This window comes from Hippea alviniae EP5-r, from assembly GCF_000420385.1.
GTDB classification, from domain to species: domain Bacteria; phylum Campylobacterota_A; class Desulfurellia; order Desulfurellales; family Hippeaceae; genus Hippea; species Hippea alviniae.
Genome location: NZ_ATUV01000001.1, coordinates 115,344 through 173,014, shown reverse-complemented (window position 1 = coordinate 173,014; position 57,671 = coordinate 115,344). Strand labels below are relative to the sequence as shown.

Here is a 57,671-nt window from a genome sequence, read left to right as displayed (position 1 = left end):
CCGCAAAAGATAGAAGTCTTTAGCTCCTTTTTAACACCGACAGGCCTAATTCATCAGTTGAATTACAAGGATTACTTAAACATCTTTGGCGAAGAATACAAAAAGGAAGCCTTATGGAACGACGAGTTTTTAAAAATCATGACAAAACCATTTGGCGAAGTTGACGCATTTGTCATAATAAGACTCATAAAAGATAACGAAATTATATCGCACATAACACTCAACATTCAGCACAACACATTCTCTAAAAGGTCATGGATTAAATCGAAAAAAGACCTGCTTAAGGGAAACGGCAGGGTTCATCATGAGTCGTTCAATATTCATCAAGGCCCGCTTCAAAATATACAGATACACTCATATCACGCATACGACAGACACACAAAAGAAGGCAATCATTTCAATGTTGGCGGAACTCAGCATTTTGACATTTACAGATTTCTAAATATCGGTATAACTCATGGTAAAAGCCCGATAATCGTAGAATCGGCAGAAAAACTCACAAAAGAGAACAACCTAAACATAACCCTATCTCAACACTCAAAAAAATCCGTTATAATCGAGTTTCTAAATCTAATAAAAAACCCTGACCGAATAAGCGAATCGTCCATAGAAAAACACAAAACACAGGTAAAAATCATGTCGGCGATTTATCTTTCCCACATAAAACAAAAACAGGGTGAAAATCCGATAATAGAGATTGAAATTTAACAGGAAAAAGCCATGAAACTTGAAACCTATTACAACCCAAAAGCCATCTCCTTGATACGCAATTTCGTATCTGAAGCGGCAAACTTTTACGGAGCAAACAGCAAAGAGAGATATGCACTTGAGCTTGCATCGGAAGAAGCGGCAAACCACATAATCTCAAACTATCCTAAATTCTTCAAAGATACCTTTGAGATATTCATAGAAACCGAGCCAGAAAGTAAAATATTCAGAATAATCATGATAAACAAAGGCATTCCCGTAAACAAAAACGGCATACCAGAGTATAAACCTGAAAATCTAAAGAGCTCGCCTGATGGTCTGCAGTTTTATCTCATAAAAAAACTCGCCGACAATTTTAAACTCATAAACTGCGGCAAAGAAGGTTGGAAAACTATCATAGAAAAAAGGCTTGAAAATTTCAAAGACCCGTTGAAATCTTCTTTTAAAGAGACAACAGTCGAAGAAATACCCGCCCTGGATAATGTAAACTTTAGGCTTGCAGAAGCCGAAGACTCATACGAGATAACAAAATTAGCATATCTTACATACAAATACTCATATGGAAGGAGTATGTTTTACTATCCGGAAGTTTTAAAAGAAAGTATTGAAAACAGAGAAGTTATCTCGCTTGTTGCAGAGACGCAGGATAAACAAATCATAGCTCACACTGCCTATGTAAAATCAAGAAACGGCGAAGGGATTTACGAATCTGTCGCTTTAATGGCAAGACCCGAAGTAAGAAGAACACGCATTGTCGCAAAACTGCTCAAGTTTCAATACGAATACTCCATGAAAAATTCAGACAGAATCAAAGTCGCAGAAGCAGAGCTCGTAACCGGACACACATCTTCGCAAAAGATAGCAAGCATATACGGATTTTTGCCGTTTGCCCTATTTGTTTCCTATTACGACCAGAACGAGTTTATAGGCATAAACATACCAAAAAACAGACAGAGAGAGACAATACTTTACGCTTTAAGACCATCAAAAGAACCAATCAAATCAACCATTTTTTCACCAAAAGAGCACGAACAATTCCTAAAAGAGATATACTCAGGCGACATGTTTGATGTAAGTGTAAAAACCGAAGCAACCAACGATTTAGAAGAAAAAACGCTTTACTCAACAATAAAGAGACGGGATATGTCACTTGGCACAATCATTATAAAAACAATGGGCAAAGACTGGTTTGACATCATAAAAAGCGTATCCAAAGAGATAAAATTTGACGGTTTTAAGACTATTTTTGTCAGGATTTTAGCCGACAAACCACTGCCAGAAAACTTAGAAGAATATATGAACTCCTTAGGGTTTTTCTTAAGCGGCACAATATTAGGCCCAATTGACAAGTGGTCTTTGCTCTATATTCAGCCAATAAATCAGAAGATAGATTGGGATGAGATAAAGCTTTACGACAAAAGGGCAGTAAAATTAAAAGAGTATGTAAAAGAGAACCAGCTTAAGGTTTATAATCTAATTTAGCCATGTGTGTCTATGCATTTTATCTAAATAAAAAAAGAGATATCTTTGTAATGATGGGCAACAGAGACGAAGAGTTCAAAAGAAAATCGATAGGTTTACACTTCGCTAATGAAAATACGCTTATGGGCATAGATTTAAAAGAGAAGGGAAGTTGGCTTGGTTTGACAAAAAACGGAAAAATCGCCTTCATAACAAACCACAGAAACCCTAAAATCTTCAAAGAAAACGCACCATCAAGAGGACACATCGTCAAAAAATTCCTAACCGAAAACATAAACGAAAAAGAGTTTATCTCATTTTTAAAAGACACAAAATCAATCTTCAACGGATACAATCTCGTTTTCGGAAACCTAACCGACAAACGGCTGTTTTATTACTCAAACATTAAAGATGAGCTTGTTGAGATAGAAGACGGAATCCACTGCCTATCCAATGCCTTTTTAAACTCTTCCTGGCCTAAAGGCGAAAAACTTAAAACATTTCTAAAAAATGCAATCGAGAAAGAGATAGACGAAGAGACGATATTATCGTTTCTTGAAGAAACCGATTCAGACAATCTCTCTTCTCTATTTTTAAACATCAACGGCTTATATGGAACGCACTTTTCATATTTTATAAAAAACAGAAACAGAGAGATATTTATACTTGAGAAAAACCATTTAGAAGAGACAAAGAGCAGGTATATCTTTCGCTTGACATCTTCTTAGCAAAAGTAATATAAAAAACATGTCGGGTCAAGGAAGTCCGGTGAAAATCCGGCGCTGCCCCCGCAACTGTGAGGCTGACGAAACTCTCACTATGCCACTGTCGGGAGTGGCTCTTTAAACAGGGTCGCCCGATGGGAAGGCGAGAGGAGTAGGATGAAGCCGAGCCAGGAGACTTACCCGACAAAAAATCGAACGGGAGGTTCAAAGATGAGAAAAGAAAGCCCGCCTGACTGATATCCCCTTTTAAATCTCACATATTATCAACTCAAAAGCATAAGGGGGTATTGTGTTTTCAAAAATCATCAAAAGAGACGGCAGAGTTGTAAGTTTTAACGCAGAAAAGATAACCGACGCCATAGCAAAGGCAGGAAAATCAACCAAAGAGTTCGATTATGATACAGCAAAAAAGCTCACCATCAAAGTTTTAGATTTAGCTTACAGGTTTTTTGGTGATAGAACACCAACAGTTGAAGAGATACAGGACATTGTTGAAGAAGTCCTGTTAAGCTCACCATTCAAAAAGACAGCAAAAGCCTACATTATTTACAGAGAACAGCATGCCCAGTTAAGAGAGTTCAAAAACAGAGCCGATGTCGAACTCATCGAGAGCTATCTAAACAGACTCGATTGGGAAGTAAAAGAGAACTCCAACATGAGCTTTTCCCTTCAAGGGTTAAATAATTACATCTCATCGGCTATCACCAAAACCTACTGGCTTAACAAAATTTATCCTAAAAACATCAAAGAAGCTCATCTAAACGGCGATTTCCACATCCACGACTTAAACTCTCTAAGCGTATATTGTGTCGGTTGGGATCTGCAGGACTTGTTGCTTAAAGGCTTTAAAGGAGCAAAGGGTAAAGTCTCAAGCAGACCGGCAAAACACTTCAGAAGCGCACTCGGTCAGGTTGTCAACTTTTTCTACACCCTTCAGGGAGAATCAGCAGGAGCTCAAGCCTTCTCAAACTTCGACACCTATCTTGCTCCGTTCATAGCCTTTGACAATCTATCCTATAAAGAAGTCAAGCAGGCTTTGCAAGAGTTTGTATTCAATGTCAATGTGCCAACAAGGGTCGGGTTTCAAACTCCCTTCACAAACATAACCCTTGATTTAAAAGTGCCTGAATTTTTAAAGAATCAGGCCGTTATCATAGGCGGAGAGCTGCAAAATGCAACATACGGTGAATTTCAAAAAGAGATGGACATGTTCAACAAGGCATTTATGGAAGTTATGAGCGAAGGTGATGCAGACGGCAGGGTGTTTACATTTCCTATTCCAACATACAACATTACAAAGGATTTTGATTGGGACAACCTTTCATTAAAGCCGCTCTGGGAAGCAACGGCAAAATACGGAATTCCATACTTTGCAAACTTTATAAACTCAGACATGAGTCCGGAAGATGCCCGTTCAATGTGCTGCAGGCTCAGGCTTGATACAAGAGAGCTCAAAAAAAGGGGTGGCGGTCTGTTTGGTGCAAATCCTTTAACCGGCTCAATAGGCGTTGTAACAATCAACCTGCCAAGAATCGCATATCTTTCGGCAACAGAAAGTGAGTTTTTCTTTCGTCTCACAGAACTGATGGAACTTGCAAAGGAGTCGCTTGAGATAAAGCGAAAGGTACTTGAGCGTTTTACAGATTTTAATCTCTATCCTTATTCAAAATTCTATCTCTCTTCAATTAAAGAGCGCTTTGGAGAATACTGGAAAAACCACTTCTCAACCATAGGGCTTATAGGTATGCATGAAGCGTGTTTAAATCTTATAAATGAGCCAATAACAAGCAGTGCAGGTCAGGAGTTTTCAGCTAAAGTACTCGATTTTATGAGAGATAAACTTCAACAATTCCAGAACGAGACAAACAACAATTACAACCTTGAAGCAACACCAGCAGAAGGCACATCATTCAGACTTGCAAGATTAGATAAGGAGAGATACCCGGATATAAAAACATCCGGCACAAGCTCAAAGCCATATTACACAAACTCATCTCAATTACCCGTAAACTATACAGATGATGTATTTGAAGCGTTGGAGTTGCAGGATAATCTTCAAACAAAATACACAGGCGGCACGGTTTTGCACATCTTTTTGGGTGAAAGATTGTATGATTCAAGTTCAGTTAAGCTTTTAATAAAAACCATCTTTGAAAATTACAGACTGCCCTATCTGACTTTAACGCCTACTTTTTCAATCTGCCCAGTTCATGGTTACATAGCAGGAGAGCACAAAGAGTGTCCCATCTGCAAAAGAGAAAGGGAAGAAGAGATAGAAGCAGAAATTAAAAGACTTAAAAAATTACTGGAGGAAACAAATGACTAAAGAAGAAATCTTAAAAAAGATAGAAGAGCTTGAGAGAAAAAAGAAGGAAGTAAAAGGCGAAAGATGTGAAGTTTACTCCCGCGTTGTTGGATACCTAAGACCGGTTGAGCAGTGGAACGATGGAAAACAAGAAGAGTTCGAACAGAGAAAAACATTTAAGGTAAGCTGATGTTCGGCGGACTTCAGCGATTCTCTCTTATAGATTACCCAAAGGAGATTGCTGCTGTTGTGTTTACAATAGGTTGTAATTTTAGATGTCCATATTGCCACAATCCTGAGCTTGTCAACAATACAGCAGAAAGAATTGAAGATAAATATATTCTGGATTTCTTGGAAAAAAGAGTTGGCAAGCTAACGGCAGTCTCAATAACAGGTGGTGAGCCTACGATACACGGCGAGAGATTGATCAAGTTTATTGAACAGGTTAAAGATAAGGGATTTAAGGTTAAGTTAGACACAAACGGTTCGAACCCGAAGCTACTAAATAAACTCATCAGTTTAAATCTCATCGATTATATAGCAATGGACATAAAGGCACCCTTTGAAAAATACGAAAAGGTTGCAGGTGTAAAATGCAATACAGACAAGATAAGTGAATCGATAAATATAATTTTGAATTTTAAAAACCATGAATTCAGAACAACTGTTGTCGAAGAATTGCTAAACGAAAACGACATAGAAGAGATTCTAAACCTAATCAAAGGCGCAAAGTTGTATGTAATTCAGAACTTCAAGCCATCAAAAACATTAAACCCTGATTTTATTAACAGAAAGGGTTTTCCAGAAAGAAAACTATTAAAATTAAAAGAAACAGCAAAAGGACATGTAAAAAAATGTATTATCAGATAAGGAGGTTATCATGAAATTCAAAAGAATTATATCTCTTAGCTGCACATTAGCATTGCTCGGTTTTTCAGCTTATGCTGGAACAATCAATTCAGATACTATAGTTGTAACTGCAACAAGAACAGAGGCAAAGGCCTTAACAACACCTTCAAAAGTAAATGTTATAACGAGTAAAAAACTAAAAGAAGAAGGGATAACCTTCGTTAAAGATTCTCTTAAATTTATTCCCGGTATAACAGTTTACTCCAACGGAGCCTTTGGTGGCTCAACAAGTGTCAACATAATGGGACTACCTACATATTATACAAAAACCCTTATAGACGGAATAGATGTATCTGACCCATCACAACCCCAACCCTATTTTGATTATGCCAATTTAATGTCAGACGATATTCAAAGAATAGAGATAGTTCAAGGAGCTCAAAGTGGTTTGTATGGTTCAAATGCTATTGGTGGTGTAATTAATGTAATAACGAAAAAAGGCAAAGGGAAACCTTATTTCAAACTATCTCAGGAATTGGGCTCTTTTCATACATATCAAGAAAATATAGAAAGCGGCGGTCAATACAAAAAACTAAGTTTTTATATAAACATTTCAAGATTCGACACTGGCGGTATATCTAAGATGGACAAATACAATCCAACAAAACATTCATACTCAAAAGGAGACGAAAAAGACAGTTACCATAAAACTGCTTTTTCCACGAGATTAGAATATGATTTTGACCCAACCCTAAAAATAGGAACTATTTTAAAATGGAACAAAACGAGAAATTATTTAGATAACGGATGGCGCAAAGTATCACTATTTTCCTTTGTCCCTGATGACTCTGTGCCTTCGAATAACACCCCACAAGCAAAAAGTTTAAGAAGTGAGGATAGTTTCTTCCTGTCAAAAGTTTACATAAATAAAAAATTTTTAAACAATTTAACTCTCAAAGCCAACTGCTTTTATACTCAAACCCTAAGATACAATAAGTCGGCACCAGGGTGGTACGACTATAAAGGCAAAAGATGGGGCTCCAACATAACAGCAACTTACAAAATAAATAAAACAACTATAACAGCAGGTTTAAGCCAGCAAATGGAAAAATATGAAGATAACTCTCCTTTTAAAAAGTTAAGGTATAATTATGCTGGTTTTTTAGAACTAAATCAGAAAATACACAACTTAACCCTGCAAGGTGTAGCAAGAGAAGATAAATACAAAACATTTGGAAATCATTTTACATATAAATTAGGCGCATCTTTTTTAATCACTCAAACAAACACTATACTAAAAGCAAACTACGCAACAGGCTTCAGAGCTCCAAGCATATGGGAATTATATGCTCCACCCATTCCAACATGGTGGTTCATGGGCGGAAACAAAAATCTAAAACCAGAAAAAGCAAAAATATGGAATTTTGGCTTCATTCAAAATATCTGGAGAGAAAGATTGACATTTAATGCTCTATACTTTAAAAACATAATAAGAAACAGGATAGAATACTATACAGACCCAAAAACATGGCAATCTACATACAAAAATGTCAATGGAAAAACCGTATCTCATGGTGTCGAATTAGGCCTAAAAGCAAAACCATTTGACTTCTTAGAAACAGGCTTAAACTACACATACACAAAAAGCAAAAATCCAGACACAGGCAAGCAAACAGCAAGAATTCCATTAAGAGTATATACAGGATACATAACCGTAAAAGCTTTAAACAACAAACTCACAGCAACAGTTGACGGAAGATTTATAGGAAAAAGATACGACTACAGCTACAACAAACAAACTAAAACATATTACTATTACGAACAAACAGGCAAATATGCCGTTTTTGACTTTACAGCACTCTACAAACCTACTAAAAGATTAGAGCTGTCTTTGACAGTCAAAAACATCTTTAACAGGTTCTATGAAGAAGTTTACGGATACTCGACACTACCAAGAAGCGCGTTTGCAACAATCTCCTATACATTCTAACTTCCACCCCACCTACTTTATTATAAGCATGGTGGCTGCTGTCTTAATCAACTCAGCAGCCACCGCTTTCATCTTTTTACCGCTCAATATTCACTTAAAATCAAACAGAACAAGTAAAACATACTCCGTTTTCATAAAAAATATCACGGACAATCAACAAAAACCAAAACTAAATCCAGGTAAAAATCATAAAACAACAAAAACACAGATAAAACTACAAAAACCTAAAGCAAAAAAGATTCAAACCAAGAAAAAAAAGGTATATCGCTCAACAAAAAAGAAAAGAAAAACTATAAAAATAGCAAAAACATTGACAGCCAAAAGCAAAAAGACAATCTCAACACAATCAAATGAAAAATCAATTGGCATACAAAATCAATCCCATACTTCAACAAAAACAACTATAAGGAACACTCCTGTAAAAATTTCAAAAAATTCATACCCAAATATATTTGATTGGATAGCATCCCATAAATTCTATCCCTTAAGTGCCATATACAACGAAGAAGAAGGCAAAATAACGATAAGCTTTAAAATAAACAGAAACGGCAAAATAGAAAACATAAGAATCATTAAAGGTTCGTTTAAAGACTTAAACGAAGCGGCAATAAAAATCCTAAAGGACTCATCACCCATACCGAAAGAGATACTCACTCAATCCGGTATAAAAGTTCCAACCAAAGCAAACATAAATCTTGTCTTCAAGCTTGAATGACTATCTTGTTATACAAACAAAGGGATTGCCGGAAAACGGATTATTAAACACTTTCACCTTTTCTGAAGCGTTATACAGTTCTTTAACAATACTTTCTTTTATAATGGCCGAAGGCTTACCCATCTTGAATATACTTCCATCTTTCATAAGCAAAATTCTATCAGCAAACTCACTTGCCACATTCAAATCATGCAAAACGGCAATAATAGTAAGGCTAAACTCTCTTCTCATCTTCTCAAGCAGAGACAAAATCACATCCTGCCTGCTTATATCAAGTCCGCTCAACGGTTCGTCCATAACCAGAAGCTCTGGTTTTGTTGAGATAGCTTTGGCTAAAAACACAAGTTGCCTTTCTCCACCGCTTAGCTCATTCATATAACGCTTTTTTAAATGCTCAACATTGCACATTAAAAGCGCTTCTTCTATAGCTTCTCTATCTTCTCTCTTTTCAAAAAACTGAAAAGCAGAGAAGTAAGGTATCCTTCCAAGCAAAACAAACTCTTCAACCCTAACAAAAGCATAAGAAGGGTTTTGACTTACAACGGATATCTTACGGGCAAGCTCTTTAGGCCTATAAAACCTAAAATTTTTACCGTTCAGATACAAATTCCCTTTATTTGGTTTAAGCAGTCTTCCTATTATCTTTATTAATGTCGATTTTCCTGCTCCATTCGGGCCTGCAATGGCAAAAAACTCGCCTTTTTCAACTTCAAAATCTATATCATTTAAAATTAGCTTTGAATTATAACTAAACGAGACATGTTCAACTCTAAGCATTAAACATCCACCTGCTTTTTGCCAGAACCCAGATAAACACCACACCACCGACAATACCCGTTATAACACCAACAGGAAGCTCAATTGGAGCAATCAGACTCCTTGCCAAAGCATCCGAAAGAATAAGAAAGCTGCCACCGCCAAAAAACGACAAAGGAATGAGAAACTTATGGTCTCTGCTAAAAGTTAATCTAAAGAAGTGTGGCACAACAAGACCGACAAAACCTATAATTCCGGCAAATGCAACGGCTATACCAACAGCCAAAGAGCTAACAAAGAACACTGCTTTCTTCGTAAATTCAACATTAACACCAAGATAAACGGCATCTTCTTCGGATACAGATATCGCATTCAGATTCCAGCTTAAAAAGATACCCACGATTAGAACAAATACGGCAGATATCACATTCAGAACAACTGCAAAGCTATTTGGCCACTGAAGAGAGCCCATCATCCAGAAAACTATACGATGAAGCTTGGCAGGATTGGAGATAGCCATCAGAAACAAAACCAAAGAAGAAGAGACAAAACTTACCATAACACCGATAAGCAGCATCTTTGAAATATCAACAACCCTATTTTTTACGCTCAAAAGGTAAATAAAAAACACAACAGCCAAAGAGCCAACAAAACCGCCAAAAGCCATAAACCTACCCAACCCGAAAACTATAGCCAAAGCAGCACCAAACGCAGCACCACCAGAAACACCGAGTGTATAAGGCTCTGTAAGTGGATTTCTAAACAACGCCTGAAGCATCACACCAGAAACGCCCAAAGCACCACCAACGAAAAAACCAAGCAACACGCGTGGAATCCTTAAATCAAGCAGTATAACCCTATCAACGCCATTATCACTCAAAGCATGAACAAAGCTAAAAAGAGAGATACCGCTATCGCCTGATGATAAAGATAGAAAGACAGAAACAAAGACAAACAGAACAAACAGAATCAGTTTAATGGCAGGCTTCAAGGCTCACCTCTGGATGAAGGAATTTTGCAATTTTAAAGAGCGTTTTGGCAAATGATACGGGAGTCGGACTGCATAAGCTGTAATCGTTTAAAATCAAAATCCTATTATGCTTAACGGCACTCAAAAACTTAAACTGCTTCCATCTCTCAGCCTGTTTTATGCCGTTAAAACCCATTTGCGATATTATTATCGCATCGGGATTTTCTTTTAGAACTTTCGCAGGCGAATATAGGCCGCTTTTTGAATTCTCTGCTATGTTAATTCCACCCGCAAATCTTATAAAATCGTTGATAAACGAAGAACCCGTAGCTGTAAACAACGGATTTGCTCCTATCTGAACAAAAACCTTTAATCTTCGAATATTTTTAAGCCTATCCTTTATACAATTAACTTTTTTCATCGCTTCTGAGACTATCTTTTCAGCCACATCCTTTTTGCCCACAATCTTACCCACTTTAATAAAATCGTCGCATATCTGTTTGAAACTCCCAGGCTGGCTAAAAACAATAACTTTCAAGCCAAGCCTTTTTAAAACCTTAATATCCGAAGGATTCAAAAGCGAACTTGCAAAAACAATATTAGCTTTTAACTTCAAAATCCGTTCGACATCGGCATCCGTAACCGTCCCTACCCTTTCAATTTTAAAACCTTCTGGCACTATACCGTATTTGCTACAGCCAACAAGATACTTTTGAGCTTTAAGCATAAAAATCTCCTGTGTTACAACAGGAGAAAGAGAAACTATACGCAAACCTGCCGAAAAAGAAACTTCAGCAAAAAGAACAACAAAAACAACAAAAAAGAGAACCTTTTTTATCATCTTTTCACTCCATATTTAGATAGAAATCAAAGCCTTTCTTTTTAAATTCTTCAATAATCTTCTTCCTTATATCAGAAGGATACCTATACATCGACTTTTCTAAAACAAGTCCTTTCAACACACACGGATTTTTCCTTAATATCCTTTTAAAATCTTCCTTATCAAACCTTAAAAAGCCTATCTCTATGGAGTGTAAATTTTTTAACCCTTTAATTTCATCGGCTATCTTTACATAATCTTCAAAAAACTCGGCAATTATCGGGTCAAATCTAACGCCAACCTTAAAACCGTTCTCTGAAAGTTTTCTTAAAGCTTTTAGTCTTCTTTCAAGCGATGGCGTATAAAACTCATACCTTTTTATAACAGTATCTGGAGAAAGAGAAAAGGCAAAGATAACATTATCAGAAGGCTTAAAATTATCCACTATCCTATCCACAGACGAAACCTTTGTTCTAACTTCAAGAATCAATCCGTCTTCCAAACCTGAAAAGAACTTCAAAAACTCGTCCAACTGATCTGACAAAAAATCAAGTGCTAACGGGTCAAAAAACGTGCCAAGATAGAAATAAAGCGGTCTCCTTTTGTCTTTCTTTGCAACATTTAAAATCGCATCAAAATACTCTTCAAAATTCAAAAACACAACCGGATTAAAACTTCTGAAATAGCCCTTCAAAAAACAGTAAGCACAGTCATAAACACAGTTATAAGCAGAAAGTATGGAATAACCTTTCGAACCATCAGGCGTATAGTTATTCGGCGTCTCTCTTAAAAACTCACCCTTCTTGTTTGCAAAGATAACAGCGCTTCTATCCTTCGCATTGTGAAAATAGCCGACATAATCGTCAATCTCTTTAACTTTAAATTTATCAAGATTTAACCTGATTCTTTCTCTTTTTATACCCTTTTCCAGAAATACAACTTTTATGCTAAAAGGTTCAGGTTGGCATTTAGACGTGTTTATCTTTATTCTTTTGTAAAAATTCTGTCTTTGTGTAAAAGTCAAACGCTTCTTTATCGTCAGACGCTCTACTTTTTTGGCTTCATCAGAAAGAAAACCGGTATGCAAAAAAACTTCAGGCGTCTTCAAAACAGATTTAAGCCTGCTTATTATTTCTGCAAGCTTTTTTGCATCATAGGTAAAATCATAAACTTTAGAAACACTATCCTTATCGTTGTAATCGCTAACTATACGCAAAACCAACGGTTGAACATTCGCACTTTTTGACGATACAGCAAAAAAATAACTCTCATTATCAATAAGCTCGCCAAACACACTCAAATCTTTATCAAAACAAAGCCTATCCATAAGCGTTATGCCGTCTTTTGACTTATATTCCAAAGGATAAACCAGATCAATCGGGTTATAAACAGGATTTAAGCCCTTATCTAAAAGCTTGACGCTCTTTAAAAAAACAAAATCGCCCTTGTTTAGGCTATAGTCTAAAGAGCCTGAAAAACCGACAAGAAGTGCAAAAGAAAAATCACCCTTAGAGAGATAATAGGCTGTTTTAAAACCAAGTTTTAAACCACTTTGACCGTAATTTACAAAAACAGCTATATCATCGCCTAAAAAAAGCTCACCTTCTTTTTTTAAGGAAAAGAATTCAATTAGCGGCTTTATCTCTTTGAGATGTTCGCTTGCAAGGAAGAGCATGAAAATAATAAATCGTTTTATTTGCGTAAATGTCCGTTATTTTTATCTCTTTAACACTATCCTTAAAAAACCTGACAATAACATTATCTATACTACTCTCATACTTAGGCAAAAGCTCAAAAGTCCCATTGTCCGACTCTTTTATATTAAACAGGTCAGATAGCTCTTTTTTGCCCAAAAACATCAAAAACAGAACCTTGTTAAACCCGGTCAATTTATAAACCGTCTCGGTTTTGCCCTTTACATCAACGGCCTTAAAATTATCAATCAATATTTTCTCATTACCATAATCAAAAATCATCTCTTTTTTGGCTTTTATAAACAAAATGCCGTCCTTTTCAATCTTTTGGCCTGTCATGCCATTTATAGAAACCTGCTTAAAGCAGAGCTTAACATCCCTGTTTTTGTAAGCGTTGAATATGTTGTTTATGTCTGCTGCATTCGATATGCTAATCAGCGTGAGCAATGCCAATAAGCTTGCTAATACTCTCAATCCCTTCACTCTCTAAATACTCTCCTATTCCCTTTAAAATCTCAAGCGATATGGCAGGGTCGATAAAGTTCGCCGTTCCAACCTGAATAAGCGTTGCACCTGCCATAATGTATTGAAGCGCTATATCAGAGCTGTATATACCACCAACGCCTATTATCGGTATCTTAACCTTCTCATAAACCTCATAAACCATTCTAACACCAACAGGATAGATAGCAGGGCCACTCAAACCGCCTGTTTTATTCGCAAGCAGCGGCTTTTTCGTTTTTGTGTCGATAACCATTCCCGTAATTGTATTTATCAAGCTTACGGCATCAGCACCGCCCTTTTCTGCAGCCTGAGCAATAAAAGCAATATCTTCAACATTCGGAGTAAGCTTCACTATCACAGGGCGAGAAAAAACCTTCTTAATCGAAGCCGTAAGCACAAACACCATATCTGGGTCTTTGCCAAACAGAGCACCGCCTGCCGAAACATTGGGACACGAAACATTTACTTCAATTGCGCTTATTTTGGGCTCTTTATCCAATTTCTCGGCTATTTCGACAAACTCCGACACTTCACTGCCATAGATATTAGCTATCACATGGGTGTTAAGATTCTCCAATTTCGGAAGCTTCTCTTCAATAAACCTGTCAACACCGATGTTTTGCAAACCTATGGCGTTCAACATTCCGCATGGCGTTTCAACAATTCTCGGTGGCTTATTACCCAATTTTTCTTTGACACTCAAACCCTTAACAATAAAACCACCCAATTTATTCAAATCCATGTATTTTTTATACTCAAGGCCATATCCGAATGTGCCGGATGCCGTTAAAACAGGATTTTTAAATATCAAATTTCCCAACTTTACAACTAAAGAGCTTGCCATTGTATCTCCTCAAAATCAAAGACTGGTCCGTCAACACAGACCTTTTTATATCTATTATCGGCAGTTTGAACAACACAGCCCAAACAGACACCTATACCGCATGCCATTCTGGATTCAAGCGAAACCTGCATGGAGCAGTTAGCTTCAAAACACAAAAACGCAAGTCTTCTCAGCATAAGCGTAGGCCCGCAGGCATAAACTAAAACATCGCTATTTAGCTTATCTTCAACCATCTCAACAACATTGCCTTTAAAACCAGCACTGCCATCCATCGTGGCTATGTTGCCATCGTCAGTAAATATCTCATCCTTACTATTAAACCCGAAATACGCATCACACCTGATTTTATACTCGCTCTCTATAACGCTTTTTAAGTAAAGAAGCGGGGCAACGCCTATTCCACCGCCAACCAAAAGCAGCTTTTTTGTCGAGTTTATGCTAAAACCGTTTCCTAAGGGCCCTAAAATATCTATAAACTCACCCTTCTCTTTTGTCGTCAGGATTCTTGTTCCTTCGCCTACAACTCTATAAATAAAATCGATGGTATCAGAAAAACCCGCAACGCTAAAGGGCCTTCTAAGCAAAGGAAACGGATAGTCGTTGATCTTTACCATAAAAAACTGACCGGGCAACACTTCAAATAAGCCCGGATTATCAACCTTCAAGACAAATGTATCCTTAGCTATCTGTTCATTCTGGACTATCTTCAGTCTCACTTTATCTCCTCTATCTCAAATCTTCTTATGCCGGCAGGCACTTTAACTTCAACTTCGTCTCCTTCTTCCTTGCCAAGAAGAGCTTTAGCTATCGGGCTGTTTATCGAGATTTTGCCGTTTTTCGGGTCGGATTCATCCTCACCCACTATCATATACTCTATCTCTTCATCGTTATCCACATCATACAAAACAACCCTGCAGCCAAAGTTTACCCTATCTTTTGGAACAGTAGCCGGGTCAACAACCTGGGCGTTGTTTATCTTTCTTGAAAGCTCGGCTATTCTGTTCTCGATTAAGGCATGTTTCTCTTTTGCAGCATGATACTCGGCATTTTCACTCAAATCGCCTTTGGCTCTTGCTTCTTCTATCTCTTTTATAATAGCCGGCCTTTGATTTTTTTGTAAATCTTCCATCTCTTCAAGCAGTTTTCTGTATCCCTCAGGTGTAATCAAAATCTTCTCGCTCATCAGTTCACCTCTTTTTTGTAATAATCCTGTATTGGTATAACATCGAGCTTCTTACCTTTTATTATGGCCTCTATCGCTCTTGTGGCTGCAATAGCACCAGAAATAGTCGTGCAGTAAGGAATGTTCAAAAGCAAAGCACTTCTCCTTATGTAAAAAGAGTCCGTTCTTGACCTTTTGCCAGACGGCGTATTTATAAGAAAGTGTATGTTGTTGTTTTTCATTTTGTCAAGAATATTCGGCCTTCCTTCGCTAAGTTTTTTTACATACTTAACATCTATACCCTCTTTCTTCAAAAACTCATAGGTGCCTTTCGTGCAATAGACATCAAATCCAAGTTCTATCAATTTTGATGCTATAACAACGCCCTGTGGCTTATCCCTATCTGCCAAAGACATAAACACATTACCTTCTGTTGGCAGTCTCATACCGCTTGCAAGGAGTGCTTTGTAATAAGCTATAGGAAACTCATCCGCAATACCCATAACTTCGCCTGTCGAACGCATCTCAGGGCCAAGTGTAATATCAACATTTGGAAACTTAACAAATGGAAAAACGCTCTCTTTAACTGCATAATACTTTGGCTCTACTTCTTTGACGCCAAGCTCCTTTATTTTTTTGCCCATTATAAGCTGAGTTGCTATTTTTGCCCAGTGAACACCTGTTGCTTTGCTCACAAACGGCACGGTTCTTGAAGCTCTCGGGTTAACTTCAAGAATATAAACCCTATCGTTCTTTACGGCAAACTGTATATTTATCAAGCCCTTTACATTGAGTTCTTTGGCAAGCAATCTCGTCTGCCTTTTTATCTCGTTTACTATTTCTCTTTTTAGTGTTCTTGGTGGAATAGAACAGGCTGAATCTCCCGAGTGGATTCCTGCAGCTTCAATATGCTCCATAACTGCAGCAACAACGGTCTCCTCCCCGTCACTTACGGCATCTACATCAACTTCTATCGCATCTTCTAAGAATTTATCAATCAAAATTGGGTGTTCACCGCTTACTTCAACCGCTTCGTCAACATACTGTTTAAGCTGCTCTTCGTTGAATATTATCATCATAGCCCTTCCGCCAAGCACATAAGAAGGCCTAACCAGAACCGGATAACCCACCCTTTTTGCAACTTCTATAGCTTCTTCTTTTGAATGAGCTATACCGCTTTCTGGCTGTAAAAGCCTTAGTTTGTTTATCAACTCCCTGAATAGTTCTCTATCTTCTGCCATGTCTATGCTCTCTGGTGCTGTGCCAAGAATCTTGACACCTGCGTTTTTAAGCGGCAGAGAGAGTTTTAACGGAGTCTGCCCGCCAAACTGAACGATAACGCCTTCGGGCTTTTCATTTTCTATAATGTTCATCACATCTTCAAAAACTAAGGGCTCAAAATACAACCTATTTGAGATATCGTAATCTGTTGAGACTGTTTCAGGATTGCAGTTAACCATTATAGACTCATAACCTTCATTTCTCAACTCAAGCGAACCGTGAACGCAGGTATAATCAAACTCTATACCCTGGCCTATTCTGTTTGGCCCGCTTCCCAAAATTACAACCTTTTTGTTTTTTGATGGCAGAGACTCGTTCTCATCTTCGTAAGTCGAATAGAAATACGGCGTGTATGCTTCAAACTCACCCGCACATGTATCAACCATTTTATAAACATTCTTTATACCCTTTTTTAGACGCATGTTTCTTATTTCAAGCTCGCTTTTGCCTGTTAAATGAGCAAGTCTTGAGTCCGAAAACCCGTACTTCTTGAGCTCTTCTATGTCTTTCTCAACAAACTCAGGGTTCTTTTTTATCTCTTCTTCTTTCTCAATTATCTGCTTAATATTGAACAGAAACCACCTATCAACGGCCGTGAGCTCATAAACATAGTCTATATCATAACCGCGTCTGAAGGCTTCGCCTATGTAAAGCAACCGCTTTGAGTTCGGATGGATAAGCTTCTGTTTGAGCTCGTCTTCAGAGCAGTCCATCTCAATAAAACCGTCCCAATTATACTCAAGAGACCTTATTGCCTTCTGAAGAGACTCTTTGAATGTCCTGCCTATGGACATTACTTCTCCGACGCTTTTCATCTGAGTGCCAAGCTCGTCTTTTGTATTGAATTTCTCAAATGTAAACCTTGGAATCTTAACAACAACATAGTCAAGCACAGGCTCAAAGCTTGCTGGCGTCTTCTTTGTTATATCGTTTGGTATCTCATCAAGCGTATATCCAACACTTAAAAGTGCTGCAAACTTCGCTATAGGAAAACCGGTGGCTTTCGATGCCAAAGCAGAAGACCTTGAAACTCTCGGATTCATCTCTATCACGACGAACTCGCCGTTTTCTGGGTTAACAGCAAACTGAATATTCGAACCACCCGTTTCAACGCCAATCTTTCTTATTATATCGATAGCCGCGTCCCTTAAAATCTGATACTCTTTATCCGAAAGCGTCTGAGCAGGCGCAACGGTTATCGAATCACCCGTATGAACACCCATAGCGTCAAAATTTTCTATGGAACAGATGATAAACACATTGTCTTTTTTATCTCTCATCACTTCAAGCTCATACTCTTTCCAGCCAAGAACAGACTGCTCTATCAACACCTCGTTTACAGGACTCTGCTCAAGCCCCCATTTAACCACCTCTTCAAACTCTTCTTTGTTGTATGCAACACCTGCTCCTGTCCCGCCAAGTGTAAAAGACGGCCTTATGATAACAGGAAACGATATCTCATTAACTACATCTATAGCTTCCTGCATATTGTGGGCTATTCCGCTTTTTGGAACTTTAAGCCCTATTTCGCTCATGGCCTTTTTGAATAATTCTCTATCTTCAGCCCTCTCTATCGTCTCTGCATTTGCCCCTATCAGCTCAACCGAATACTTATTAAGTATTCCAGCCTTATACAAATCCATAGCAGCATTCAAAGCCGTTTGACCGCCAAGTGTAGGAAGCAAAGCATCGGGCCTTTCTTTTGCTATTATTTTCTCAAGAAAATCAACGGTTATTGGCTCTATGTAGGTTTTATCCGCAAGCATCGGGTCTGTCATTATCGTTGCAGGGTTTGAGTTAACCAGAACAATCTCATACCCTTCGTTTTTTAAAGCCTTGCACGCTTGTGTTCCAGAGTAATCAAATTCACACGCCTGACCTATTACTATAGGACCCGAACCTATTATCATTATCTTTTTGATGTCTTCTCTTTTAGGCATACAACACCCCTTACTTTATTCAAAAATCGCTTTATTCTATACAATTGCATTTTTATTTCAACGGATTTATGAGCTATCTAAAGCGTGCAAGCTCCCTTTCTGCTTCCCTTGCCAAATCTCTTTCCTTTATATCTTTTCTTTTATCGTAAAGCTTCTTACCTTTAGCTAAAGCTATTTCCATCTTTATTTTGCCGTTTTTTGAGTAAACCCTCAACGGAATAAGAGTTAAGCCCTTTTCTTTTACTTTACCTATAAGCTTTCTAATTTGATATTTATGAAGCAAAAGTTTTTTCTTTCTATGCGGGTCATGATTAGAATGCGGCGAGGCAAATTTGTAAGGGCTTATATAAAACCCGTTTACAAACACCTCGCCGTTTTTTATCTCGGCATAGCTGTCTTTCAAGTTTGCCGAGCCCATTCTTATCGACTTTACTTCACTACCTTTAAGCTCTATCCCTGCTTCGTAAGTCTCTAAAATCTCGTAATCGTGTCTTGCTTTTCTGTTTACTATCTCTCTCATCAGTCGCTGATTATATGCGGCGTTACAAAGATGTAAAGCTCTCTCTGGGGGTTGGAATATTTTCTAGTTTTAAATAACCATCCTAATAAAGGTATCCTCATAAGGCCAGGAACGCCATTTACTGTTTTTTCTGTAGTTCTCTGAATTAGCCCACCTATAACAAGTGTTTGCCCATTCTTTAGTATAACTGTCGTAGATACACTATTCTTGTTTATAGGAGGCTCACCATTAACACTATGTGAATAATCCGGAGAATCTTTCTTCACTTTTATCTTCAGAATCACATTATTCCCTGTTATATGAGGAGTAACATCTAAAGACAAAGTAGCATCAACAAACTTTATACTACTCTCATCTGTTTTTGTAGATTCATTGTAAGGAATAGCCTGCCCACTCTCTATTTGGGCAGGTTCATTATCAAGCGTAACAACTTTTGGAGAAGATAAAACTTTTGTATATCCTTCTATTTCCCCCATTGTAAGCTTTAAATCAAGGTTATAGTTAGCATTCACATTACCTATGGCAAGGCTTACAGTGGGAATACTAGACATTGATACGCTTGCAGGTAAATTTACTACGAAATTATTATTATTAAATTTCTCAGTTGGCGGTAAACCATTGGACACATCTGCTGGCGAATTATACCCTCCGACACCAAAGAATGTACTACTTGTTCCTATATTACTTCTAAAGTAATTTCCGCCCCACTGGATACCGAGCTGTCTTTCAAAATTTTTACTTATCTCAACAATTCTTGCATCTATTTCTACAGCCTTTTTCTTGTGGTCTATCATCCTAACTATCTTCTCTATTTTAGCTATATTATCAGCTGTATCATGACATATCAAAGCATTGTTCTTTACATCAGATACAATAAAACCTTTACTTTTAGAACCATTATAAAGAAGCTTATTTATTATATTTATGGCATAATCAGGTGTTATATAATTTAGATTTATAACCTTAGTAATAGCATTTTTCATTCTTTCAAGTTTCTCTTTATCTTGTAAAGCCTTAAGCTGTTGCATTTTCTCTCTCTGATACCTTGAAGCCGTCTCTATAATAACTATATTGCCCATTCTTTCAGCAACCAGGCCCTCTTGTTGCAAAATGAGCTCAAATGCCTGGTTAAGTGGAACATCCTTTAACCTCATCGTCAAAGTCCCTTTCACATCACTCCCTATTATAAAATTCAGTCCACTAATCTGAGAAAACACCCTAAACACATCCTTGAGCTGGGCATCTCTAACATCAAAGGATATTATTCTATTCACATTTATTATATTTTTAGACACATTACCTGGAACATTTTTGTCTTTTTTAGACACATTACTTACATTACCGTTATCAATAACACTTCTTTCTTTAGAAAAAATCAAATACACATGTCTCTTATCTGCATAGTATCTTTTTAAATAAGCACCTTTTTTTAGCGTTATGATATACTTTATTTTATTCTCATTTTGAGTCGAGACTATCGAATTCACGCTATAAGAATCGTTGTCAAAATATTGGTTTTCTAAAGCCTCCTTTACGGAGGAAACATTATCAAAGACAAGAGATACAATTCTACCTTTCTTAGCAAGCTTATAATCTGGCTTTTTCTTCAACAGCACAACAATCATCTCGTAATTTTTAAACCTTCTCAAAGAGATTCTTTCTATCTCATTCACACTCTTTTTCTTCGCAGATTCACCATATATTATTTCCAGATGTCCCTTTGCCTTATCCATTTTACATATTGGTTTCTCACCATGTTTAAATACAAAAACTATTCTTTCGGTTGGCTTACCGTAAAGCTTGTAAACAGCATCTGGACTACTATGCAAACTGCTTTTAATAAAAACATCTCCATCTCTCAATATCTTAACACCGGCACCACATCTTTCACACTTATCAACTCCTATCAAGTCAATAGCTATTCGTGGTGGATTACTTAACTCTATCTTATTGCAGCTTATATCTCCACTATAATATACCTCGCATACACCATTTGCTGCCCTTATACCTTGAACAATAGCCGAATAACTCTCAACTCCTATCATTAAACTCCATATCAAAACTAATAAAACAACACCCACAACTTTTTTTGTTTTCATAGCTTTCCCCTACTTAGAAATTTTTAACACAATGGTTTTGTGATGATTTCCTCTCTTAATCTCAATCTCAACACCATTATTATTTATGTCTTTCACATAAACACCGTCTTTTAGTTTATACCCTTCCATAACCACAATTGGAACCATTGATGGTCCAAACAACAAAGCAGCTTTAGCCTTAGGGTCTTTTCTGCTCGTAACTATCATTTTTACTCTTAAAGAAGATTTTATAATTTCTCCTTCTCTATTTAAATACTCTTCTACACTCTCTTGCAATTTTTTGTGCAACTTAATTTCTTTCACCTTTAGCTCTCCATACTTAAGCAAATCCATGAAAGGGTCTCTTTTTATTTTCAGTTCAAAACCCGAAGCTGATAAACTAATAGCAAACATAATTCCAATTACACCAAAAACAATAAACTTTCTCATTATTTCACCTTTTCAAACTTACTTTTTTCGATTAAGATAGTATGTCTCGGCTGAAAAGTCCACATCTACCAACACCTTGTGAGAATTTATTATCTTTGGATTTGAAATCGTAAAATCCTTAACTCTAAACAATCTTTCCATCTTTGACACATCTTCAAACACTTTTCCACACTCTAAATAAGTAGCTCTTATTTTTATAGATATAGGTTTTATATAATAGATGCCACTCTTGTCTCTTATCGCTTTCTTGGGTTTGAATGAAAGAAGGGAAACACCTTCACTTTTTATTATTCCACTCAATTTTATAAGTAAAGGTGGGATTTCTTCCTTTAAAGGCAACTGTTTGGAATAAACTTTAAACTCACTTTGAACTCTTTTGTACTTTCTGAGCAAAACAGGCATCTGCTCTTTATATTTGAGAAGTCTCGCTATATCTCTTTGAAGTCTATTTATCTGGTCAGCAGTATCCTGGTAGTAGAAGTAATACCATAACCCTCCAACTAAAACAACGCCCACAAAAATTCCAATTAACATCCTTTTTAAATCTAAGTTTTCCATACCCTTATCCTTTTAGTGTTATAGCTATAGAAAAACTATAAACATCAATTCCATTTTTCGAAAGGATTTTTCTTAACCCCCCACCTGTAAACCTAACCATTTTCACATCCTTAAGGGACTCTAACTTTATCATATAATCTGCAACAGCCTCGGCAGAAAAACTTTTTCCATCTATCGTTAAAACATTGCCTTTTTTTCTCATTCTCGTAAACCATAGACCATCTCCAACCGTAGATGAAACAACAGCACCTGCATTAAAAGAAAAAGAAGGTATAGAGTTCGCCACTTCGGCAAGCAACTTCGCCGCATTACCCCTGCCTTGTTCAAGTTTTTTTATCACTTTAACCATCCTATTAACTTCCCTTATTTTAGCCTTTATTCTGTTCACTCTCTTTTCTAAATTAGCAAGTTTATCTCTTCTTTCCTTTAAGTTATTCAATTTCCCATTAAGCATATATGTCGCTACACCAAGAGCAATAAATTCTACCAGAAAAACGACAATTATCACCACAACCTTAGTATTAATATTTACTTCTACACCTTTAGAGCTTTTCTTTTTCTCAGATTCACCACTTAATAAATTTATCCGTATCATTTTACTATACTCCTTAAGGCTAAACCGCTTGCTATACAATAAAATGGCGAAACATCCGGCGTAGTCTCTTCTATTGCTTCTCCTGACTCATCCTTAGAAACCACATCAAAAGGATTATATCTTGAAATATCGCTTTTAAAAAACTCTCTCATCATATCTATATTCAAACTCTCATACAAAGCACCTAATATGCCAGTAAGAACTACCTCTTCCACTGGCTCTTCAACATTCAATATATTACTTAAATAAAAAGTCATGGAGTTCTGAATTTGAGTAAATAGAGAAATAAGTTTATCGTTTAGAAAATTCAGCAATGACTCCTTCTTCTCATCATTATGTTTTCTTTCAAGCAATATACTAATTTCTTCCTTTTTTAAAGACAAAATACCTACGGCATCTTCTATTAAAGATGAAAAGTTAAAATCCATATATCGAGTAAAAATGGGAATACCTTTTTTTACAAAAATAAGTTTGGTCGAAGAATATCCCATGTCCACAAAAAGAAGGTGCTTATTTAAAGCTTCTTTGTTATTAGCTTCAAAAGAATTATAAATTGCAAACACATCTACATCTACTGTACTCACTTTTAATTTGGCTCTACTAAAAGCCTTTATATACGAGTCTACTATCTCCTTTTTTGTTAAAGCCAAAAGAACAGTCATCTCGTTTTTATCTTCGTTTTTATCAAGAATCTGATAACTTACATTAACATCTTCCATACTAACAGGAGCATACTGCTCGGCTTCCCACATAACAGCCTGTTCTATCTCTTCATCGGCAACTAAGGGAATGCTAAGCGTTTTTGTAATGACGAATGAGCTGTTCAGGGCAACAGATACATTTTTACTCTTTAGGCCATGTTGAGAGAATATAGATCTAAGAAAATCCCCCAGAACAACATCATCAACACCTTCTGAAGTAATAACATCCTGCGGAGTAAGCTCTCTGAAGGCTTGTTTTAAAACCAGAACTCCCTTTTTATCTATAACATTCACGACTTTCGTGTAATAGTGTCCGATGTCAACACCGACCACCCCGCTTTTACTTAAACCAAGCACACTCCCATTCTCCTTCTATAACAGAATTCCTTAATCTTTAAAATTAAATCATACATAATACCCTTTTGTCAACTCAATTATTCAGTAGCAAAACCAGTTCCAAATTTTTACTATAATTTAATCGGATTATCTATGAAAAATTTTAACCAGTTTTCGGGGGAAAAAGAAAGGATTTTTGCTGACTAAAGAGCCTTTCTAATATTTTCTCCCAAGTATCCCCTTCCTTGGCTTCAGTAAGAGAAAACTTCAACTTAACTCCATGATACACTGATTCTTCAACGCTGTTTCTAAAAATACTTGTCATTTTATTTAAAACAATGAAAGCTTTATCATAAACAGTTCCATAAAGAAATACTACAAAAGACTCCTCGTCCATTCTAACAATCACATCGCTTTGCCTTAAGTTACGCCTAAAATGTTTTGCTATTTTTTAAGTGTATCTACATCTATGTATCTTTCCAAATCTTCAATCTCAAGAAGCAACACGCTAAAAACTGAAGAATACCTATAAAAATTATACAAGAAACTCTCAGCCACTCCTTTTACTGATTCACCCTTTGGAAATCCAGTAATAGCATCGGGCTGATTTTTAAACCTGAATCTCTCTAACACTTTTTCATATTTCTCAACTGCATCTACAACCTTCCTAAGAACATCAAAAAGGGACAAATTAGCATGTTTTATTCTCTCTACTTCTTCATATATCTTGCCTTGCCATTTTAAATTGATAATTTTATCTTTTTCCTCTAATAATCTATACTTTCTTTCGGCGCTTTTAGAAACTTTATCAACAACAGTAGACAGATTTTCTATAAGTTTTTTAGAAATCTCATGAAACTTTTCTATTTCTTCTGCTTCTATATCGATACTACCATATATCAATCGATGCAACTGACCTTCGTTTAAGCCTTTTTCTATGGCTGTTTCTACAAAAACCTTATAGTAAATGGCAGGGATAAACAATTTACCCTGCCGATTTATCTTTTCCACAGACTCTTCGATAATCTCCTTAAGTAAGTCTTTCAATCCCTGCCACCTCCTTAAACTTTAAATCTCCTTACATACTCGTTAAGTCTGTCGGCCTCTTCCTTTAATCTTTCACTCATCTGAGCTATCTGTTCTGCCACCTTAGAATTATCCTCTGCAGCCTGATTTATTTCTTGAGATTGCATATTTATCTCAGTAACAGTCGCCGACAACTCTTCAGTTGCCGCACTGGTTGCATTAACCTCCTCTATAGTCTTCGAAAGTTGAGCCACCATATCATTTATATTTTTCTCATCCTCTATAGTTCTTTCACGCTCTTTTAATATGCCTTCCTCAGCCTGCCTTGTCATCTCTATCGATTTTTGAGTATCCTGTTGCATTTTGAGAATCATTTCTCTAATTTCTTCAGTAGCTCTTTGAGTCTTCTCTGCAAGCTTTCTTACTTCGTCAGCAACAACGGCAAAACCTCTACCTGCTTCACCAGCTCGTGCAGCTTCTATTGCAGCATTCAAAGCTAAAAGATTTGTTTGGTCTGCAATATCACTAATAACATTTACAATTTGTCCTATCTCTTTAGAAGATTCGCCCACCTTATTAATTTGTTCCATTGCTTTTCTAGCCAAAGCTGCATTTTCATTCATTCTCTCAACTCTATCCTTTATATCCTTAAGCATCTTATCATTTATCTCTCCTACTATTTCCGTCTGTTCATTTATACCCTCTGCTGATTTAGCAACATTGTTAACCGCTTCTGTCATGTCGTTTAAAGCGTTAACCATCTCTTCTAAATTCCTGCTCGTCTCTTCAACACTTGCCGCTGTTTCAGTGGCAGAAGAAGAAAGTGTTTCAGATTCCTGAATAACTCTTTCAGCAGAATCCCTTATATCCTTCACAAGTTGCTGCATACTATTCAAAAAGTTGTTTAATTTATTTGCCAAATCCTCAAACTCATCACCACTATGCAAAATAACCCTTTTTGTCAAATCCCCATCACCAGTCTCCAATTCTTCTAAATTATGAGCCATCTCCTTTAAAGGCATCATCAATTTCTCCGACAAATAAGAGCCAAACAATAAAACAGCCAGCAAAGCAAGTATAGCCATACCAGCAGACACCAAATAACTTCTCACCATTCTTGCCTTAATTAAACTTCTGTATAAGTTGGCTTCTTTTTTAAGCTCACCTAAATATATACCGCTTGCTAAAATCCAGTTTACCTTAGGTATAAGCTTCACATAAACTATCTTTTCATCAACATCATCATTAGGTTTATGCCACATATACTCAACAAACCCTCTACCTTTACTTAAAGCCAAATCTATTATGAGTCTAAAAGGATATTTCCCATTTCTGTCAGTTAAACTATAAACATTCTTACCCACGAGTTGAGGGTCTTCTGGGTCAGCTATAAGAACTCCATTCTTATTAAGAACGAAAATGTAATTACCATTACCATACCGTATAGTATTCACATCGGCTATAATTTCTTTTTTTACACCTTCAACATCAACACCTTGCTTAAGCAAGTGATTATACTTCTCAACCAAACCGTCAACGATTGTTTCAACTTTATCCTTATTATACTTAACTATAAGTTCATAGGTCTGATTAAACCTATCTTTTATCAATGTCGCTCCCCAAAATACATAGTAAACACCAAAAATTAAAATGAACACCATCGTTGCTCCTACACCATAAAGGAGAAGTTTCTGTTTGAAGCGTAAGTTTTTCATTGAGCCTCCTCCTTACCTTTTGTTTTTTTGGTAAGTGGAATATTACATCTAATATGTAAAAAGTCAAGATTTTAATATATTATTATTGTTGTTTATTATTTTTGGCAAAAAAGTAAAAAAAAAAAATCGCCTTCTATTTGAGAAAACTTATTAACAAAAAAAGCGGGCATGGAAGCCCGCCTTTATGAGTAAGAGAGGGAGGGGTTTAATCTATTTAAGAAGCCCCTTCAAAGAATCGTCTATTTCTCCAGGCATAGACATATGAGCAGCAAAAGCGCTCATACCAGCATCCATAAAATACAGAGACATTCTATACATTTCTGGAAGAGCTTTAATCTTGCCATTGTCATAAATTACAAGCTCTATTGGAAAAGCACAAAGATGGTCATAACCGCCTATCTCAAAAGCTTCTTTTTCGTATTTTGGATTTGCAACACCCACAACAGCAGCCTTACCAAGTTTTATCTCATAAACCTTCTTCCAGCCATTTGTTCCCTTTGATAAAGAGTCATTAAGAGCTTTTAAAGCAGCATCAATAGAGCCGTACTTGTGGCCAACTTCATAAATGGTGTAAAGACTCTGGCCCATCATCTGCCAGTTTCCTATTTCTTCAGGGTCTGTCTTGTAACCAAAAGCTTTCTTTTCAACCTTTATACCCTTAACTTTACTTAAAGCGTTCTCAAGCTCATTCTTTACCTTTTCGGCAACACTTTCAAGAGAGTCCTTACCCTTTGCAAAAGCATCTACAAGATAAACAGGATTTGCAAACATCACACTATTTCCACTTTTTGTCTTCTGAATACCAACCCTTAAAGGAACTGCAAAAAATGCATGTTTACCAGCCTTGTTGACGGCATTAAAGAATTCATCTGATTTAACTATCAATACAGTAAGATCGGCCAAATCGCCCGGATTATAAGATGTAAGAACTTTAAATCCCGCTGACTCTAAAGCACTCTTAACATTTTTGACAACAGACTGATGATTCGGGTTAGCTACAGTTCCCACAAGTTCATAGGTTGTAAGTGATGCAAACGAAATCCTACTCACGAATAGCAAAGCAACTACCATGAAGAAAATCTTTCTCATTCAAACACCTCCTTCTAAAAATTTTTAAAAATTATAATTGACTAATAAGGTTATGTCAATGAATTAATTATCTAAGAGTTTTATTTTAAATTTGACAACCCAAAAGGCTTTTTTTATATTTTGTGCAATCGGGCGGTTAGCTCAGTTGGGAGAGCACTACCTTCGCACGGTAGAGGTCGGGGGTTCGACTCCCCTACCGTCCACCAATTGCAGGGGGATAAACAAAATGGACACCATATTCAGACTTATCCTAACGGCAAGGGTTTATGATATAGTAAAGGAGACACCCTTAGACTTTGCTGTAAATCTTTCAAAAAAATTAAACAACAGAATTCTTCTGAAAAGGGAAGATTTACAAGATGTCTTCTCATTCAAAATCAGAGGAGCATACAACAAAATCGTAAATCTCTCAGAAGAACAGAAAAAAAAGGGTGTAATAGCTGCATCGGCAGGAAACCATGCTCAAGGCGTGGCTTTATCATCTAAGGTTTTAGGTATAAAAGCAGTCATTGTAATGCCAGAGACAACGCCACAAATAAAAGTGGAAGCCGTAAAAAGACACGGTGCAGAAGTCGTTTTAAAAGGTGATAACTATTCAGAAGCCTATGAGTATTGCAAAAAATTAATAAAAGAGACAGGTTTGACATATATTCCACCTTTCGACGATGAATTGGTCATTGCAGGTCAAGGAACAATAGGGCTTGAGATTTTAAGACAAACTTCAAAAGAGATACCCTATGCTGTATTTGTGCCTATAGGCGGTGGCGGCTTAATATCAGGCATAGCAACATATATAAAAAACATCTATCCGCAGGTGAAAATTATCGGTGTTGAACCAACAGAAAGCAACGCGATGTATCTATCTATAAAGGAAGGCAAAAGGGTCGTATTGGACAGGGTTGGCATATTCGCAGACGGCGTTGCAGTAAAGGAAGTCGGAGAGATAACATTTGAAAAAACAAAAGAATATGTCGATGAGATAATACTGGTAAATGTTGACGAGATTGCATCGGCAATAAAAGATATCTACTACGACACAAGACATATAGTAGAACCGGCGGGCGCTTTGGGTGTTGCAGGTATAAAGAAATACATAAAAGATAAGGGGATAAAAAATAAAACACTTGTTGCGATAAACTCAGGTGCCAATATGAACTTCGATAGACTCAGCTATGTCGCAGAAAGAGCGATAATAGGAGAAAAACAGGAAGCCCTATATGCAGTTAAAATTCCAGAAAGGCCGGGTGAGTTTAAAAAATTCTGTCAACGGGTTATTCAAGATAAAAATGTTTCTGAATTCCACTATAGAATTTCAAGCAGAGAAGAAGCCTATCTGCTCGTTGGTCTAACCATAGATTACGAAAAGGAAAATCAAAAAATATTAGAAAGAATGAGAAAAGAAGGTTATTATGCAATGGATGTAACACCCAACGAGCTAATAAAAGACCACATAAAATATATGATTGGCGGCAAATGTCCTTTTGTCGAGAACGAGATATTTTACAACTTTAGATTCCCAGAAAAAGCAGGTGCTTTGATGAAATTCTTAAACAACATGAAAGAGAGATGGAATATAACGGCATTCCACTACAGAAGACATGGCGGGGAATTTGGAAGAGTCTTTGTTGGTTTTGAGATTCCAAAGGAAGAAAAGGAAGAATTCAACAAGTTTTTAAATGACTTAAATTATGACTACACCGAAGAGACAACAAACATAGCATGCAGATTATTCTTATAATTTTGTTATATTGACAGCTTGAATTAGCAGAATAATATTAAGAGTGCTAAAACTTTGAAGCGGAGGTGAGAAACAAAATGGCAACTAAAAAACCAGAGAAACAGCCAAGAGTTGTGGTATTTTCAACGCCAAGCTGCCCATGGTGCAATAGAGTAAAGCAGTATTTAAGACAGCACGGCATAAAATTTAAAGATGTTGATGTATCAAGAGATAGAAGAGCAGCAGAAGACATGGTTAGACGAACAGGTCAAACTGGTGTACCAGTAGTTTTAATAGGTTCGAAGGCTATTGTAGGCTTTGATAAACCAAAGATAGATAAATATCTCGGTTTGAGGTGATTTATGATTTACGATGATGAGATGGAAACCCTGCCAAGGGAAGCATTAGAAGCACTACAATTAAAAAGGCTCCAACATACGGCTGAAAGGGTTTATAACCTTGTTCCTTTTTATAAAAGGAAATTCGATGAAGCTGGCGTAAAACCAGAAGATATAAAAAAACTTGACGATTTAAAAAGACTGCCATTTACAACAAAGCAAGATTTAAGGGATAACTATCCGTTTGGCCTTTTCACCATTCCACTTGAACAGGTTGTAAGGGTTCATGCATCAAGTGGAACAACAGGCAAACCAACAGTTGTAGGGTATTCAAAAAGAGACATAGAAGTCTGGTCTGAGTTAATGGCACGTTCATTTGCTGCAGCAGGTGTAAGCAGAGGCGATATTATTCAAAACGCATACGGATATGGCCTATTTACAGGCGGATTGGGTGCACATTACGGCGGCGAAAGGTTAGGTGCAACTGTTATACCAATATCCGGCGGCAACACAAAAAAACAGATAATGATAATGAAAGACTTTGGTTCCACGGTTCTAACAGCAACACCATCTTATACTCTATATCTTGCAGAGACTCTAAAAGAGATGGGCATAAGTAGAGATGAAATAAAATTGAGAGTCGGCATCTTAGGTGCTGAACCGTGGAGTGAAGAGATGAGAAGAATGATAGAAGAAAAACTTGGTATTGATGCAATAGATATATATGGATTAAGCGAAATATTAGGCCCTGGTGTTGCCATCGAGTGTATAGAAGCAAAACACGGGCTTCACATTTGGGAAGATGCCTTTATACCAGAGATAATAGACCCAGAAACAGGAGAAGTTCTACCAGATGGTGAAGAAGGTGAACTTGTAATAACCACTATACTAAAAGAAGCTATACCTTTAATCAGATACAGAACAAGAGACATAACAAGAATAATCAAAGAGCCATGCAAATGTGGAAGAACACACAGAAGAATTGAGCGTATCAAAGGCAGAACAGACGACATGCTCATCATAAGGGGTGTCAATATCTTCCCAAGTCAAATAGAAGCTTTGCTTATGGAAACAGAAGGCGTAGAACCACACTATCAGCTAATCGTTGATAGAATCAACAACCTTGATACGCTTGAAGTAAAGGTTGAAGTCAGTGAAAAGATGTTCTCAGATGAAATCAGACACCTGCAAAAACTCAAAGAAAGGATAGAGAAAGACATAAAAGACTTATACGGAATAACGGTAAAGGTAACATTGGCAGAACCAAAGAGCTTGCAAAGATTTGAAGGAAAGGCAAAAAGGGTTATAGATAAAAGAAAGATTTAGGAGTCAAAGATGAAAAGAATTAGACAGATTTCTGTATTTGTTGAAAACAGACCGGGCAGACTGCTTGAAGTTGTTGAACTTTTAGGAAAACACAGCATAAACATAAAGGCTCTATCTTTGGCTGACTCAACCGACTTCGGCATAGTAAGACTCGTTGTAAAAGGCACCGACGATGCAATAAGGGTATTAAAAGAAAACGGCTTTACAATAGCAGAAACACACATCATAGCCTGCATGATTGATGACAAACCCGGAGCTTTGGCAAATGTTCTAAAAATACTCGCAGATAACCAGATAAACATTGAATACATGTATGGATTCGCATCACCAATTGAAGGTAAAGCCGTAATGGTCTTTAAGTTTTCAGAAACAGAAAAGGCAGAAAAAATCTTATCGGAAAACAACATACAGATGCTTTCTCAAGAAGAGATAAGAGAAATTTAAGGGGGGAATAAAATGAAAAAAGTCTTGGCGGGAGTTGTGGCGGTTTTATTGCTTTTTAGTCTATCTGCACAGGCAAAGGTAATAAAGATAGGTGCTTTAGTTTCTATAACAGGGCCAACTTCATTCTTAGGTGAACCAGAGAAAAACACACTTCAAATGCTCGCTGACAAGATAAACAAAAATGGTGGGATAAACGGAAACAAGATAAAACTCATTATCTATGATACAAAAGGAGACCCATCTTCAACCGTCATACTCACAAGAAAACTCATCTACTCTGACAGGGTTGATGCAATTATAGGCCCTACAAGGAGTGGTTCAACCCTTGCTATAATACCCTTCATTCAAAGGGCTCATATTCCACTTATATCTATGGCTTCAAGCTATAAAATTACAACACCAACAAAGAGATGGGTATTTAAAACGGCGCCGTCAGATAGTCTTGCTGTAGAAAGACTGTATAGCTACTTACAAGATCACAACATACACAAGGTAGCCATCCTAACAGCAGAGACGGGCTTTGGAGAAAGCGGAAGAGAAGAGCTAAAAAAACTTGCACAAAAATACAACATAACAATCTTAAGGGATGAGACATTTGGTGCAACAGACACAAACATGACAAGCCAATTAATAAAAATAAAAAACACCAAAGGCGTTCAAGCCATAATCTGTTGGGGAACAAACCCAGGTCCTGCATCAGTTGCAAAAAACGCAAAAGAGCTAAACATAAAGATACCACTATTTATGAGTCATGGTGTTGCATCAAAAAGGTTTATTCAGCTTGCAGGTAAATCAGCTGAAGGCATTATCTTGCCTGCTGGAAAACTACTCGTTGCAGAGCAACTTCCAAAGACAGACCCACAAAGGGCTGTTCTTTTGAAATACAAAGAAGAGTATGAGAAAACATTTGGGCCTGTATCAACATTTGGTGGCCATGCTTACGATGCCTTCATGATGCTTGTAAAGGTTATAAAAGAAGGTGCTCAAACACCTGCTCAGATAAGGGACAGCCTTGAAAAGATAAAAAACTTCGTTGGTATAACGGGTGTATTCACATACTCAAAAGACGACCATGCTGGCTTAGACCCGAGCGACTTCTGTATAGTTAAAATAGAAAATGGTTCGTGGAAGCTTATTGCTTATTGATTTTAAGCTGACCTTTTTTCATAAGGTATTTCTGAAAGATGCTTGCAGCCTTTTTGGGTTGCATTTTTGATATTATTGCACCAGCCTGCCTGGGTCTCATAAAAACGAGAATCTGGGCGGCTGTCTCTTCATCCATATTTGACAACTCATCAGCTGCAGCCTGTGGCTTTGCAGCAGCATAAATCTGGGCAAGTTTTTTTATCTTCTCTGTTGCTATCTGCTTTTGTAAGGATTCAAGTTCCTTCTGTTTCTGCTGAATATACGCATCAACCTGCTTTTTTATATTTGCATAATAATCGTCTGCTTCCTTCTTCTTTTTCTTAACATACTCATCTGTCTGTTTCTTTAAAGCTTGAAGCTCCTTCTTCTCTTTATCCAGCTGACTTTTAAGTTTTTCGAGCTTTGCTATCTTTTTATTAAGCAAACTCTCAAGGGTTTTTAGCTCATTTATCTTATCAACTATGTTGCTTAAATTCCTATTGCTGTTTTCTGCATAGACAGGAGCATGTATGATGCTAACTGCCATTAGCAAGCTTAGAAGCAACCTTAACAGACGCAATCTCATCTAAAAATCTCATCTCCTTTTTAGAGATTTCTTCCTTAAACTCTTCGAACTTTTTCTCTTTTAACTTCTCAAGCTTCTTCTTCTCTTTCAACAGCTCAGCAGCTTCTTTAATTAGTTTCTCTTTCTCCTTCTTGAGCATCTCTATCTCAAACTCAACCACCTTTATGGCAACATCTGTCTTTTCCACATTCTCGTTTAAAAACATAATCATTCTGCTGTCAGGTCTCTTTGAAGTCAAAATCTCAAAAATCTTTTTTCTCCGCTGATTATTCTCATCTAAAAGCTTATCTCTCTCTGCTTCTTTCTCTTTTATCTTCGCATCAAAGCGCGCTATCTGAAGTCTTTTCTCATCAAGCAACTTTGATTTTATTTTCAAAAGCTTCTCAAACTTAAAAACAAACATCAGCTAAATATTGACTCCATCAGTTTTAAAGTGTCATCAAACGAAAAACTCTCTTCTATCTTCTGAGCAAGAAAATTCTCAACCCTATCTATGTATTTAAGTGCTTCATCTATATCTTTATTGCTTCCTTTCACATAAGCGCCTATGTTGACCAAATCCTCAGCATCTGCATAAACAGACAGAACTTTTCTTATCCTTAAAGCGAGTTGCTTATGTTTCTCGTCGGCTATTGAATTCATCAGCCTTGATATGCTTTTCAAAACATCTATCGCAGGATACCTGCCCTTCTCTGCTATCTTTCTTGACAAAACGATATGTCCGTCAAGTATAGAACGGGATGCATCAGCTATAGGCTCCATCAAATCATCACCATCAACCAAAACCGTATAGATAGCCGTAATGGAACCGTTTTTAAAATTGCCTGCTCTTTCCATGAGTCTTGGCAGAAGTGTAAAAACACTCGGTGTATAGCCCTTTGTTGTTGGTGGCTCACCAACAGCCAAACCTATCTCTCTCTGAGCCATAGCAAATCTCGTGGCAGAATCCATCATAAGCATCACATCGGCACCCTGGTCTTTGAAAAACTCAGCAATAGCCGTTGCAACAAACGCACCTTCCCTTCTTAAAAGTGGTGCTTCATCGCTTGTTGCAACCACAACCACACTTCTTTTTAGACCTTCTTCTTTTAAATCCTTCTCGATAAACTCTCTAACTTCCCTGCCACGCTCACCAATAAGGGCAATCACATTTACATCAGCTGAACTATTCCTTGCTATCATACCCATAAGTGTGCTTTTACCAACACCACTACCTGCAAATATACCAACTCTCTGTCCTTTTCCTATGGTCAAAAGTCCGTCTATGGCTTTAACACCAACGCTTAAAGGCTCCTTTATTATCTCCCTTTCAAGCGGTGGAACAGGCTTTGGATAAACGGGATAAAAGCTATCTATTCTGATAGACCCTTTGCCGTCTATGGGTCTACCTAAAGCATTAACAACTCTTCCCAAAAACTTCTCACCAACGGGAACGGATAATCCCCTTCCTTCGGATTTTACAAGGCTTTCGGCTTTAATCCCGTCAAGTGTGCCAAGTGGCATTAAAACAACTCCATCTTCATCAAACCCAACAACTTCACTATCTATCCAGCCGTTATCTGTCTCTATTTTGCATACATCACCTATCTTAACATTTTTGGGACCCGTCGATTTAATCGTCAAGCCAGAAACCTTTTTAACCCTACCATAAGTTATGACAAGGTTGGACTTCTCAAGTGCTTCTTTAATTCTTAATATTTTACTCATTTACAAGTGAACCCTTAATCTGCTTTAGTTTTGTATCCACGCTTGCATCTATCACATTGCCGTTTGCTTCTTCTATAATGAGAGAACCCTTTGATAGTTTATCATCTTCGACAATCTCTATGTTCTTATTGCTACCAAGAGAGCTGATATTCACATTTTTGGCATCATCTGGATGCATCTTGAGTTTTATCTTATCAGACTCAACGATTCCCAATGCTTCTTTAACCATATTATTTATTGCATCCTTATTCTGAACAAGTTCGCCCGCTATTACTTTTTTTGCAATCTGCAAAACCATATCCGTTGCGGCATTCTCAAGCTCTTCGTATCTCCTTGATATCTCAGCGGCTGTATCTATCAGTTTTGCTATCGCCTGCTGCATCTTTGCCGTATACTCTTCAATCGTCTTATCAAAAATCCCTTTGGCATCCTTTAGCCCTTTCTCATATCCTTCCTTATAACCAAGTTCAAACCCTTCTTTCTTTGCCTGCTCTTTTATTAGTTGTGCTTCCTTTAGAGCTTCCTGTTTTGTTGTCTCTATTATAGTCTGAAGCTGTCTTTTTATCTCTTCTTTATCAAACGCTATAGCCTGCTCTTGATTTTCCTGATTGTTTTTTGCACCTTGAGAGTCTGTCTGAGCACTATTAGAAGCACTCTCACTTTCATGTTTTTCTAACTCTTCTGACTCAAACCCTTCATCATCGAAATCTTCGAATACAAACTCTTCAACTTCAATAGGCATTAAACGACGACCTCCTCGCCACCGCCGCCTATGGAGATAACACCTTCTTCGTCAAGCTTCCTTACTATATCAACAATAACCTTCTGTGCACGCTCAACATCCTTAACCTTAACAGCACCCAAGAATTCAAGCTCTTCTTTGAGAGTTTCAGCAGCACGCGAAGACATATTTTTAAAGAACTTATCTTTAAGCTCGTCAGATGCGCCCTTCAATGCCATAATAAGGTCTTTCTTATCAACATGTTTGAGAAGTTCTTGAATATCCGTATCGCTGAGCTTGATAATATCTTCGAAAACAAACATCATATCCCTTATCTGACTTGCAAGGTCTGGATTATGCTCAGCTATAGCATCAATTAAGGCTTTAGACTCAACCCTACCCATTCTGTTAATAATCTCTGAAACCTTCCTAACACCACCAAGTTCAATATTAGAGCCACTGACACTTTCAAGCTTATGCTCCAAAATCTCAGAGACATGTTTTATAACCGTCGGCGATATATTCTCAAGTGATGCCATTCTAAGCGTAACATCGGCCTGAAGCTCCTTAGGTAAAAGGCTCAAAACTTCAGCTGCCGTTGACTGGTCAAGATGGGCAAGAATAATAGCAATCGTCTGCGGATGTTCGCTCTGTATAAATTTAACCAACTGCTTTGGGTCTATATTCTCAAGATAATCAAAACCATAGCTCGATTCCATCATCTTTATAAGCTTGTCTATAATTCTCTGGGCTTCTTCTGGGCCTAATGTCTTAACCAAAATCTCCTTCGCATACTCAAGGCCACCAACACTCATAAACTCTTTAGCCTTGAGCATCTTGTAAAACTCATCAACGACCTCGCGGATTATCTTTGGGTCAATTGTCTTCATAAAGGCTATCTCTTTCGAGATGGCTTCTATGTCTTGCTTAGGTAAGTGTGCCAAAACCTTTGCAGACAAATCGTCGCCAAGAACAATCGTAAGAATTGCTGCTTTCTGATGTGGCGTCAAATCTTCGCTGGTTTTTATATCAGCTGCACTCTTTTGCGCTGGCATATATCACCCCTTTGGTTTTGATGCAAGAAGTGTCTTTATTAGACTTGCTACCTCTTCTGGGTTCTGTTGGGCTGCTTCTCTTATCTTCTCTTCCATCATACTGCTTCTAATCTTCTCTTCGTCAACAACCTCTTCTTCTTCAAGTTTCGATGCTATTTCTTCTTCAATCTCTTTAATAGTCTTACCCTTAACTTTTTCTTCTTCTATCTCTTCCGTTTCTTTTCCTTCTTCGGCTTTCATTTCTTCTTCTTTTTCAACCTTAGGTAAACTTGCCGTCATAACATTCTTGATAAATCTCCTTAAGAACAAGAAGTAAAAGAGAGCAAGAAGCAAAGCTACTAAAGCATATTTATAATATGAAGCTACATTAATAACCATATTCCCGCCACCAAGTATGGAATTTCCCATATTACCCCCTTTTGTTGATGCAAACTTCATACAGGTTACGGTTACTTTATCACCTCTGTTTTTGTTATATCCAATTGCACTCATCACCGCTTGCTGGATAGCCGCTATCTCACTTTGGGGTAGCGGTTTGAATTTATAACCTGTTATTTTGCCTTTTTTATTCTTTATAGGTTCATACATACCATCAACAACAACAGCAGCCGAAACGCTCTTTATTTTTATAAGAGGCTCCTCTGTCAAAGTTTCCGTTCTTCCTACATCGTAATTGGTAATGGTCTTTGACTTACTGCTCTTAGATACCTGAGATTGAGTAGTAGTGTTATTGCCAATGTTTGATATGACTCCCGGCACTCCACCATTTACGGGTGTAGTCGTAGAAGACTCTTCGCTCTCTTCTGATACAACAACGCTATTCGGGTCATAGGTTATTGACTTTTTCTTTACTCTACTTAAATCCAAATCAACATTCACACTTACAACAAATTTATCCTTTCCTAAAATAGGTTGAAGCAAGTTCTTTATCCTTTGAGTGTATTGCTGTTCCACTATCTGCTTATACTTAAGCTCATTTGCCGTAAGTAGCTGCTCTTGAGACGAATTTATGGAGAGAAGATTACCTTCCGAATCAACAATTGTAACATCTTTGTAAGACAAACCTGGAACGGCTGCAGCAACAAGTCTTTGAATGGCAAGTATCTGGTCTCTGCTTAATGGTCTATAAAGGTCAAGCACAATACTCGCTGTCGGTGGTTGTTGTCTCTCTGTAAATATTGTAGGTTTTGGGATTGCTATATTTACCCGTGCAGACTTAACTTCTGCTATATTCTCAATGGTTCGAGTCAATTCTCCTTCCAAAGCTCTTATGTAATTTATATTTTCAACGAACGGTGTCGTGCCAAAATTCTGTTTATCAAATATTTCAAAGCCAACAACGCCGTGTTTTGGAAGGCCAGCAGCAACAAGGTCCAACCTTAGGCTATACACCATATCTTTTGGAACTTCTATAACAGAACCGCCATTTTCAAGTTTGTACTTGATTCCATGTTGATTTAGATAAGATACAATGTCCGCTGCATCCTTAGCATTAAGATTGGTGAACAAAGGAGCATAACTTACCCTGCTTGCCATTGCAAAGATAAATATCAAACCTGCAAGCAAAACCCCCAACGATGAAAAAAGAACAATCCTTTGCTGTTTGCTCATGGAGTTATAGAATTTCTTTATCTGTTCAATAAATAACTTAAAATCCATACCCTATCAAATATAACAAAAATGGATATTTTGGCAACTAAAAACTATACCTGCATGCGCATTACTTCTTTGTAGGCTTCAATGGCTTTGTTGCGGATTTCTGTAAGAAGCTTCAACGAGATATCTGCTTTCTCTATAGCCATTACGGCATCTTGAATATTGTCCATTTTGCCGGCAGCTATATCTTTGATAGACTCATCTGCCCTATTCTGAAGCTTATTTACTTCATCGAGCGATTTCTTTAGTATCTCAGCAAAAGAATCACCTTCTGCCTTTTTGGTTTCGCTTTTCTTTATCTCTGAGCTATCTATCGGCTTAAGCGTAATATCTTTTATATCCATGCTAACTCCATTTTAAGAAAAAACAGAAAATTTTCAAGCCCTTAAAACACTTAGAGCCGACTGAACCATCTGTTTTGCCGAATCTATAACAGATGCATTCGCCTGATAAGTTCTCATTGCATCAATTAAATTTACCATCTCAACAACAGGGTTTATGTTGGGATATGCCACATACCCGTCTTTGTTTGCCAAAGGGTTTGATGGGTCATAAACGAGTTTTGGTGGCGTATCATCTCTAACTATGTCTGCAACTTTAACTTCCTTTAGAACATCTCCAAACTTATCATAATTAACAGCTTCGAACACAACATCTCTTCTTTTGTAAGGTCCACCTTCTTTTGTTTTTACACTATCGGCGTTTGCTATATTTGCAGATATAATGTTCATTCTGAGTCTTTGTGCACTCATGCCAGAAGATGCTATATTCAAACTATCAAACACGCTCATCGCTCAAACTCCTTAAATATTCTTAGAAGCTGAGATAACATCCCTATACTCATTAAACTTATACTTCTCAAAAGCCGTCAAGGCATTTACAAGCAGGGTATTTTTTGCAAGGTCAGTCAACTCTTTATCGAGCTTTACATTATTTTTGTCGTTTTTTGTTATATAATCGTTTTTATCTGGTTTTATGAGATAATCCATACCGCCACTTGAGTCATCTATATGTTTTGGGTCAGTTTTTTTCAATTTTAACTCACTATCTGCAATATCAAGCACATCTTTAAACGGAATATGTTTTGCCTTATAGTTAGGTGTATCGGCATTTGCTATGTTGCTTGCTATCACATCCTGCCTTAAAACGGCAATATCAAGCGCTTTTTTTAAGTAAGTAAAAGTTGAATCACCCAAGAATGCCATCTTTTTCACCTCCACCTATTCCTTAGCAAAAAACATTCCCTTAAATATCTCCATCGTTTGACTTAGATTTTATTATATGATAGAAAATAACGAGTGGGGTGGTGAATGGATTTACTCATTAAAGCATTCGACTTATCAAACAAGATAACAAACAGAGAATACCTGAGCGATAACTGGAAGTCTATACTTGATGGTGTAGCTGAGCTATTCGGCGTCGATGGCGCATTTATAGGTCTATGGGAAGATGATGTAATACGATTCAAACATTCGTCTTTTTTTATGAGAGATAACTTCCCAAAAGAGAAATTTCCTGAGTTATATGAAGTTCCGCTAAAAAAAAGGAGACACTTTCACGAAAAATTAAAAAAGGATGGATTTATTAAAATATATAATTATCAAAAATACAAATACTCTTTAAAACCATGGATAAAAGTGGGTTTAAAATCTCTTCTTGCAGTTGCTATTCAAACAAAAAGCACTATATATGGTTCATTGCACCTTATAAGCTTAACAAAACACAAAAAGTTTTCGTCTGAGAAAGTTGAGGTTTTGAAAAAGATAGCAGATTCCATAGCATCGGAACTTGAGAAGCAGAGATACATAGAAGAAATAGAAAAAGAGAAAGAGAAAAATAAAAGACAGTTAGAATTTTTAAGTCTATTAGACCATCAACTAAAATACAAACTCTCTGCAAATTTCATTGCCGAAGCTTTAAAAAAAATAAAAGTAATGGTAAATGCAAATACGGCTTCTCTCCTTTTTGCGTCAGAAGATTTATACATCCAAGTAAACGACAGCACAGTTTTTGGAACAATAAATGATAGCAAAAACTCACCCATATATAACCTATGGAAAAATAATGCCACGGAAATTTCAGAAGCGTGCATACCACATTCAAAGTCGCCGTTTGCTGTATTTATACCAATAGTTTCATTCGACAGAGCCGTTGCTATATTCTGTTTCTCCTTTGACAAAGAACCGTCAAATGAATTTAAAAGAGAACTATCAAATCTTCAAATAGCCCTAACGCATTTTATATCCATAGTGCACACTTACAAAAATATAAAAATCGTCTCAAGTAAGCTTTCAGAAACAGAAGAAGGTTTGATAGAAGCATTCGTCTCTGCAACGGAAGCAAAAGATGTCTATACAAAGGGACACTCAGAACATGTCGCTGTATATTCCAAAATAATAGCAAAAAAGTTAGGACTCGACATTCACCAACAAGAGATGATATACAATGCTGGTCTCTTGCACGACATAGGTAAAATAGGTATACCTGATATGATTCTGCTCAAACCAACAGATTTAACACCATTCGAATACGAAATAATAAAATATCACCCAATAATATCATACGAAATTATAAAAAATGTCCCAAAATTCAGGTCAATAGCAACATGCATCAGACATCACCACGAAAAGATGGATGGGAGTGGTTATCCAGATGGGTTAAAAGGCGACCAGATTGAGCTTGGAGCAAGAATTCTTGCAATAGCCGATATATTTGATGCTTTAACAACAGACAGACCTTATAGGAAAGGTTTATCGCCAGAAGAAGCAATAAAAATACTCAAAGAAGAAAAAATAGACCAAAACATATTGAAAAAAGTGGAAAATGAATTAATAGAAGGCTTTTTAAAAGAGACAAGAATAAACAAAACATATCTACCGGAAGACATAGAGAAACTCAGAAGGGACATAATAGACTTTGATTTCATGACAGGATTAAAAAGACGGTCGTTTCTCATTCATAAAATAGACAAGCTAATAAAAGATAAAAAGCCTTTCACTCTTTTTATGGTTGACATAAAAAACACTTCTTATTTAAACTACAAATACGGTAGGGAAGTTGGTGATAAAATAATTATGTTTGTTGCAGAAGAACTAAAAAAAATTGCAAAAAAAGAAGCGCTTTCAAGAGTTGGCGCCGATTCATTCATGTTCATATACTTAAGCGAAAACGCTGAAGCATTCCAAAGCTTAATGGAGTGGGAATTAAAACAGGGCATAATAAAAAAGATAGAGAGCAAAAGCTGCATAATAAGTAAAGATGAAGCTAAAAAAATAATTGGTTGTCATATAACCTTTGCTCGTTTCCCACAAGAAGGAAAATCAGCAGAAGAGTTAATGTATATATGTTCCTTGAAAAAAAAGAAAAACGCCTATAAAAAGTATGCTGAACTTTTTGGTCAAGAAGCTATTTGAGCTCATTCCAACTTTCATAGGTATAACATTTATTATCTTTATTATAATTCATCTTGCACCGGGTAATCCAATAAATGCAGCGGGTGGTTTTAATCCAAATGTATCGGCAGAATCCTTAAAAAATATGGAAAAGATTTATCACCTAAATGAGCCGATTTATGTCCAATATTGGGATTGGCTTAAATCCTTCTTAAGCTTAAACTTAGGATACAGCCTTGTTGATGGTCAAAGCGTTGCAGAAAAAATTGCACAAAGATTACCCATAACCTTATTAATCAATGTCATAACACTTATACTATCATTAATCATATCTATACCAATAGGCGTCGTATCAGCCGTAAAAAAAGACTCTCTCATAGATAAATTTTTTACTTTTTTTGTTTTTAGTGGGTATGCTATGCCGTCGTTCTGGCTTGCTTTACTTTTAATGCTGCTTTTAAGCGTTCATTGGCACATTCTACCTTTGAGCGGTTTACACTCGTTCAATGCAAAAGCAGGCACATTTGCCTATTACTTAGACGAAGCAAAACACCTTGTTATCCCTATTTTCATAGGAGTGTTTGGCTCATTGGCTGGCTTTGCAAGGTATGTAAGAAGTGGCATGATAGATGTGTTGGATAAAGATTTCATAAAACTTCTATTTTTAAGAAAGATACCAACAAGAAAAATACTATACAAACACGCACTAAAAAACGCCCTTTTACCACTTATAACAATAATGGGATTATCAATACCATCTCTCATTGGTGGAAGTGTAATAATAGAGTCAATATTCGCTATTCCAGGTATGGGTCAGCTTTTTTACTTCTCAGCAATGGCACGAGACTACCCAACCGTAATGGGCATCTTAGCCATAAGCAGCATACTTACTCTCCTTGGCAACCTAATAGCAGACTTAACCTATGCCTTGGTTGACCCAAGGATAAGGTACTCTTGAAATCAAGTTTTTTCCGTCCTTGACATATCTAATCATTTATTTTACTATGATAAAGGAACTTTAATCATAGTTCAGTAAAACAAAGAGAAAAATTAGAACATGGATAAAGTATCTAAACAATGTTTAAGTTTTCCTGTAGAATTAGCAGACATAATAACTGACAACTTATATGTAGGGGTATACGTAACAGATAGCGATGGATACACAATTTATATCAATAAAGTTTACGAAGAAATGTCACAATTACCGAGAGAAAAGCTCTTAGGAAAAAATATGAAAGAGTTAGTAGAAAACAATTACTTCAGCGCATCCGCAACTTTGCTGGTTTTAAAGACAAGAAAACCAGCAGTAACAACATTCACAACAAGAACTAATAGAACACTCCTGTCTCATGGGAAACCTGTCTTTGATAAAAAAGGAAATATGACTTTTGTAGTAAATACAGTATACGATATATCTGAATTCGACAAATATATAGCCTACTTCGAAACCGACCACAACTTCAAGGAAAGGAGTTCTCCAGGTATAATAGCACATAGCCCAAAGATGATGGAAATAGTAGAATTGGCAATTAGAATATCAAAAATAGACTCTACCGTTTTAATAACAGGAGAATCTGGAGTCGGAAAAGAGATTTTAGCACGATTAATTCATAGTTTAAGTAAAAGAAAAAATAGACCTTTCATTAAGGTAAATTGTGCCGCTATACCTAATAATCTCATAGAATCCGAACTGTTCGGATACAAAGGCGGAGCCTTTACAGGTTCAAATCCAAAAGGTAAAAAAGGCATTTTTGAGGAAGCCAACAATAGCACAATATTTCTGGATGAGATAGGAGAAATACCTTTGGATGTACAAACAAAACTTTTACAAGTTCTACAAGATAAAGAATTTACAAAGTTAGGGTCAGTAAAACCAACAAAGGTAAATGTAAGAATAATAGCAGCTACCAACAAAAATTTAGAAGAAATGATTAAAAAGAATCTCTTTAGAGAAGATTTATACTACAGACTAAATGTAATACCAATACACATACCACCTTTAAGAGAAAGAAAAGAGGATATAGAACCCTTAACAAAATACATAACCGACAGATTAAATAAAAAATACGGATTAAATAAACGGATATCGAAAGACTTAATAAAACTGTTTCAAAATCTCCAATGGAAAGGAAATGTAAGAGAATTAGAAAACTATATAGAACGCCTAATGATTTTGACCAAGAGCAACACTATAACGAGAAATGATTACTACTCTCTTCTTAAAACAAAACAACTAAACATACAATTAGACTATAAAAAGGACAAGTGTCAAAAAGATTTAAAAATAATGCTCCATGAGTGCGAAGAAAAAATTCTAAAAGAGACAGCATTAAATTGCAAAAATATTCAAGAATTTGCGAAAAAACTCAATATTTCAAAATCAACAGCTGCAAGAAAAGCAAAAAAGTTCAAAATAAAGTTTCAAAAGTGAGATTTAAAGATTCAATTTTGAAACACGAAACATCCCTAAACAAACAGCAAAAAAACACCCATCTAACCTATATTAACTATCATAAACGATAAAAACCTCAAAAAACCTATTTAATACATTTTTAATAAATTCCACTCATAACAAGTATTTAAAGTTATATTCAAGTTTAGGAATCATATTTGCTCAATAAATAAACGAATATTTAATAAATTTAGGAAACTTAGAAAACAATTAGTCCCTTACAATTCAAAGTAAAAGGAGGGAAAATGAACTACAAACATCTAAGAAAATTAAAAGACAAATACGCAATAGTCGGAGTCGGATACACACCTCAAGGAAAAATTCCAGGTAGAACAGCGGTAAGTTTTTATGTAGAAGCCGGAATCAATGCGATAAAAGACGCCGGTCTTAAAAAAGAGGATATAGATTGCTTAATATGCTACAGACAATTCAACCCACCAAAAAACGAACCAGAGCCGACACCGTATCTTATAGCCCAACTGCTTGGAATCGAACCCACGGTATTGAGTCAGGAATCTTACTGCCCGAGAAATCAATTTATTCAGGCTATATCCCTTCTGGAAGCGGGTTTCTGCCAGAACGTGTTGATAATTTATGCAGATAATGCCCTCTCGACAAAAAGAATGTTTATCGAGGAGGCCACACATCCAATACCAAAAGAAGAAACGCACATGTTTGGAGAATTCGGCTTTGTAGGCGATTACGCTCTCGCAGCAAGAAAGGCTATGTGTGAATTCGAAACAGGACCAGAAACATGGAAAGAGATAGCCATAAACCAGCGAAAATGGGCAAATCTAAACCCTATAGCTACAATGCATGAGAAAAAACTCACAGAAAAAGACTACCTGACAGCAGATTACCTTATAGAACCCTTCAGAAAATACGATGCAGCCTTAATAAGCGACGGAGGAAGAGCCTGCATAGTCACATCAACAGAAAGAGCAAAGGACCTGCCACATACAGTTGTTACGATAATGGGAATAGGTGAAGCAAACCCGAGCATAGACATACACCAATCCACATACATGGCAGGACCGACAGGGGCAAAAAAAGCATCTCAAATGGCATTCGAAATGGCTGACATAACAATAAACGAAGTAGACGCATGCGAAATATACGACTGTTTCACATACACAGTAGAAATAACCATGCAAGAGTATGGATTCTTCAAACCCGGAGAAGGAAAAGACTTTTTCAAAAACGGCTACACAGCACCCGGAGGAAAACTACCCGTAAACACATCAGGGGGATTACTCTCCGAGGCATATTTCATGGGACTAACACCCATAACAGAAGGTGTAATGCAACTGATGGGAAGATGCGGCGAAAGACAGCTTGGTAAAGTAGAAAGCACAAAAAAGCCGGAAATCATATTATGCAGTGACAACGGCGGTGTTTTGCAAACCCACGCAACCATAATCCTCAGGAGGCTTTAGATGAGTTTCTATCCAATGCCGAACAGCGATACGAAATTCTTCTGGGAAGGCACGAAAAACAAAGAGTTAAGATTCAAAAAATGTAAAACCTGCGGCACTGTTTTATGGCCACCATCGATAGCATGCCCTAAATGCCATTCAACCGAATTTGAAACCATAGTCTCAAAAGGAAAAGGCAGGATATACAGCTTTGCCGTATACAGGGTAGCTTTCGACGAATACTTCAAAGACAAAATTCCATACGTGGTCGGAATAGTAGAGTTAGATGAGGGCATCCACTTTTTGAGCAACATAGTAAATTGCGAACCGTCACTCATAGAATGCGGTATGCAAGTTCAGGTAATATGGGAGCCTTCAGGCGATTTTAACATTCCAAAATTTGAACCTATATCAGGGGGGTAAAAATGGAAAGTGTAGGCAAACTTTACGGGTTTTATGACCCGGATGAGATGAGAGCAATCTTCAAAAAAAGAACAAAAAAGATGGTCAACAAGACAACTACTCTAAAAGATGCCGTATCAAAATACCTAAAAGACGGCGATTATATAGCAGCGGGAAATTCCGCCATCGAAAGAACTCCGGTAGCAGCTCTGATGGAATTGATAAGACAGGTAAGAAAAAACGATTTAAAACATCTCAAATACGGGGCAATAGGAGGTTCACCTTTACCGTCGGTACTTGCCTTCATGAGCGGGTGCTTTGAAGAGTGCGACATATCCTATGGGATGGCTCTGGAAGCCTTAGGTATTTCAAAAATGGCCCGAAGATGTTTCGAAACAGGAAAAGTCAAAGTCACGGAATGGTCAAACGGAACACTTGCATGGAGAGTCAAAGCGGCAGCCATGGGCTTATCGTTTATACCCGCAAGGTCAATATTAGGAACAGATACCTTTAAATACAGTGCCGCAAAAGAGATAAAATGCCCTTTTACAGGAAAAACTTATGCTGCCATACCGGCAGTATATCCTGACATAGTTTTTATACATGTCCACGCAGCAGACAAATACGGAAACAGTTTTATAAAGGGCACAACCCTTGTCGACGTTGAACTGGCAGAAGCCTCAAAAACCGTAATAGTAACAACAGAAAGACTGGTGCCTACCGAGTTTTTCAGAGATGATCCGCTGAGAACTACAATACCGTTCTATCTGGTCGATGCGGTTGTTGAAGTGCCATACGGTGCACACCCCGGAGGCATGCCTTATGAGTATCACATGGACGTAGATTTCCTAAAAAATATGCTCAAGGCAGCCCAAAACGAAGATACTTACGAGAAATTTATAAAAAAATATATCCTTGATTGTGAGAATTTCGAAGATTTCCTACAGCTTACGGGCGGTCTGGAAAAGATGAGAAAACTAAGACAAAAGGTTCTTCATATTGATGCAGAATAAAAAATAAGGGGAGGTAAATATGTCCGAATACAATGCAATGGAGTTAATGATATGTGTAGCCGCAAGAATGTTTGAAGACGGAGCGAGCGTATCAGTAGGAACCGGTGTGCCATGCGCCGCAGCGGCCTTAGCCCAAAAACTATACGCTCCCAACCTGCTAATAATGTTCGAAGTGGGCGGTGTCGCACCTCTTCTGCCATCTATGCCAATATCCATAGGAGACTCAAACACCGTATACAAAGCCATTCAAACGGTAAGCATGCCGAAAATAATGGAAATGAACCAACGTGGCCTTGTAGATTATGCATTTTTAGGCGGAGCTCAAATAGACATGTATGGCAACATAAACTCAACAGTTATAGGAAACCACGATAAACCGAAAGTAAGATTCCCGGGAAGTGGTGGAGCAAACGATTTTGCATCTTTTGCATGGAGAAGCGTAATTTTAGCACCACACTCAGCACGCAGATTTACAAACGATATAGATTACATTACCACTCCTGGTTATCTAACGGGACCAGGCGCAAGAGAAGAAGCAGGGCTCCCGGCAAATACAGGTCCTTACAAAGTCATAACCAATCTGGCTGTTATGGGGTTTGATGAGAAAACAAAAAGAATGAAACTTGAGTCGGTACACCCTGGAGTAACCGTAGACGATGTTATCAAAAACACTGGCTTTGAGCTGATAATAGAAGAACCGATAGGAAAAACCGAACCGCCGACAGAGGAAGAGCTAAAAATTTTAAGAGAAGAAGTTGACCCGTTCAGGGTAGTAATTTCAAGAAGTGCAGAATAATTTTTTAGGAGGTGTTACAATGAAAACTGCTGAGGAGTACAAAGAGTCTTTGAGGAAAATGAGGCCAAACATTTACAAATTTGGAAAACTTATTGAAGATGTTACTACAGACCCGGCCACAAAAAGAACCGTAGAGAGTCATAGCAGATGTTTTGCTGCAGGATACGATCCGGAATACGAAGAAATATTTACCACAACATCAAAGCTAACCGGAGAGAAAATTTTTAGATTTAACTCCCTTATGATGAGCGAAGAAGATGTTATAGCCAATTCAAGAATGAAAAGAACATGCTACAGACTAACAGGAACATGCACGGGAGCTGTATGCGTAGGATGGAACTGTCAGAATGTTATGTATGCCGTAACACAAGATATAGATAAAGAATTTGGCACAGATTACCACGAGAGACTGAAAAAATGGATTTTATACGCCCAAGAAAACAGTTTGGCCGTATCCGGTGCATTAACAGATGCAAAAGGAGATAGAAGCAAAAAACCATCCCAACAAGAAGATTTAGATACAAACATCAGAGTCGTAGAAAAAAGGGAAGATGGCATAGTAATTCGCGGTGCAAAAGTAATGATATGCGGCGTAGCTGCAGCAAATGAAATATTCATACTCCCAGGCGGAGTTTACGGTGAAAGCGACAAAGATTTCGCTGTAGCATGTGTTGTGCCGAGAGACATAGAAGGACTGACCATTATCGAAACAACAAGACCCAGCGACTTAAGAGAACTCAAAGACAACTTTGATATGCCAAAAACCGGCATAACTCAGGCATATCTGATTTTTGACGATGTATTTGTGCCCAACGAACGCGTATTTATGTGCGGAGAATACAAATACACACGCGACATAATAACATATTTCACTTCAACATACAGAGCCTGCATAGGTGCATGCGTGGCCGGACAGGGAGACGTCATGATAGGCGCATCCGTACTGATGGCAAGAGCAAATGGCTTAGCATCCAAAATATTCATGGATAAACTCATAGCCATGTCAATAAACAACGAAGTAACCTATGGCCTCGGTATAGGGGCAATAGCTCTGGGCAAACAACACAGCTCAGGTGTATACTTCCCTGACCCGTTATTGGCAAATGCAAACAAGGTTCAGGTTGCTACCCTTCCATACGAAACCAAAAGACTTGCTCAAGAAATTGGCGGAGGAATAGTTGAGACAGGTTGTCTACCAGCCTACGAAGACATAGAAGACCCAAAATATGGGGACAAGATAAAGAAATACTTAAAAGCCGGACAGGGTTCGGGCATAACACGGGCAAAAATAGCAAGATTGGTAGAGTGGTTGACGCTTGGAGCGGGTGTACCGGGAACAATGCACGGAGGCGGCTCTCCTGACGGAGCAAGACTGTTCGTAAGGCTATTTACACCATTTGAGAAGTATGTAGAATATGCTAAAAAGATAATGGATATAGACGAAGACCTGCAGGAGCCTCAAAAGAAAAAATAACGGGAAGGGGGTAAGGAGATGATTGATTTCACCTTTACTGAAGAACAGGAAATTTTCAGAAAAAAGGTAGCAGAGTTTACGGAGAAAAAAATAAAACCTAAAGTTAGAGAGATGGAAGAGAAAAAAGTAGCTCTTCCGGAGGTCGTAGAAGCATTAAAAGACGAAAAGCTTACGGGCATCTTTATACCAAAAGAGTATAACGGCTTGGGTCTTGGGTACACAGAGAGACTTATAGCATTGGAAGAGATAGCAAAAGTATCGCCTGGCGTAGCAATGATGCTTCAAATCTTCGGATTGGGCATAGAACCTATTTTAAAATTCGGAAACGACGAACAGAAACAAAAGTATCTACCGGGTCTGGCAGTCGGAGAAAAACTTGCTACGGTTGCAGTAACCGAAGCCACGGGCGGTTCTGATCCAACCGGAATAAAAACTACCTACAAAAAAGAGGGTGACTTCTACATCTTAAACGGAAGAAAGATAATGCTAACCAACGCTCCTATAGCAAATACTTTTGTAGTGCTTGCCAAAGACTCAGAAAATCCGAAAGCGTTTTCAACTCTCATAATAGAAGATACTTTCGAAGGTTTCAGAAGAGGAAAAGAGTGGCATGAGATAGGTTTGCACGGATGCAGTGTTGGAGAGATTCTCCTTGAAAACTGTAAAGTTCCAGCATCCAACTTGTTGGGTCAGGAAGGCAAAGGTATGCGCGTTGCAATGAGCGCTATAGGAGAAGTAGGTAGAGGAGGGATGGTAGGTGTTGCCTTAGGTATAATGGATACCCTTCTCAAAATAACAGTAAATTTCTCCAAAAAACGTATTCTCTACGGAAAACCCATAAGTAATTTACAAACAATTCAAAACAAGATAGCAGAGATGAGGCTGGACTTAGAGATCGGCAGACTTTTAGGTTACAGAGCCACCAGCATACAGGATAAAGGCCAGAGAAGTGACTTAGAGTTTGCGATGGCAAAATACTTCACCACCGAAGCAGCCCAAAAGGCAGCAAAAATGGCAGTAGATATACAGGGCGGCTATGGAGTAACAGAAGAAGCAGTAGTGACAAGATTCTTGAGAGACTCTTTCGTTTTAGGGCCATCGGCCGGCACATCCGACATCATGAAGGTAATAATCGCAAGAGCCACCATAGGCAAATAAATCAAACAGGCAGCCTCTGGCTGCCTTACCCTAATTACCATCAAAACAATATAAGATTGAAAAAATCATACTTATAAGTAGAATATTCGGGATTTTTTATGGAACCGATTTATCTGAAAACATTCGAAGAAGGAAAATTAAACGAAAAGATAGAAAAAGCCTACGAGTTGTTAAAATCCTGCAGAATTTGTCCGAGACTCTGCAGGGTAAACAGACTAAAAGGCAAAAAAGGCATCTGCAACACGGCAGAACTTCCCGTTATAGCCGACTACTTCCCACATTTCGGAGAAGAGAGTGTGCTTGTCGGCAAAAACGGCTCAGGCACTATCTTCATCTCATGCTGCAATCTGCTCTGTATCTACTGTCAAAACGCATCAACAAGCCATTTATGCGAAGGTAACTCAACAACTATAGAAGAATTCGCCAACATGATGATAGAGCTTCAGAAAAAAGGATGCCACAATATAAACATCGTAACACCGACACACATCGTTCCACAACTCTTAAAAGCACTAAAGATAGCCATCAATAAGGGACTTAAAATCCCTTTGGTTTACAATACAAGCGGCTATGAGCTTCCATCAACCTTAAATCTGCTTGACGGAATTATAGATATTTACATGCCTGACTTTAAATACTGGGATTCAACAGTCGCAGAACTATACTCATCAGCCAAAGATTACCCGCAGACAACAAAAAAGGCGATAAAGATAATGCACAAACAGGTTGGAGACCTAATCATAGAAAACGGCATAGCAAAGAAAGGGCTTCTAATCAGACACCTTGTTTTGCCAAACGGCCTTGCCGGAACAAAAGAGATTGTAAACTTTATAGCAAAAGAGATATCAAAAAACACCTATGTAAATATTATGGCTCAATACAGGCCTTTGGGTTTAGCATACAGATTTGAAGAGATAGCAAAACCCATAACAGATGATGAGTATTTAGAAGCCTTGCAGTATGCTAAAGACGCAGGCCTGACAAGATTGGACGATTTTTGCATACAATTTTTGAAATCAAAAGGAAGGATTTAGCTATGGAAAACATTATAACACTAAGCCAGATAGACTTCAAAGCGCCGATAGAAGAGATCGTGACGCACAATGCAATACCGCCAAAATTCAAAAACTGCTCTTTTGACAATTACATACCAAATGATGAGTATCCATCACAAAGAGCCGCTGTTGAAAGATTAAAAAACTTTGTCAAAGAGTATGAACAATTCAGAAAAAAACAACCAAAAAACGCACTATTGAGAAAATTCTTTAAAGCCAAAAAACCCAAAAACATATACTTAGACGGCGTATTCGGAGTTGGCAAAACCCACTTGCTTGCATCTGTAGGCAACGCATATAAAGGCAAAAGCATATTTCTATCGTTTGCCGATCTTATGTATCTTGTATCTCATTACACACTAATGAAAGTCGTTCAGATGCTAACAGAGAGATTTGACTTAATACTGCTTGATGAGTTTGAGTTAGACGACCCAGGCGATGCAATGACGGGTATAAACTTCATAAGGGAAGTCAACAAAACAGACAGCGTGGTAATAACAACATCAAACGCCCTTCCAACAGAGCTTGGTGCAAGAAAGTTAGACATACTAATGTTCAAAGAGAGAATCGGAAGCCTAATAGAAGCATTCGAGACAATAATAATCGACGGCAAAGACTATAGAATAAAGTGCAAAAATATTGACTTAAACAAGAAAGCAAAGAGTTTAAAAGAGATGTTCGAACAGTACGAAACGAAGGGAAGATACAAAATGTTCATAACATTTGAAGAACTACTCAAACAATTAAGGGAGATACACCCAACAAAATATGCAAACTTCTCATACAAATTAGATGCTCTGTTTATAGAAAATCTAAGGCCGTTTAAAGACACAGAACTGCCCGATGCTTTGCGTTTTACTCACCTTATAGACACGCTTTATTATGGAGATGTTGAGATATTCGCAACAAGTCAGACAGACTTATTGAGTGTTTTTCATCCAGATTTAAAAGATGGAAAATTCAAATCAAAGATAGGCAGGTGTATATCACGCTTATCCGAGAAGTGTTTTCTTATTCAATCACATTAAGCAGCTCTTTGGGTTTTTCTATAACAAAATCGACATTGTAAAGCTTTAGTATCTCTCTATCCCTAAAGCCGTAAGCTGCCCAGCCAACACTAACATTAGCCCTTTTTGCAGCTTCTATGTCGTTTTCTGAATCACCAACAACTATAGCAGAAGAAAGCTTTACATTGTGCTTTTTTGACAGCTCAATAATGGGCATAGGGTCTGGCTTTTTTGCTGAAAATGTATCGCCGCCGACAATTTCATCAAACAGCTTATCAACGCCAAGTCCTTTGAGTATCTTATATGCAAATCTGAAGCTTTTATTTGTTATAACAAACAGCTTTTTATCTTTGCTCTTTAGTTTCTCAAGCAACTCTTCAACACCATCATAGAGTTTTGTATTTACAAGAAGATGTTCGTCATAATGAGAAAGAAAATAGTAAAAAACATCGTCGAATTTATCCAGAGCATTAACAAACCTTAACGAGTCTTCTATCAAACGCCTTACACCATTGCCAACAAAACTATAAATTCTTTCATTATCAAGGGTTGGCAAAGAGAAGGCTTCAAATGCAGCATTAAGACTATTTGCCAAATCCAATTTTGAATCTATGAGTGTTCCGTCTAAGTCAAAAAAGATAGATGTGGCTTTCATAAAAAGAAAGGGTGGCAAACACCACCCTGCTTAAATCTTCTTAAATATCACAACGGCGTTTGTTCCACCAAACCCAAACGAGTTAGACATAGCGACTCTGATATCCTTTTCTATCGCTTCATTAGGCGTATAGAACAGGTCACACTCTTCATCCGGATTATCCAAATTCATCGTCGGTGGAATTATGCCGTTTTTCAAAGCGAGAACGCTAAATACAGCTTCAACGCCACCTGCAGCACCAAGCAGATGCCCTGTAACAGATTTTGTTGAGCTTATCGTAAGCTTATAAGCATAATCTCCAAATACCCTTTTTATGGCTTTTGTCTCAATGATATCGTTAAAGTAGGTTGATGTTCCATGAGCATTGAGATAATCGACATCTTCAGGATTGAGTTTTGCATCATTCAAAGCCATCTGCATAGCGTATGTTGCACCGTCGCCTTCTGGGTCTGGAGCTGTAAAGTGATAAGCGTCATCGCTCATACCAAAACCGACAAATTCGGCTAAAATTGGTGCCCCTCTCTTCTTTGCATGCTCATACTCTTCCAAAACAAGAATGCCGGCACCTTCTCCTATGATAAATCCATCCCTATCCTTATCAAACGGACGAGATGCCTTCTGTGGCTCATCGTTTCTCGTTGAGAGTGCTTTCATATTGGCAAAGCCGCTTACCGCCAAAGGTGTAATCGTTGACTCTGTGCCGCCACAAATCATAACATCAGCATCACCGTAAGCTATACAACGGGCACCTAAACCTATGGAGTGTGTTCCAGTCGCACAAGCCGTAACATCGCTAAAGTTGGGTCCTTTAAATCCAAACTTCATTGCTATATTGCCCGCTGCCATATTTATAACGGCAACAGGTATGAAAAACGGCGATACGCCTTTTTGACCCCTTTTAAGCAGCGCTTCGTTATACTTTTCTATTGTCTGCAGTCCACCTATACCACTGCCAACACTTACACCAACCCTAAAAGGATTCTCCTTTTCAATCTCTAAACCGGCATTTTCAACTGCTTCCTGTGTCGCTGCAATGGCATAAAGAGAAAACAGGTCTATCTTCTTTACATCCTTTTTATCCACATACTTTGTCGGGTCAAATCCTTTAACTTCACCTGCTATCTGAACGGTGTAATTGGAAGGGTCAAAGCGCGTTATTCTATCTATGCCGCTTATACCCTTGCAGGCATTTTTAAAACTTTCATCAGCCGTAAGTCCAACAGGAGTTATAGCTCCAACTCCGGTTACAACTACCCTTCGCATCGCCTTCTCTTACTTGTTTAAATGGGATTCAACATAATCTATCGCATCCTGAACCGTTATAATCTTGCTTGCATCAGAATCTGGAATGTCGATGCCAAACTTCTCTTCCATAGCCATAACAAGCTCAACAGTGTCAAGAGAGTCAGCGCCTAAATCTTCGATAAACTTGGCTTCTGGTTTAACTTCTTCTTCGTCAACACCCAACTGCTCAACAATAATCTTCTTTACTTCTTCTGCTACATTCATCTTTTAAACCCTCCTCTTTTATTTTCAAATGTATAATCCGCCACTGATATTAATAACTTCACCTGTAATGTAAGACGCTTCTTCACTCAATAAAAACTCAACAAGATTCGCTACATCTTCCGTTGTTCCAAGTCTCTTTATAGCTATACTCTCCATCAGAGCTTTTTTCTGCTCATCAGTCAAAACAGCCGTCATATCCGTCTCTATATAGCCCGGTGCAACAGCATTAACCCTGATGTTTCTTGCTCCAAGCTCTTTAGCCAAAGATTTTGTCAGTCCTATAAGACCAGCCTTACTTGCTGCATAATTACTCTGGCCTGCATTACCCATCAAACCTATAACGCTTGATATATTAACGATAACACCAAATCTGTTTTTTATCATCCACCTGCTAACATGCTTTGAGCAATACAGAGCACCTTTTAAATTCACATCTATTACCCTATCTATTTTCTCCTTGCTCATTCTCATTATCAAATCGTCATCGGTAATGCCAGCGTTGTTTACAAGGTAATCTATTCTCTTGTGCTTTTTTATTAACTCAGATACAGCATCACCAACCTGCTCAAAATCGCTAACATCAAAACCACAAACTTCGCAGTTTCCACCTTCGGCTTTTATTCTTTCGCACAACTCTTCTGCTTTATCTTTACTGTGAGAGTAATTAACTATAACGGTTAAACCCTTTTTTGCAAGCTGATAAGCTATCTGAGCGCCTATGCCCTTTGAAGCGCCAGTAATCAAAGCAACAGTTCCCTTAAAACTCATACCTTATCCTTATAGTCATTATAGCTTTCTAAGTCAACAACATAGTTTATGTTTGCTTTCCTTAATTCCCTTTTTAACATAGAAGCAAGCACATTTTTAGGCCCAAACTCAACAAACTCATCACAACCAAGCTCAATAGCCCTATTAACATTATCAATCCATCTAACAGGCTCTGTAATCTGATTTATCAGATACTCCTTTATGTTATCTTCTGAGTCTATAACATCGGATTTTGTATTCTCTATAACCCTTCTATTCGGTTTTGAAAAGTGTATCCCATCGAGCACCTTGCTCATCTGCTCTTTAACTGGCTCCATCAAAGCACAGTGAAATGGAGCAGAGACACTCAAAGGTATAACCTTACCCAACTTCTTCTCTCTTGCAAGCTCGCAAACCTTATCAACGCCTTCTTTATAACCAGACACTATAACCTGCTTCTTTGCGTTGTAATTGGCTATCTGGCAATAACCGTTCTTTAAGCTTTTGCTCGTCTGCTTACACAACTCTTCAACTTCACTATGCTTGTCTGTGAGAATAGCAGCCATAGCACCAACGCCTTCTGGCACAGCCTGTTGCATAAACTTGCCCCTTTTATGAACGGCAAAAACGGCATCTTCAAAACCCAAAGAGCCTGCAGCAACAAGCGCAGAATACTCACCAAGCGAATGACCTGCAGCCAAATCAAAATCAAAGTCCGTCTCACTCTTCAAAAGATTGTAAATTGCAACAGAAACGGTGAGTATCGCAGGCTGAGCATTCTCAGTTAATGTCAAGGTTTTCTCAGGCCCGTTAAACATCATATTGACCAAGTCAAAACCCAACACATTATTAGCTTTATTAAATGTCTCTTTTACAACATCAAAGCTCTCATACAAATCTTTTCCCATTCCAACAAACTGGGAACCTTGACCCGTAAACATCAAAAATCTCATCACCTATCTCCCAATCTGCTTAAGTTTGATAAAACTTCTTCAGCTTCTCTCATAATATCGGATATAATTTTAGATACAGGTTTTATATCGTTAATTAGACCGGCAATCTGACCAGCCATAACAGAGCCGTTTTTCACATCACCTTCCCTTGCTGCAAGTCTAAGCCTGCCTTCACCAAACTTTTCAAGCTCTTCCTTTGTCGCTCCGCTATTTTCAAGCTTCATAAACTCTCGTGCAAGCTTGTTTTTTATAATTCTAACGGGATGGCCTGTTGTTCTGCCTGTAATAACCGTATCCCTATCTTTGGCTTCAACAATAACCTTTTTGTAAGCTTCTGATATCGTGCACTCAACAGATGCCACAAACCTTGTTCCCATCTGAACGCCTTGGGCACCCAAGGCAAGTGCTGCAACAAAACCCCTTCCGTCTGCTATACCACCTGCTGCTATAACGGGAATATCAACAGCATCAACAACCTGCGGCACAAGTGCTATAGTTGTAAGCTCACCTATATGGCCACCAGATTCCATACCTTCTGCAACAACCGCATCTGCACCTTCTTTCTCCATTCTCTTTGCCAAGGCAACAGATGCAACCACAGGTATAACCTTAGCTCCTATCTCTTTAAACCTATCCATATACTTGCCAGGACTTCCAGCACCAGTCGTTATAACCTTAATCTTATGCTTTATAACAACATCAACAACATCATCAACATAGGGAGATAAAAGCATTATATTAACGCCAAATGGCTTATCTGTTATCTCTTTTGCTTTGATAATTTCATTCTCCACCCAATCAGCCGGAGCATTACCAGCTGCAATAATACCCAAACCGCCAGCTTCAGAGACAGCTGCAGCCAAAATAGCATCAGAAACCCATGCCATTCCACCCTGAATTATCGGATACTCTATACCCAACAGTTCGCAAATCTTCGTCTTAAACATTACATCACCACCTTACAACACCTGCAGACCAGGTTAAACTTGCACCAAAACTGTTTAACAGAACAATATCCCCTTCCTTTATCTTGCCGTTTTTCACAGCCCAATCTAAAGCCAACGGAATTGAAGCTGCCGCTGTATTGGCGTGTCTATCAATCGTTATTATAGCTCTATCTAAATCCAAATCCACCCTTTTTGCCACGCCTTCTATGATTCTTCTGTTAGCCTGATG

57 protein-coding genes, 1 tRNA gene, 1 pseudogene and 1 riboswitch (2 of these 60 cut by a window edge) are annotated in these 57,671 nt (G+C 37.7%); of the genes and pseudogenes, 24 read left to right on the top strand and 35 right to left on the bottom strand.

Annotated features, from left to right (window positions below):
• The 7 genes and pseudogenes from G415_RS0100950 to G415_RS0100915 form a co-directional block, all read left to right on the top strand.
• On the top strand, window positions 1-708 hold the 3' end of the coding sequence (locus tag G415_RS0100950) for a Gfo/Idh/MocA family protein (protein WP_022669706.1). 735 nt of this gene lie to the left of the window's left edge; the window shows 708 of its 1,443 coding nt (coding positions 736-1,443); its start codon lies off the left edge, out of view; it ends in the stop codon at window positions 706-708.
• A gap of 12 nt (window positions 709-720) precedes the next feature.
• On the top strand, window positions 721-2,190 hold the full coding sequence (locus G415_RS0100945) for an ATP-binding protein (RefSeq protein WP_022669705.1): 1,470 nt from the start codon (window positions 721-723) through the stop codon (window positions 2,188-2,190).
• A gap of 2 nt (window positions 2,191-2,192) precedes the next feature.
• A complete protein-coding gene (locus tag G415_RS09335) occupies window positions 2,193-2,897 on the top strand; it encodes an NRDE family protein (RefSeq protein WP_022669704.1) in 705 nt (234 codons plus the stop codon).
• 7 nt (window positions 2,898-2,904) lie between these two features.
• A riboswitch (cobalamin riboswitch) is annotated at window positions 2,905-3,092 on the top strand.
• Window positions 3,093-3,183: 91 nt separating this feature from the next.
• Window positions 3,184-5,389 (top strand): annotated as a pseudogene (locus G415_RS0100935) (ribonucleoside triphosphate reductase).
• The gene (locus tag G415_RS0100925; protein ID WP_022669701.1) at window positions 5,389-6,069 is read left to right on the top strand and encodes an anaerobic ribonucleoside-triphosphate reductase activating protein; all 681 of its coding nucleotides are present in this window, start codon (window positions 5,389-5,391) and stop codon (window positions 6,067-6,069) included. Before G415_RS0100935 ends, G415_RS0100925 begins: the two are co-directional and overlap by 1 nt.
• Before the next feature lie 10 nt (window positions 6,070-6,079).
• Window positions 6,080-8,038: a TonB-dependent receptor plug domain-containing protein gene (locus G415_RS0100920; RefSeq protein WP_022669700.1), complete on the top strand. Its 1,959-nt coding sequence runs from the start codon at window positions 6,080-6,082 to the stop codon at window positions 8,036-8,038.
• Between the two features lie 28 nt (window positions 8,039-8,066).
• Entirely contained in the window at window positions 8,067-8,753 is a 687-nt protein-coding gene (locus G415_RS0100915) for an energy transducer TonB (RefSeq protein ID WP_162138528.1), read from the top strand.
• On the opposite strand, the gene G415_RS09330 is transcribed toward G415_RS0100915, so the two are convergent.
• The 19 genes from G415_RS09330 to G415_RS0100820 form a co-directional block, all read right to left on the bottom strand.
• Complete coding sequence (locus G415_RS09330; protein ID WP_022669698.1) at window positions 8,754-9,530, bottom strand: ABC transporter ATP-binding protein; 777 nt, start codon at window positions 9,528-9,530, stop codon at window positions 8,754-8,756.
• Window positions 9,523-10,500 (bottom strand): FecCD family ABC transporter permease, encoded by a 978-nt coding sequence (locus G415_RS0100905; protein ID WP_022669697.1) that lies wholly within the window; start codon window positions 10,498-10,500, stop codon window positions 9,523-9,525. Before G415_RS0100905 ends, G415_RS09330 begins: the two co-directional genes overlap by 8 nt.
• On the bottom strand, window positions 10,484-11,320 hold the full coding sequence (locus tag G415_RS0100900) for an ABC transporter substrate-binding protein (RefSeq protein WP_022669696.1): 837 nt from the start codon (window positions 11,318-11,320) through the stop codon (window positions 10,484-10,486). The genes G415_RS0100905 and G415_RS0100900 overlap by 17 nt, the downstream gene beginning before the upstream one ends.
• A 4-nt stretch (window positions 11,321-11,324) precedes the next feature.
• Window positions 11,325-12,974: an SPL family radical SAM protein gene (locus G415_RS0100895; protein ID WP_022669695.1), complete on the bottom strand. Its 1,650-nt coding sequence runs from the start codon at window positions 12,972-12,974 to the stop codon at window positions 11,325-11,327.
• Window positions 12,925-13,476 (bottom strand): LolA-like protein, encoded by a 552-nt coding sequence (locus G415_RS0100890; RefSeq protein WP_155825409.1) that lies wholly within the window; start codon window positions 13,474-13,476, stop codon window positions 12,925-12,927. Before G415_RS0100890 ends, G415_RS0100895 begins: the two co-directional genes overlap by 50 nt.
• Window positions 13,424-14,341, bottom strand: a complete 918-nt coding sequence (locus G415_RS0100885) for a dihydroorotate dehydrogenase (RefSeq protein ID WP_022669693.1) — start codon at window positions 14,339-14,341, stop codon at window positions 13,424-13,426. Before G415_RS0100885 ends, G415_RS0100890 begins: the two co-directional genes overlap by 53 nt.
• On the bottom strand, window positions 14,326-15,057 hold the full coding sequence (locus tag G415_RS0100880) for a dihydroorotate dehydrogenase electron transfer subunit (RefSeq protein ID WP_022669692.1): 732 nt from the start codon (window positions 15,055-15,057) through the stop codon (window positions 14,326-14,328). Before G415_RS0100880 ends, G415_RS0100885 begins: the two co-directional genes overlap by 16 nt.
• Complete coding sequence (greA, locus tag G415_RS0100875) at window positions 15,054-15,524, bottom strand: transcription elongation factor GreA (RefSeq protein ID WP_022669691.1); 471 nt, start codon at window positions 15,522-15,524, stop codon at window positions 15,054-15,056. The genes G415_RS0100880 and greA overlap by 4 nt, the downstream gene beginning before the upstream one ends.
• Window positions 15,524-18,724, bottom strand: a complete 3,201-nt coding sequence (carB, locus tag G415_RS0100870) for a carbamoyl-phosphate synthase large subunit (protein ID WP_022669690.1) — start codon at window positions 18,722-18,724, stop codon at window positions 15,524-15,526. Before carB ends, greA begins: the two co-directional genes overlap by 1 nt.
• Before the next feature lie 73 nt (window positions 18,725-18,797).
• Window positions 18,798-19,244 carry an SsrA-binding protein SmpB gene (smpB, locus tag G415_RS0100865; protein WP_022669689.1) on the bottom strand — a complete coding sequence of 149 codons (447 nt, stop codon included), beginning with the start codon at window positions 19,242-19,244 and terminating at the stop codon, window positions 18,798-18,800.
• Window positions 19,244-21,343, bottom strand: a complete 2,100-nt coding sequence (locus G415_RS0100860; protein ID WP_022669688.1) for a type IV pilus secretin PilQ — start codon at window positions 21,341-21,343, stop codon at window positions 19,244-19,246. Before G415_RS0100860 ends, smpB begins: the two co-directional genes overlap by 1 nt.
• Before the next feature lie 9 nt (window positions 21,344-21,352).
• A complete protein-coding gene (locus tag G415_RS0100855) occupies window positions 21,353-21,772 on the bottom strand; it encodes a hypothetical protein (RefSeq protein WP_022669687.1) in 420 nt (139 codons plus the stop codon).
• 18 nt (window positions 21,773-21,790) lie between these two features.
• Complete coding sequence (locus G415_RS0100850) at window positions 21,791-22,330, bottom strand: type IV pilus inner membrane component PilO (RefSeq protein ID WP_022669686.1); 540 nt, start codon at window positions 22,328-22,330, stop codon at window positions 21,791-21,793.
• A gap of 4 nt (window positions 22,331-22,334) precedes the next feature.
• On the bottom strand, window positions 22,335-22,925 hold the full coding sequence (locus G415_RS0100845; RefSeq protein WP_022669685.1) for a PilN domain-containing protein: 591 nt from the start codon (window positions 22,923-22,925) through the stop codon (window positions 22,335-22,337).
• The gene (pilM, locus tag G415_RS0100840; RefSeq protein WP_022669684.1) at window positions 22,922-23,983 is read right to left on the bottom strand and encodes a type IV pilus biogenesis protein PilM; all 1,062 of its coding nucleotides are present in this window, start codon (window positions 23,981-23,983) and stop codon (window positions 22,922-22,924) included. The genes G415_RS0100845 and pilM overlap by 4 nt, the downstream gene beginning before the upstream one ends.
• 142 nt (window positions 23,984-24,125) lie before the next feature.
• Window positions 24,126-24,371 carry a hypothetical protein gene (locus G415_RS0100835; RefSeq protein ID WP_162138527.1) on the bottom strand — a complete coding sequence of 82 codons (246 nt, stop codon included), beginning with the start codon at window positions 24,369-24,371 and terminating at the stop codon, window positions 24,126-24,128.
• 35 nt (window positions 24,372-24,406) lie between these two features.
• Window positions 24,407-25,009 carry a hypothetical protein gene (locus tag G415_RS0100830; protein WP_022669682.1) on the bottom strand — a complete coding sequence of 201 codons (603 nt, stop codon included), beginning with the start codon at window positions 25,007-25,009 and terminating at the stop codon, window positions 24,407-24,409.
• Between the two features lie 14 nt (window positions 25,010-25,023).
• Window positions 25,024-26,703 (bottom strand): methyl-accepting chemotaxis protein, encoded by a 1,680-nt coding sequence (locus G415_RS0100825; RefSeq protein ID WP_022669681.1) that lies wholly within the window; start codon window positions 26,701-26,703, stop codon window positions 25,024-25,026.
• A 210-nt stretch (window positions 26,704-26,913) separates the two neighbouring features.
• Window positions 26,914-27,792, bottom strand: a complete 879-nt coding sequence (locus G415_RS0100820) for a DUF302 domain-containing protein (RefSeq protein WP_022669680.1) — start codon at window positions 27,790-27,792, stop codon at window positions 26,914-26,916.
• Between the two features lie 130 nt (window positions 27,793-27,922).
• Here G415_RS0100820 and G415_RS0100815 point away from each other — a divergent pair.
• The 6 genes from G415_RS0100815 to G415_RS0100790 all read left to right on the top strand — a co-directional run bounded on the left by G415_RS0100815 (window position 27,923) and on the right by G415_RS0100790 (window position 32,763).
• A tRNA-Ala gene (locus G415_RS0100815) sits at window positions 27,923-27,998 on the top strand.
• Between the two features lie 20 nt (window positions 27,999-28,018).
• Complete coding sequence (gene ilvA, locus G415_RS0100810) at window positions 28,019-29,530, top strand: threonine ammonia-lyase, biosynthetic (protein ID WP_022669679.1); 1,512 nt, start codon at window positions 28,019-28,021, stop codon at window positions 29,528-29,530.
• Window positions 29,531-29,607: 77 nt separating this feature from the next.
• A complete protein-coding gene (locus tag G415_RS0100805) occupies window positions 29,608-29,868 on the top strand; it encodes a glutaredoxin family protein (RefSeq protein WP_022669678.1) in 261 nt (86 codons plus the stop codon).
• A 3-nt stretch (window positions 29,869-29,871) separates the two neighbouring features.
• Window positions 29,872-31,173, top strand: coding sequence for a phenylacetate--CoA ligase family protein (locus G415_RS0100800; RefSeq protein WP_022669677.1), 1,302 nt, complete (start codon window positions 29,872-29,874; stop codon window positions 31,171-31,173).
• Window positions 31,174-31,182: 9 nt separating this feature from the next.
• Window positions 31,183-31,617 carry an ACT domain-containing protein gene (locus G415_RS0100795; RefSeq protein WP_022669676.1) on the top strand — a complete coding sequence of 145 codons (435 nt, stop codon included), beginning with the start codon at window positions 31,183-31,185 and terminating at the stop codon, window positions 31,615-31,617.
• 12 nt (window positions 31,618-31,629) lie between these two features.
• Window positions 31,630-32,763, top strand: a complete 1,134-nt coding sequence (locus G415_RS0100790) for an ABC transporter substrate-binding protein (RefSeq protein WP_022669675.1) — start codon at window positions 31,630-31,632, stop codon at window positions 32,761-32,763.
• Here the strand turns inward: G415_RS0100790 and G415_RS09325 are convergent.
• From G415_RS09325 to flgB, 9 genes are read right to left on the bottom strand one after another with little or no spacing between them, the layout of a single operon-like run.
• The gene (locus G415_RS09325; protein WP_155825405.1) at window positions 32,750-33,328 is read right to left on the bottom strand and encodes a MotE family protein; all 579 of its coding nucleotides are present in this window, start codon (window positions 33,326-33,328) and stop codon (window positions 32,750-32,752) included. The two genes, G415_RS0100790 and G415_RS09325, sit on opposite strands and share 14 nt — an antisense overlap.
• Window positions 33,279-33,731 carry a flagellar FliJ family protein gene (locus G415_RS10565; RefSeq protein ID WP_022669673.1) on the bottom strand — a complete coding sequence of 151 codons (453 nt, stop codon included), beginning with the start codon at window positions 33,729-33,731 and terminating at the stop codon, window positions 33,279-33,281. Before G415_RS10565 ends, G415_RS09325 begins: the two co-directional genes overlap by 50 nt.
• The gene (gene fliI, locus G415_RS0100775; protein WP_022669672.1) at window positions 33,731-35,035 is read right to left on the bottom strand and encodes a flagellar protein export ATPase FliI; all 1,305 of its coding nucleotides are present in this window, start codon (window positions 35,033-35,035) and stop codon (window positions 33,731-33,733) included. The genes G415_RS10565 and fliI overlap by 1 nt, the downstream gene beginning before the upstream one ends.
• Entirely contained in the window at window positions 35,028-35,777 is a 750-nt protein-coding gene (locus G415_RS0100770) for a FliH/SctL family protein (RefSeq protein WP_022669670.1), read from the bottom strand. Before G415_RS0100770 ends, fliI begins: the two co-directional genes overlap by 8 nt.
• On the bottom strand, window positions 35,777-36,811 hold the full coding sequence (gene fliG / locus G415_RS0100765) for a flagellar motor switch protein FliG (RefSeq protein ID WP_022669669.1): 1,035 nt from the start codon (window positions 36,809-36,811) through the stop codon (window positions 35,777-35,779). The genes G415_RS0100770 and fliG overlap by 1 nt, the downstream gene beginning before the upstream one ends.
• 3 nt (window positions 36,812-36,814) lie before the next feature.
• The gene (gene fliF, locus G415_RS0100760) at window positions 36,815-38,470 is read right to left on the bottom strand and encodes a flagellar basal-body MS-ring/collar protein FliF (protein ID WP_022669668.1); all 1,656 of its coding nucleotides are present in this window, start codon (window positions 38,468-38,470) and stop codon (window positions 36,815-36,817) included.
• A 44-nt stretch (window positions 38,471-38,514) separates the two neighbouring features.
• Window positions 38,515-38,811 carry a flagellar hook-basal body complex protein FliE gene (gene fliE, locus G415_RS0100755; protein WP_022669667.1) on the bottom strand — a complete coding sequence of 99 codons (297 nt, stop codon included), beginning with the start codon at window positions 38,809-38,811 and terminating at the stop codon, window positions 38,515-38,517.
• Window positions 38,812-38,844: 33 nt separating this feature from the next.
• Window positions 38,845-39,258: a flagellar basal body rod protein FlgC gene (flgC, locus tag G415_RS0100750; RefSeq protein ID WP_022669666.1), complete on the bottom strand. Its 414-nt coding sequence runs from the start codon at window positions 39,256-39,258 to the stop codon at window positions 38,845-38,847.
• A 12-nt stretch (window positions 39,259-39,270) separates the two neighbouring features.
• Window positions 39,271-39,672: a flagellar basal body rod protein FlgB gene (gene flgB, locus G415_RS0100745; RefSeq protein ID WP_022669665.1), complete on the bottom strand. Its 402-nt coding sequence runs from the start codon at window positions 39,670-39,672 to the stop codon at window positions 39,271-39,273.
• A gap of 105 nt (window positions 39,673-39,777) precedes the next feature.
• Between flgB and G415_RS10560 the strand changes: the two genes are divergently transcribed.
• The 11 genes from G415_RS10560 (at window position 39,778) to zapE (ending at window position 52,652) form a co-directional block, all read left to right on the top strand.
• Window positions 39,778-41,880: an HD domain-containing phosphohydrolase gene (locus G415_RS10560; RefSeq protein WP_022669664.1), complete on the top strand. Its 2,103-nt coding sequence runs from the start codon at window positions 39,778-39,780 to the stop codon at window positions 41,878-41,880.
• Window positions 41,849-42,817, top strand: a complete 969-nt coding sequence (locus tag G415_RS0100735; RefSeq protein WP_022669663.1) for an ABC transporter permease — start codon at window positions 41,849-41,851, stop codon at window positions 42,815-42,817. Before G415_RS10560 ends, G415_RS0100735 begins: the two co-directional genes overlap by 32 nt.
• A gap of 99 nt (window positions 42,818-42,916) precedes the next feature.
• Entirely contained in the window at window positions 42,917-44,290 is a 1,374-nt protein-coding gene (locus G415_RS0100730; RefSeq protein ID WP_022669662.1) for a sigma-54 interaction domain-containing protein, read from the top strand.
• 266 nt (window positions 44,291-44,556) lie between these two features.
• On the top strand, window positions 44,557-45,747 hold the full coding sequence (locus tag G415_RS0100725; protein ID WP_022669661.1) for a thiolase family protein: 1,191 nt from the start codon (window positions 44,557-44,559) through the stop codon (window positions 45,745-45,747).
• Complete coding sequence (locus tag G415_RS0100720; protein ID WP_022669660.1) at window positions 45,748-46,149, top strand: Zn-ribbon domain-containing OB-fold protein; 402 nt, start codon at window positions 45,748-45,750, stop codon at window positions 46,147-46,149.
• 2 nt (window positions 46,150-46,151) lie between these two features.
• Window positions 46,152-47,141 carry a CoA transferase subunit A gene (locus G415_RS0100715; RefSeq protein WP_022669659.1) on the top strand — a complete coding sequence of 330 codons (990 nt, stop codon included), beginning with the start codon at window positions 46,152-46,154 and terminating at the stop codon, window positions 47,139-47,141.
• A 19-nt stretch (window positions 47,142-47,160) separates the two neighbouring features.
• Window positions 47,161-47,937, top strand: coding sequence for a CoA-transferase subunit beta (locus tag G415_RS0100710; protein WP_022669658.1), 777 nt, complete (start codon window positions 47,161-47,163; stop codon window positions 47,935-47,937).
• 19 nt (window positions 47,938-47,956) lie between these two features.
• Complete coding sequence (locus G415_RS0100705) at window positions 47,957-49,411, top strand: 4-hydroxyphenylacetate 3-hydroxylase N-terminal domain-containing protein (protein WP_026939490.1); 1,455 nt, start codon at window positions 47,957-47,959, stop codon at window positions 49,409-49,411.
• An 18-nt stretch (window positions 49,412-49,429) separates the two neighbouring features.
• Window positions 49,430-50,569, top strand: a complete 1,140-nt coding sequence (locus tag G415_RS0100700) for an acyl-CoA dehydrogenase family protein (protein ID WP_022669656.1) — start codon at window positions 49,430-49,432, stop codon at window positions 50,567-50,569.
• Between the two features lie 98 nt (window positions 50,570-50,667).
• Window positions 50,668-51,603 carry a radical SAM protein gene (locus G415_RS0100695; RefSeq protein WP_022669655.1) on the top strand — a complete coding sequence of 312 codons (936 nt, stop codon included), beginning with the start codon at window positions 50,668-50,670 and terminating at the stop codon, window positions 51,601-51,603.
• 2 nt (window positions 51,604-51,605) lie between these two features.
• Entirely contained in the window at window positions 51,606-52,652 is a 1,047-nt protein-coding gene (gene zapE, locus G415_RS0100690) for an AFG1/ZapE family ATPase (protein ID WP_022669654.1), read from the top strand.
• Here the strand turns inward: zapE and G415_RS09310 are convergent.
• The 7 genes in view from G415_RS09310 to G415_RS0100655 are tightly spaced (at most 30 nt apart) and all read right to left on the bottom strand, a layout consistent with a single transcriptional unit that may run on beyond the window.
• Window positions 52,636-53,286, bottom strand: a complete 651-nt coding sequence (locus G415_RS09310) for an HAD family hydrolase (protein ID WP_022669653.1) — start codon at window positions 53,284-53,286, stop codon at window positions 52,636-52,638. The genes zapE and G415_RS09310 overlap by 17 nt on opposite strands.
• Before the next feature lie 30 nt (window positions 53,287-53,316).
• Window positions 53,317-54,549 carry a beta-ketoacyl-ACP synthase II gene (gene fabF / locus G415_RS0100680; RefSeq protein ID WP_022669652.1) on the bottom strand — a complete coding sequence of 411 codons (1,233 nt, stop codon included), beginning with the start codon at window positions 54,547-54,549 and terminating at the stop codon, window positions 53,317-53,319.
• A gap of 9 nt (window positions 54,550-54,558) precedes the next feature.
• Window positions 54,559-54,795: an acyl carrier protein gene (gene acpP, locus G415_RS0100675; RefSeq protein ID WP_022669651.1), complete on the bottom strand. Its 237-nt coding sequence runs from the start codon at window positions 54,793-54,795 to the stop codon at window positions 54,559-54,561.
• Between the two features lie 24 nt (window positions 54,796-54,819).
• The gene (gene fabG, locus G415_RS0100670; RefSeq protein ID WP_022669650.1) at window positions 54,820-55,563 is read right to left on the bottom strand and encodes a 3-oxoacyl-[acyl-carrier-protein] reductase; all 744 of its coding nucleotides are present in this window, start codon (window positions 55,561-55,563) and stop codon (window positions 54,820-54,822) included.
• A complete protein-coding gene (gene fabD / locus G415_RS0100665; protein WP_022669649.1) occupies window positions 55,560-56,495 on the bottom strand; it encodes an ACP S-malonyltransferase in 936 nt (311 codons plus the stop codon). Before fabD ends, fabG begins: the two co-directional genes overlap by 4 nt.
• Window positions 56,495-57,442 carry an enoyl-[acyl-carrier-protein] reductase FabK gene (gene fabK / locus G415_RS0100660; RefSeq protein ID WP_022669648.1) on the bottom strand — a complete coding sequence of 316 codons (948 nt, stop codon included), beginning with the start codon at window positions 57,440-57,442 and terminating at the stop codon, window positions 56,495-56,497. The genes fabD and fabK overlap by 1 nt, the downstream gene beginning before the upstream one ends.
• Window positions 57,443-57,446: 4 nt before the next feature.
• Window positions 57,447-57,671, bottom strand: partial view of a beta-ketoacyl-ACP synthase III gene (locus G415_RS0100655; RefSeq protein ID WP_022669647.1) — the 3' end only. The gene runs 753 nt beyond the window's last position; 225 of the gene's 978 nt are visible here — the last part of the coding sequence; its start codon lies off the right edge, out of view; the stop codon is at window positions 57,447-57,449.

Bases quoted from the DNA above. Each gene is read 5' to 3' on its own strand.
- acpP (WP_022669651.1), bottom strand. From the start codon at position 54,795: ATGAATGTAGCAGAAGAAGTAAAGAAGATTATTGTTGAGCAGTTGGGT.
- zapE (WP_022669654.1), top strand. From the start codon at position 51,606: ATGGAAAACATTATAACACTAAGCCAGATAGACTTCAAAGCGCCGATA.
- G415_RS0100895 (WP_022669695.1), bottom strand. From the start codon at position 12,974: ATGCTCTTCCTTGCAAGCGAACATCTCAAAGAGATAAAGCCGCTAATT.
- fliF (WP_022669668.1), bottom strand. From the start codon at position 38,470: ATGGATTTTAAGTTATTTATTGAACAGATAAAGAAATTCTATAACTCC.
- fabF (WP_022669652.1), bottom strand. From the start codon at position 54,549: ATGCGAAGGGTAGTTGTAACCGGAGTTGGAGCTATAACTCCTGTTGGA.
- G415_RS0100800 (WP_022669677.1), top strand. From the start codon at position 29,872: ATGATTTACGATGATGAGATGGAAACCCTGCCAAGGGAAGCATTAGAA.
- G415_RS0100735 (WP_022669663.1), top strand. From the start codon at position 41,849: ATGCTGAACTTTTTGGTCAAGAAGCTATTTGAGCTCATTCCAACTTTC.
- G415_RS0100795 (WP_022669676.1), top strand. From the start codon at position 31,183: ATGAAAAGAATTAGACAGATTTCTGTATTTGTTGAAAACAGACCGGGC.
- fliI (WP_022669672.1), bottom strand. From the start codon at position 35,035: ATGAGTAAAATATTAAGAATTAAAGAAGCACTTGAGAAGTCCAACCTT.
- G415_RS0100820 (WP_022669680.1), bottom strand. From the start codon at position 27,792: ATGAGAAAGATTTTCTTCATGGTAGTTGCTTTGCTATTCGTGAGTAGG.
- G415_RS0100825 (WP_022669681.1), bottom strand. From the start codon at position 26,703: ATGAAAAACTTACGCTTCAAACAGAAACTTCTCCTTTATGGTGTAGGA.
- G415_RS09310 (WP_022669653.1), bottom strand. From the start codon at position 53,286: ATGAAAGCCACATCTATCTTTTTTGACTTAGACGGAACACTCATAGAT.
- G415_RS0100720 (WP_022669660.1), top strand. From the start codon at position 45,748: ATGAGTTTCTATCCAATGCCGAACAGCGATACGAAATTCTTCTGGGAA.
- fliG (WP_022669669.1), bottom strand. From the start codon at position 36,811: ATGCCAGCGCAAAAGAGTGCAGCTGATATAAAAACCAGCGAAGATTTG.
- greA (WP_022669691.1), bottom strand. From the start codon at position 15,524: ATGAGCGAGAAGATTTTGATTACACCTGAGGGATACAGAAAACTGCTT.
- G415_RS0100925 (WP_022669701.1), top strand. From the start codon at position 5,389: ATGTTCGGCGGACTTCAGCGATTCTCTCTTATAGATTACCCAAAGGAG.
- G415_RS0100845 (WP_022669685.1), bottom strand. From the start codon at position 22,925: ATGATACGGATAAATTTATTAAGTGGTGAATCTGAGAAAAAGAAAAGC.
- G415_RS0100860 (WP_022669688.1), bottom strand. From the start codon at position 21,343: ATGAAAACAAAAAAAGTTGTGGGTGTTGTTTTATTAGTTTTGATATGG.
- ilvA (WP_022669679.1), top strand. From the start codon at position 28,019: ATGGACACCATATTCAGACTTATCCTAACGGCAAGGGTTTATGATATA.
- fabD (WP_022669649.1), bottom strand. From the start codon at position 56,495: ATGAGATTTTTGATGTTTACGGGTCAAGGTTCCCAGTTTGTTGGAATG.
- G415_RS0100885 (WP_022669693.1), bottom strand. From the start codon at position 14,341: ATGGCAAGCTCTTTAGTTGTAAAGTTGGGAAATTTGATATTTAAAAAT.
- fabK (WP_022669648.1), bottom strand. From the start codon at position 57,442: ATGTTTAAGACGAAGATTTGCGAACTGTTGGGTATAGAGTATCCGATA.
- G415_RS0100850 (WP_022669686.1), bottom strand. From the start codon at position 22,330: ATGGAAAACTTAGATTTAAAAAGGATGTTAATTGGAATTTTTGTGGGC.
- G415_RS0100725 (WP_022669661.1), top strand. From the start codon at position 44,557: ATGAACTACAAACATCTAAGAAAATTAAAAGACAAATACGCAATAGTC.
- G415_RS09330 (WP_022669698.1), bottom strand. From the start codon at position 9,530: ATGCTTAGAGTTGAACATGTCTCGTTTAGTTATAATTCAAAGCTAATT.
- G415_RS0100915 (WP_162138528.1), top strand. From the start codon at position 8,067: ATGGTGGCTGCTGTCTTAATCAACTCAGCAGCCACCGCTTTCATCTTT.
- carB (WP_022669690.1), bottom strand. From the start codon at position 18,724: ATGCCTAAAAGAGAAGACATCAAAAAGATAATGATAATAGGTTCGGGT.
- flgC (WP_022669666.1), bottom strand. From the start codon at position 39,258: ATGAGCGTGTTTGATAGTTTGAATATAGCATCTTCTGGCATGAGTGCA.
- G415_RS0100900 (WP_022669696.1), bottom strand. From the start codon at position 11,320: ATGATAAAAAAGGTTCTCTTTTTTGTTGTTTTTGTTGTTCTTTTTGCT.
- flgB (WP_022669665.1), bottom strand. From the start codon at position 39,672: ATGGCATTCTTGGGTGATTCAACTTTTACTTACTTAAAAAAAGCGCTT.
- G415_RS0100730 (WP_022669662.1), top strand. From the start codon at position 42,917: ATGGATAAAGTATCTAAACAATGTTTAAGTTTTCCTGTAGAATTAGCA.
- G415_RS0100855 (WP_022669687.1), bottom strand. From the start codon at position 21,772: ATGAGAAAGTTTATTGTTTTTGGTGTAATTGGAATTATGTTTGCTATT.
- G415_RS0100700 (WP_022669656.1), top strand. From the start codon at position 49,430: ATGATTGATTTCACCTTTACTGAAGAACAGGAAATTTTCAGAAAAAAG.
- G415_RS10560 (WP_022669664.1), top strand. From the start codon at position 39,778: ATGGATTTACTCATTAAAGCATTCGACTTATCAAACAAGATAACAAAC.
- fabG (WP_022669650.1), bottom strand. From the start codon at position 55,563: ATGAGTTTTAAGGGAACTGTTGCTTTGATTACTGGCGCTTCAAAGGGC.
- G415_RS0100790 (WP_022669675.1), top strand. From the start codon at position 31,630: ATGAAAAAAGTCTTGGCGGGAGTTGTGGCGGTTTTATTGCTTTTTAGT.
- G415_RS0100945 (WP_022669705.1), top strand. From the start codon at position 721: ATGAAACTTGAAACCTATTACAACCCAAAAGCCATCTCCTTGATACGC.
- G415_RS0100715 (WP_022669659.1), top strand. From the start codon at position 46,152: ATGGAAAGTGTAGGCAAACTTTACGGGTTTTATGACCCGGATGAGATG.
- G415_RS0100920 (WP_022669700.1), top strand. From the start codon at position 6,080: ATGAAATTCAAAAGAATTATATCTCTTAGCTGCACATTAGCATTGCTC.
- G415_RS10565 (WP_022669673.1), bottom strand. From the start codon at position 33,731: ATGTTTGTTTTTAAGTTTGAGAAGCTTTTGAAAATAAAATCAAAGTTG.
- G415_RS0100770 (WP_022669670.1), bottom strand. From the start codon at position 35,777: ATGCCTATTGAAGTTGAAGAGTTTGTATTCGAAGATTTCGATGATGAA.
- G415_RS0100805 (WP_022669678.1), top strand. From the start codon at position 29,608: ATGGCAACTAAAAAACCAGAGAAACAGCCAAGAGTTGTGGTATTTTCA.
- G415_RS09325 (WP_155825405.1), bottom strand. From the start codon at position 33,328: ATGAGATTGCGTCTGTTAAGGTTGCTTCTAAGCTTGCTAATGGCAGTT.
- G415_RS0100710 (WP_022669658.1), top strand. From the start codon at position 47,161: ATGTCCGAATACAATGCAATGGAGTTAATGATATGTGTAGCCGCAAGA.
- G415_RS09335 (WP_022669704.1), top strand. From the start codon at position 2,193: ATGTGTGTCTATGCATTTTATCTAAATAAAAAAAGAGATATCTTTGTA.
- G415_RS0100695 (WP_022669655.1), top strand. From the start codon at position 50,668: ATGGAACCGATTTATCTGAAAACATTCGAAGAAGGAAAATTAAACGAA.
- smpB (WP_022669689.1), bottom strand. From the start codon at position 19,244: ATGAGAGAGATAGTAAACAGAAAAGCAAGACACGATTACGAGATTTTA.
- fliE (WP_022669667.1), bottom strand. From the start codon at position 38,811: ATGGATATAAAAGATATTACGCTTAAGCCGATAGATAGCTCAGAGATA.
- G415_RS0100705 (WP_026939490.1), top strand. From the start codon at position 47,957: ATGAAAACTGCTGAGGAGTACAAAGAGTCTTTGAGGAAAATGAGGCCA.